General features: G+C 74.2%; 45 protein-coding genes and 1 rRNA gene (1 of these 46 running past the window's edge). 13 read left to right on the top strand and 33 right to left on the bottom strand.

Annotated elements, in window-relative coordinates:
- From ACIOHG_RS25355 to miaA, 4 genes are all read right to left on the bottom strand, one after another.
- Nucleotides 1-810, bottom strand: the start of a protein-coding gene (locus ACIOHG_RS25355) for a RelA/SpoT family protein (protein WP_400953894.1). The gene continues 1,518 nt to the left of window position 1, outside the view; 810 of the gene's 2,328 nt are visible here — the first part of the coding sequence; its start codon is at nt 808-810; its stop codon lies off the left edge, out of view.
- 187 nt (nt 811-997) lie between these two features.
- Entirely contained in the window at nt 998-1,876 is an 879-nt protein-coding gene (dapF, locus tag ACIOHG_RS25350) for a diaminopimelate epimerase (RefSeq protein WP_400953893.1), read from the bottom strand.
- 98 nt (nt 1,877-1,974) lie between these two features.
- Entirely contained in the window at nt 1,975-2,460 is a 486-nt protein-coding gene (locus ACIOHG_RS25345; protein WP_400953892.1) for a hypothetical protein, read from the bottom strand.
- A gap of 253 nt (nt 2,461-2,713) precedes the next feature.
- Nucleotides 2,714-3,682 (bottom strand): tRNA (adenosine(37)-N6)-dimethylallyltransferase MiaA, encoded by a 969-nt coding sequence (miaA, locus tag ACIOHG_RS25340; protein ID WP_400953891.1) that lies wholly within the window; start codon nt 3,680-3,682, stop codon nt 2,714-2,716.
- A gap of 119 nt (nt 3,683-3,801) precedes the next feature.
- Here miaA and ACIOHG_RS25335 point away from each other — a divergent pair, with 119 nt between their 5' ends.
- Nucleotides 3,802-4,026, top strand: coding sequence for an antitoxin (locus ACIOHG_RS25335; protein ID WP_400953890.1), 225 nt, complete (start codon nt 3,802-3,804; stop codon nt 4,024-4,026).
- 21 nt (nt 4,027-4,047) lie between these two features.
- Here ACIOHG_RS25335 and ACIOHG_RS25330 read toward each other — a convergent pair whose 3' ends face one another.
- Both ACIOHG_RS25330 and miaB read right to left on the bottom strand, forming a co-directional pair.
- Nucleotides 4,048-4,740, bottom strand: a complete 693-nt coding sequence (locus tag ACIOHG_RS25330; RefSeq protein ID WP_400953889.1) for a hypothetical protein — start codon at nt 4,738-4,740, stop codon at nt 4,048-4,050.
- A 200-nt stretch (nt 4,741-4,940) separates the two neighbouring features.
- A complete protein-coding gene (miaB, locus tag ACIOHG_RS25325) occupies nt 4,941-6,428 on the bottom strand; it encodes a tRNA (N6-isopentenyl adenosine(37)-C2)-methylthiotransferase MiaB (protein WP_400953888.1) in 1,488 nt (495 codons plus the stop codon).
- A gap of 74 nt (nt 6,429-6,502) precedes the next feature.
- Here miaB and ACIOHG_RS25320 point away from each other — a divergent pair, with 74 nt between their 5' ends.
- Nucleotides 6,503-7,528 carry a TAXI family TRAP transporter solute-binding subunit gene (locus tag ACIOHG_RS25320; protein WP_400953887.1) on the top strand — a complete coding sequence of 342 codons (1,026 nt, stop codon included), beginning with the start codon at nt 6,503-6,505 and terminating at the stop codon, nt 7,526-7,528.
- Here the strand turns inward: ACIOHG_RS25320 and ACIOHG_RS25315 are convergent.
- Complete coding sequence (locus tag ACIOHG_RS25315; RefSeq protein ID WP_400953886.1) at nt 7,518-8,981, bottom strand: sensor histidine kinase; 1,464 nt, start codon at nt 8,979-8,981, stop codon at nt 7,518-7,520. The genes ACIOHG_RS25320 and ACIOHG_RS25315 overlap by 11 nt on opposite strands.
- Nucleotides 8,982-8,988: 7 nt before the next feature.
- Entirely contained in the window at nt 8,989-9,762 is a 774-nt protein-coding gene (locus tag ACIOHG_RS25310) for a response regulator transcription factor (RefSeq protein WP_400953885.1), read from the bottom strand.
- Nucleotides 9,763-10,175: 413 nt separating this feature from the next.
- Here ACIOHG_RS25310 and ACIOHG_RS25305 point away from each other — a divergent pair, with 413 nt between their 5' ends.
- The 5 genes from ACIOHG_RS25305 (at nt 10,176) to ACIOHG_RS25285 (ending at nt 15,257) form a co-directional block, all read left to right on the top strand.
- Nucleotides 10,176-10,958: an amino acid ABC transporter ATP-binding protein gene (locus ACIOHG_RS25305; protein WP_400953884.1), complete on the top strand. Its 783-nt coding sequence runs from the start codon at nt 10,176-10,178 to the stop codon at nt 10,956-10,958.
- A gap of 76 nt (nt 10,959-11,034) precedes the next feature.
- Nucleotides 11,035-11,955, top strand: coding sequence for a transporter substrate-binding domain-containing protein (locus tag ACIOHG_RS25300; protein WP_400953883.1), 921 nt, complete (start codon nt 11,035-11,037; stop codon nt 11,953-11,955).
- A 46-nt stretch (nt 11,956-12,001) separates the two neighbouring features.
- Complete coding sequence (locus ACIOHG_RS25295; RefSeq protein ID WP_400953882.1) at nt 12,002-12,652, top strand: amino acid ABC transporter permease; 651 nt, start codon at nt 12,002-12,004, stop codon at nt 12,650-12,652.
- Nucleotides 12,649-13,482 (top strand): amino acid ABC transporter permease, encoded by an 834-nt coding sequence (locus ACIOHG_RS25290; protein ID WP_400953881.1) that lies wholly within the window; start codon nt 12,649-12,651, stop codon nt 13,480-13,482. Before ACIOHG_RS25295 ends, ACIOHG_RS25290 begins: the two co-directional genes overlap by 4 nt.
- 107 nt (nt 13,483-13,589) lie before the next feature.
- The gene (locus ACIOHG_RS25285; RefSeq protein WP_400953880.1) at nt 13,590-15,257 is read left to right on the top strand and encodes an FAD-dependent monooxygenase; all 1,668 of its coding nucleotides are present in this window, start codon (nt 13,590-13,592) and stop codon (nt 15,255-15,257) included.
- A gap of 15 nt (nt 15,258-15,272) precedes the next feature.
- Here the strand turns inward: ACIOHG_RS25285 and rny are convergent, their stop codons facing one another.
- The 3 genes from rny to recA all read right to left on the bottom strand — a co-directional run bounded on the left by rny (nt 15,273) and on the right by recA (nt 19,035).
- Nucleotides 15,273-16,676, bottom strand: coding sequence for a ribonuclease Y (gene rny / locus ACIOHG_RS25280; RefSeq protein ID WP_400953879.1), 1,404 nt, complete (start codon nt 16,674-16,676; stop codon nt 15,273-15,275).
- A gap of 162 nt (nt 16,677-16,838) precedes the next feature.
- Entirely contained in the window at nt 16,839-17,909 is a 1,071-nt protein-coding gene (locus ACIOHG_RS25275; RefSeq protein WP_400953878.1) for a regulatory protein RecX, read from the bottom strand.
- A gap of 4 nt (nt 17,910-17,913) precedes the next feature.
- Nucleotides 17,914-19,035 (bottom strand): recombinase RecA, encoded by a 1,122-nt coding sequence (recA, locus tag ACIOHG_RS25270; protein WP_400953877.1) that lies wholly within the window; start codon nt 19,033-19,035, stop codon nt 17,914-17,916.
- Between the two features lie 229 nt (nt 19,036-19,264).
- Here recA and ACIOHG_RS25265 point away from each other — a divergent pair, with 229 nt between their 5' ends.
- Nucleotides 19,265-19,939, top strand: coding sequence for a hypothetical protein (locus ACIOHG_RS25265; RefSeq protein ID WP_400953876.1), 675 nt, complete (start codon nt 19,265-19,267; stop codon nt 19,937-19,939).
- Nucleotides 19,940-20,014: 75 nt separating this feature from the next.
- Here ACIOHG_RS25265 and ACIOHG_RS25260 read toward each other — a convergent pair whose 3' ends face one another.
- From ACIOHG_RS25260 to ACIOHG_RS25240, 5 genes are read right to left on the bottom strand one after another with little or no spacing between them, the layout of a single operon-like run.
- A complete protein-coding gene (locus ACIOHG_RS25260; RefSeq protein ID WP_400953875.1) occupies nt 20,015-20,908 on the bottom strand; it encodes a hypothetical protein in 894 nt (297 codons plus the stop codon).
- A complete protein-coding gene (locus ACIOHG_RS25255) occupies nt 20,905-21,438 on the bottom strand; it encodes a SigE family RNA polymerase sigma factor (protein WP_400953874.1) in 534 nt (177 codons plus the stop codon). The genes ACIOHG_RS25260 and ACIOHG_RS25255 overlap by 4 nt, the downstream gene beginning before the upstream one ends.
- Before the next feature lie 45 nt (nt 21,439-21,483).
- Nucleotides 21,484-22,866 carry an AI-2E family transporter gene (locus tag ACIOHG_RS25250; protein ID WP_400953873.1) on the bottom strand — a complete coding sequence of 461 codons (1,383 nt, stop codon included), beginning with the start codon at nt 22,864-22,866 and terminating at the stop codon, nt 21,484-21,486.
- 34 nt (nt 22,867-22,900) lie between these two features.
- A complete protein-coding gene (locus ACIOHG_RS25245) occupies nt 22,901-23,095 on the bottom strand; it encodes a DUF3046 domain-containing protein (RefSeq protein WP_400953872.1) in 195 nt (64 codons plus the stop codon).
- 45 nt (nt 23,096-23,140) lie between these two features.
- Complete coding sequence (locus tag ACIOHG_RS25240) at nt 23,141-24,736, bottom strand: S8 family serine peptidase (protein WP_400953871.1); 1,596 nt, start codon at nt 24,734-24,736, stop codon at nt 23,141-23,143.
- Between the two features lie 171 nt (nt 24,737-24,907).
- Between ACIOHG_RS25240 and ACIOHG_RS25235 the strand changes: the two genes are divergently transcribed.
- Nucleotides 24,908-29,551 carry an ATP-dependent helicase gene (locus tag ACIOHG_RS25235; RefSeq protein WP_400953870.1) on the top strand — a complete coding sequence of 1,548 codons (4,644 nt, stop codon included), beginning with the start codon at nt 24,908-24,910 and terminating at the stop codon, nt 29,549-29,551.
- An 11-nt stretch (nt 29,552-29,562) separates the two neighbouring features.
- Here the strand turns inward: ACIOHG_RS25235 and ACIOHG_RS25230 are convergent, their stop codons facing one another.
- The 9 genes from ACIOHG_RS25230 to ACIOHG_RS25190 all read right to left on the bottom strand — a co-directional run bounded on the left by ACIOHG_RS25230 (nt 29,563) and on the right by ACIOHG_RS25190 (nt 42,411).
- Nucleotides 29,563-29,814: a hypothetical protein gene (locus tag ACIOHG_RS25230; protein WP_400953869.1), complete on the bottom strand. Its 252-nt coding sequence runs from the start codon at nt 29,812-29,814 to the stop codon at nt 29,563-29,565.
- A gap of 52 nt (nt 29,815-29,866) precedes the next feature.
- A complete protein-coding gene (locus ACIOHG_RS25225) occupies nt 29,867-30,238 on the bottom strand; it encodes a helix-turn-helix domain-containing protein (protein WP_400953868.1) in 372 nt (123 codons plus the stop codon).
- A gap of 311 nt (nt 30,239-30,549) precedes the next feature.
- Nucleotides 30,550-31,074 carry a CinA family protein gene (locus ACIOHG_RS25220; protein ID WP_400953867.1) on the bottom strand — a complete coding sequence of 175 codons (525 nt, stop codon included), beginning with the start codon at nt 31,072-31,074 and terminating at the stop codon, nt 30,550-30,552.
- Entirely contained in the window at nt 31,067-31,696 is a 630-nt protein-coding gene (gene pgsA, locus ACIOHG_RS25215; RefSeq protein ID WP_400953866.1) for a CDP-diacylglycerol--glycerol-3-phosphate 3-phosphatidyltransferase, read from the bottom strand. Before pgsA ends, ACIOHG_RS25220 begins: the two co-directional genes overlap by 8 nt.
- Nucleotides 31,693-33,156: a 30S ribosomal protein S12 methylthiotransferase RimO gene (gene rimO / locus ACIOHG_RS25210; protein ID WP_400953865.1), complete on the bottom strand. Its 1,464-nt coding sequence runs from the start codon at nt 33,154-33,156 to the stop codon at nt 31,693-31,695. The genes pgsA and rimO overlap by 4 nt, the downstream gene beginning before the upstream one ends.
- 73 nt (nt 33,157-33,229) lie before the next feature.
- A complete protein-coding gene (locus ACIOHG_RS25205) occupies nt 33,230-34,096 on the bottom strand; it encodes a helix-turn-helix domain-containing protein (RefSeq protein ID WP_400953864.1) in 867 nt (288 codons plus the stop codon).
- A 160-nt stretch (nt 34,097-34,256) separates the two neighbouring features.
- Nucleotides 34,257-36,947 (bottom strand): DNA translocase FtsK, encoded by a 2,691-nt coding sequence (locus ACIOHG_RS25200; RefSeq protein ID WP_400953863.1) that lies wholly within the window; start codon nt 36,945-36,947, stop codon nt 34,257-34,259.
- Between the two features lie 157 nt (nt 36,948-37,104).
- Entirely contained in the window at nt 37,105-37,743 is a 639-nt protein-coding gene (locus ACIOHG_RS25195; protein WP_400953960.1) for a two-component system response regulator, read from the bottom strand.
- A gap of 201 nt (nt 37,744-37,944) precedes the next feature.
- Nucleotides 37,945-42,411, bottom strand: coding sequence for a HAMP domain-containing protein (locus tag ACIOHG_RS25190; protein WP_400953959.1), 4,467 nt, complete (start codon nt 42,409-42,411; stop codon nt 37,945-37,947).
- A 338-nt stretch (nt 42,412-42,749) separates the two neighbouring features.
- Here ACIOHG_RS25190 and ACIOHG_RS25185 point away from each other — a divergent pair, with 338 nt between their 5' ends.
- On the top strand, nt 42,750-45,455 hold the full coding sequence (locus ACIOHG_RS25185; RefSeq protein WP_400953862.1) for a SpoIIE family protein phosphatase: 2,706 nt from the start codon (nt 42,750-42,752) through the stop codon (nt 45,453-45,455).
- A 256-nt stretch (nt 45,456-45,711) separates the two neighbouring features.
- Nucleotides 45,712-46,266, top strand: a complete 555-nt coding sequence (locus ACIOHG_RS25180; protein ID WP_400953861.1) for an acetate uptake transporter — start codon at nt 45,712-45,714, stop codon at nt 46,264-46,266.
- Between the two features lie 90 nt (nt 46,267-46,356).
- Here ACIOHG_RS25180 and ACIOHG_RS25175 read toward each other — a convergent pair whose 3' ends face one another.
- From ACIOHG_RS25175 to ACIOHG_RS25150, 6 genes are read right to left on the bottom strand one after another with little or no spacing between them, the layout of a single operon-like run.
- Nucleotides 46,357-47,097, bottom strand: coding sequence for a type I-E CRISPR-associated protein Cas6/Cse3/CasE (locus ACIOHG_RS25175; protein WP_400953860.1), 741 nt, complete (start codon nt 47,095-47,097; stop codon nt 46,357-46,359).
- Complete coding sequence (gene cas5e, locus ACIOHG_RS25170; RefSeq protein ID WP_400953859.1) at nt 47,094-47,954, bottom strand: type I-E CRISPR-associated protein Cas5/CasD; 861 nt, start codon at nt 47,952-47,954, stop codon at nt 47,094-47,096. Before cas5e ends, ACIOHG_RS25175 begins: the two co-directional genes overlap by 4 nt.
- Nucleotides 47,951-49,291, bottom strand: coding sequence for a type I-E CRISPR-associated protein Cas7/Cse4/CasC (locus ACIOHG_RS25165; RefSeq protein ID WP_400953858.1), 1,341 nt, complete (start codon nt 49,289-49,291; stop codon nt 47,951-47,953). The genes cas5e and ACIOHG_RS25165 overlap by 4 nt, the downstream gene beginning before the upstream one ends.
- A gap of 17 nt (nt 49,292-49,308) precedes the next feature.
- Nucleotides 49,309-49,878, bottom strand: a complete 570-nt coding sequence (gene casB / locus ACIOHG_RS25160; protein WP_400953857.1) for a type I-E CRISPR-associated protein Cse2/CasB — start codon at nt 49,876-49,878, stop codon at nt 49,309-49,311.
- Nucleotides 49,871-51,616 carry a type I-E CRISPR-associated protein Cse1/CasA gene (locus ACIOHG_RS25155; RefSeq protein ID WP_400953856.1) on the bottom strand — a complete coding sequence of 582 codons (1,746 nt, stop codon included), beginning with the start codon at nt 51,614-51,616 and terminating at the stop codon, nt 49,871-49,873. The genes casB and ACIOHG_RS25155 overlap by 8 nt, the downstream gene beginning before the upstream one ends.
- A 34-nt stretch (nt 51,617-51,650) precedes the next feature.
- Nucleotides 51,651-51,875: a hypothetical protein gene (locus ACIOHG_RS25150; RefSeq protein ID WP_400953855.1), complete on the bottom strand. Its 225-nt coding sequence runs from the start codon at nt 51,873-51,875 to the stop codon at nt 51,651-51,653.
- Nucleotides 51,876-52,067: 192 nt separating this feature from the next.
- Here ACIOHG_RS25150 and ACIOHG_RS25145 point away from each other — a divergent pair, with 192 nt between their 5' ends.
- Both ACIOHG_RS25145 and ACIOHG_RS25140 read left to right on the top strand, forming a co-directional pair.
- Nucleotides 52,068-55,544: a hypothetical protein gene (locus ACIOHG_RS25145; protein ID WP_400953854.1), complete on the top strand. Its 3,477-nt coding sequence runs from the start codon at nt 52,068-52,070 to the stop codon at nt 55,542-55,544.
- Between the two features lie 135 nt (nt 55,545-55,679).
- Nucleotides 55,680-56,549: an ArsR family transcriptional regulator gene (locus ACIOHG_RS25140; protein ID WP_400953853.1), complete on the top strand. Its 870-nt coding sequence runs from the start codon at nt 55,680-55,682 to the stop codon at nt 56,547-56,549.
- Nucleotides 56,550-56,630: 81 nt separating this feature from the next.
- On the opposite strand, the gene ACIOHG_RS25135 is transcribed toward ACIOHG_RS25140, so the two are convergent.
- Both ACIOHG_RS25135 and rrf read right to left on the bottom strand, forming a co-directional pair.
- Nucleotides 56,631-57,506 carry a phosphatase PAP2 family protein gene (locus ACIOHG_RS25135; RefSeq protein WP_400953852.1) on the bottom strand — a complete coding sequence of 292 codons (876 nt, stop codon included), beginning with the start codon at nt 57,504-57,506 and terminating at the stop codon, nt 56,631-56,633.
- An 80-nt stretch (nt 57,507-57,586) separates the two neighbouring features.
- A 5S ribosomal RNA gene (rrf, locus tag ACIOHG_RS25130) occupies nt 57,587-57,671 on the bottom strand; the annotation flags it as partial.

Raw genomic sequence — 57,671 nt, 5'->3', positions numbered from 1 at the left:
GACGGTGACGGCGGCGGCGATGCCGGCCTCGCCGAGCTGGCGGCCGAGCTCGGCGGCGAACGGGGTCAGCGCGCCGTCCGTCCAGCCGGCCGCGACCGCGCCGGTGCGCGCGTACTCCTCGGGGTGCAGGGTGGCGAAGACGATGTCCTCCAGCTCGGCCTTGACCACCTGGATGCCGAGCCGTTCGGCGAGCGGGATCAGCACGTCCTTGGTGACCTTGGCGATCCGGACCTGGCTGGCCGGCTTCATGTGCCGGATGGTGCGCATGTTGTGCAGCCGGTCGGCGAGCTTGATCACCATGACCCGGATGTCGTCGCCGGTGGCGACCAGCATCTTGCGGAAGGTCTCGGGCTCGGCGGCGGCGCCGAAGTCGACCTTCTCCAACTTGGTGACGCCGTCCACCAGGTAGGCGATCTCGGGGCCGAACACCTCGGCGACCTGATCGAGCGTCACCTCGGTGTCCTCGACGGTGTCGTGCAGCAGCGAGGCGACCAGCGTGGTGGTGTCCGCGCCGAGCTGGGCGAGGATCATCGTGACGGCCAGCGGGTGGGTGATGTAGGGCTCGCCGCTCTTCCTGGTCTGCCCGCGGTGGCTCTCCTCGGCGACCCGGTACGCCCTGGTCAGCAGGGGGACGTCGGCCTGCGGGTGGTGCACCCGGTGGGCCTGGACGATGGGCTCGATGGCGTCGGGGACGGGCGTCCGCCCGGTGGCGAGCAGCGCGGCCCGGCCGGCCCGGCCGAGGGCCGCGCGACTGAACCGGCCCGCCTGCTGCTTGGACGGCGAGCCCGCCAACTCGGAGCGGATGGTCATCTGCACCTCCGGCAGCAACACCGGAGCGACGGCCGACCCGGTGGTCCATGCTACCGAGCAGACCACGTTGCGCGAGCCCCCGCTTCCCCTCTGTCACCCGGATCACTCGAACGGGCGGATTAGCCGAACGCCCGGCTGGGAAGCGGGGGCTGACGCCCCGTCGGTCCGGCCGGGGCCGCGCCGCAGGTCAGAGCAGCACGCCCGCGGCGACGATCACCGCGGGGCCGGTCATCTCGATCCGGCCGTCCGGGAACTCCTCGATCACCAGTCGCCCGCCGGGGACGTCCACCAGGTAGCCGACGGGCCGTCCGGTGACCGCCGGGTCGGCGCCGTCGCGCCGGATCGCCGCCACCGCGACGGCGCAGGCGCCGGTGCCGCAGGACAGCGTCTCGCCGGAGCCGCGCTCGTGCACCCGCATGGCGACGTGCCGCTCGCCCCGGTCCACCACGAACTCCACGTTCACGCCCTGCGGGTAGGCGGTGGCGGGGGCGGTGACCGGGGCCTCGTGCAGGGTGCCGGCGTGCGCCAGGTCCTCGACGAAGGCGACGGCGTGCGGGTTGCCCATGTTGACGTTCAGCGCGGGCCAGCTGCGGCCGTCCACCGTGACGGTGATGCCGTCCGGGCCGGGCAGCACGGCGCGGCCCATGTCGACGGTGACCTCGCCCGGAGTGCCGTCCGGGGCGTCCTCGGCGACCCGGACCCGCTTCACGCCGCCGCGGGTGGCCACCGCCCACTCGCCCGGCTTCGCGTGCCCGGCGTGCACCAGGTAGCGGGCGAACACCCGCACGCCGTTGCCGCACATCTCGGCGATCGAGCCGTCCGCGTTGCGGTAGTCCATGAACCACTCGGCCTGCTCGGCCATCCCGGCCGCGGCGGGCTCGGCCACCGAGCGGACCACCCGCAGCACGCCGTCCGCGCCGATCCCGGCCCGCCGGTCGCACAGGGCGGCGACCGTCTCCGCCGACAGCTCCAGCCGCCCGTCCGGGTCGGGGACGATCACGAAGTCGTTCTGGGTGCCGTGCCCCTTGAGGAAGGCCGTTCCGCTGATTCCGCTGCGCTCGCTCACACCGCCGATGGTAACGGCCGCGCGGGCCGGACCCCGGGGGCGTCCACCGGCGGTCCGCCGACGGTCGACCGGCGGTCGGCGGGCGATCGGCCGGAGGGTCAGCCGCGCAGGTGGACGACCCGCCAGGCGGCGAGCGCGCAGGCCAGCACGACCAGCAGGGTGTAGACCACGATGGCCTTCCAGCCGGCCCGTTCCTTGCTGCCGCGGTGCGGCACGCCCGGCCACTTGTAGCCGGCCTTGCGGGCGGCCATCGCGCCCCAGCCGACCGAGGCGGCGGTGATCAGCAGGCCGAGCATCCCGATCATCGCGGTCGCGCCCTCGCTGCCGAAGGCGAGCGGGAAGGCGAACATCAGCGAGCCGAACATCAGCGTCGCGGCGATCGGCAGGATCTGCCACCAGCGCAGTCGGCGCCGGGGCCGGATGTCCCGCTCGTGCACCACGCCCGGCACCGCGGCCAGGTCGTCGATCGCGGGCAGCGCCACCGCGTACGAGGTGGTCGGCACGACCAGCTCCGGCAGGGTCTCGGACCCGTCGGACATGTCGGCGAACCGCTCGTCGGTTTCGGGGCCGGTACCCGTGGACACGCGGCCTCCCCTGATGGCTCGGCACGAGCTCCGGGGCTCGCGGGCGGTGAGGCCGGCCCGCGTGCCGGGCCTCGGTGGTACCGATGATGGCACGGGCCGCCACCCCGACAGGGCGTACCGCGGGGTGATCGGGTGATCCGATGCCATGACGTGACCCCGCCGTGACCGCCGGTGCGTTCTGCACCTGCGTCTGCACCGGCAGACGCCCGGGCGGATGGCCGGATCGGGTCGCCGGGCAGCCGGAAACCGCCGGTCAGGCCGGTCCGGCCGGGGATTCCGGTCGGTGGATCAGTTCCATTGCGCGGCCCAGGAGTTCGACCGGATCGGCGCCCTCCGGCCGCTCCAGCCAGTGCACCCGGGCGTCCCGGCGGAACCAGGACTCCTGCCGCCGGGCGAACCGCCGGGTGGCCCGCACCGTCTCCGCCTTCGCCTCCTGCTCGGTGCACTCCCCCGCGAAGAACGCCAGCACCTGCTGGTAGCCCAGCGCCCGGCTCGCGGTCAGCCCCTCGCGCAGCCCGGCCTTCTCCAGCTCCCGGACCTCGTCGAGCAGCCCGGCCTCCCACATCCGGTCCACCCGCAGCTCGATCCGCCGGTCCAGCTCGGGCCGCGGCACCTGGACGCCGATCTGCACCGCCGGGTACACCGCCCGCCCGCTCGGCAGGCTGGCCGTGAACGGGCGTCCGGTGATCTCGACGACCTCCAGCGCCCGGACCACCCGCCGCCCGTTGCTGGGCAGGATCGCCTCCGCCGCCGCCGGGTCCAGCTCCGCGAGCCGCCGGTGCAGCACGCCGGGGCCGACCCGCTCCAGCTCCTCCTCCAGCCGGGCCCGCACCTGCGGGTCGGTGCCGGGGAACTCCAGCTCGTCGATCGCCGCCCGCACGTACAGGCCGGACCCGCCGACCAGCACCGGCGGCCGCCCGGCCGCCAGCTGCCGGTCCAGCTCGGCCCGGGCGAGGCGCTGGTACTCGGCCACCGAGGCGGTCTCGGTCACCTCCCAGACGTCCAGCAGGTGGTGCGGGACGCCGCCGCGCTCCTCGGGCGCCAGCTTGGCGGTGCCGATGTCCATGCCCTTGTAGAGCTGCATCGAGTCGGTGTTCACCACCTCCCCGCCGAGCTCGCGGGCGATCGCCACCGCCAGGTCGGACTTTCCGGCGGCGGTCGAACCGACGACCGAGACCACCCGGGGCGGGCTGACAGGAGAGGGGGGAACAGGACTGCTCACCCCCCCAGTCTCGCAAAACCCGGGCACCTCCCGTGTGGCGCCCTCGTTGTCCGGGGAGGATCGGCTGTGTCCGATGACGATTCGACCGTGAATGACCAGAGATGTGAGGAACGCACTCCATGGGCCTGATGGACAACCTCAAGCACAAGGCCGAGGAACTCAAGGACAAGGCGGGCGAGTTGGCCGACAAGCACAACGACAAGATCGACACCATGGTCGACAAGGCGGGCGAGGCCATCGACAAGGCGACCAAGCACAAGTACAGCGACCAGATCGGCAAGGGCGCCTCGGCCGCCAAGAGCGCGGCGGACTCGCTCGCCGCCAACAAGCCCAAGAACGACTGAGACCGGTCGGCCCCGGGGCCCTCAGCCCCAGGAGGCGACCAGGTAGCCGACGCCGTACGGGGCGTCGTCGTGGCGCAGCGCACCACCGAGCGCGGTGCCCTCGGCGGCGCCCGCCAGCACCTGCCAGGGGGCCCGGCCCTCCGCCATCAGCTCGGCGGACAGCTCCGGGTCCAGCGCGGCCAGCGCCGGCGCGTCCGCCGCGCCCAGCGCCCGGGCCACCTCCCGGTCGTACCCCTCGGCCCGCTCGTCCAGGTACCCGGGGGCCTTCACCGAGCGCCGGGCGCTGCCGTCGCCGAGCACCAGCAGGCCGACCCGGTCGGCGAGTTCGGCCAGGCCGCGGCCGAGGCCGAGCAGCCGCTCGGTCGCGGTGTCCGGCTTCACGGCGACGGCGTGGGTCGGCACTTGGACGCCCGCCTCCTCCAGCAGCCACGCCCCGACCGTCAGCGCGGGCGACAGCTCCGGCCCGTCGACGCCGCCGAGCGGCAGCCGCACCGCCTTCGCCACCCCGTAGCGGTGGAACGACCCGGCCCCGCCCTCGGTCCACACCCCGGCCCGCTCGCCCGTCCCGACCACCACCACCAGGTCGACCCCGGCCAGCTCCCGGACCGCCGCCAGGCACGCCTCCCGCAGCCCCGCCGCCTCCCCGGCGGCCCCGGCCGCGACCTCGGGCACGAGCAACGGCGGACACGGGCACACGGCGGCGGCAGCAAGCATGACGATCACTCTACGCGGGGCGCAGCGGGCAGTGGCGCGAAACCGGGGGCGCGGGGAACTGCGCGTCCCGGCGAGCACGCACCGCAAGATCGCTTCGCCGGACGGGAGTTGCCCTGTCCCGCGATCTTCCCGGTCCGCTCCTCCGCTGCGCGCAGTTCCCCGCCCCCCTGGCTTCGCGTCCGCAGGTCCGCCGAGCGGCCTCAGCAGCCGCAGGCGTCCCCGCTGGGGGCGGTCGGCTGCTGCGGGGCGCCGATCGTCGGCAGGCCGAGCATGACGCCGGCGGGCTTCGCGGCCGGCGCGGCCTGCCGCTTCTCCCAGGCGTCGCCCGCGCGGGTCCGGCGGACCCCCAGCACCGGGCCCTCCGCGAGCAGGTGGTGCGGGGCGGCGTACGTGATCTCCACCGTCACCATGTCGCCGGGCCGGACCCCGCCCTCCGGACGGCTGAAGTGCACCAGCCGGTTGTCGGGGGCGCGGCCGGAGAGCCGGTCGGTGCGGTCGTCCTTCTTGCCCTCGCCCTCGGCGACCAGGATCTCCAGCTTCCGCCCGACCTGCTTCTTGTTCTCCTCCCAGGAGATCTCCTCCTGGAGGGCGATCAGCCGGTCGTAGCGCTCCTGCACCACGGCCTTCGGGACCTGGTCCGCCATCTCGGCGGCCGGCGTCCCGGGGCGCTTGGAGTACTGGAAGGTGAAGGCGTTGGCGAAGCGCGCCTCGCGGACCACGTGCAGGGTCTGCTCGAAGTCCTCGTCGGTCTCGCCGGGGAAGCCGACGATGATGTCGGTGGAGATCGCGGCGTCCGGCATCGCGGCCCGGACCTTCTCGATGATGCCGAGGAAGCGTTCCTGCCGGTAGGAGCGCCGCATGGCGCGCAGCACGGTGTCGGAGCCGGACTGCAGCGGCATGTGCAGCTGGTGCATCACGTTGGGCGTCTCGGCCATCGCGGCGATCACGTCGTCGGTGAAGTCCTTGGGGTGCGGCGAGGTGAAGCGGACCCGCTCCAGGCCCTCGACCTGGCCGCAGGCGCGCAGCAGCTTGCCGAACGCCTCCCGGTCGCCGAGGTCGGAGCCGTAGGCGTTGACGTTCTGCCCGAGCAGGGTGACCTCGACGACGCCCTCGGCGACCAGCGCCTCGACCTCGGCGAGGACGTCGCCGGGGCGGCGGTCCTCCTCCTTGCCGCGCAGCGCGGGGACGATGCAGAAGGTGCAGGTGTTGTTGCAGCCGACCGAGATGGCGACCCAGGCCGCGTACGCGGACTCCCGCCGGGTGGGCAGGGTGGAGGGGAAGGTCTCCAGCGAGTCGAGGATCTCGACCTGGGCCTTCCGCTCGATCGCGGCGCGCTCCAGCAGGGCGGGCAGGTGGCCGATGTTGTGGGTGCCGAAGACCACGTCGACCCAGGGGGCCTTGCGGACGATGGTCTCGCGGTCCTTCTGGGCCAGGCAGCCGCCGACGGCGATCTGCATGCCGCGGTTGGCCTGCTTGGCGGGGGCGAGCCGGCCGAGGTTGCCGTACAGCTTGTTGTCGGCGTTCTCGCGGACCGCGCAGGTGTTGAACACCATCAGGTCGGGGTCGCCGTCGCCGGCGGCCTTGGTGTACCCGGCCTCCTCCAGCAGCCCGGACAGGCGCTCGGAGTCGTGGACGTTCATCTGGCAGCCGTACGTGACGACCTTGTAAGTTCGCAAGCTCTCCTCCATACCCACAGGGCACAAGGGTACGGGCAGCGGGGCGGGCCTCCCGCCGGGCGGTGGGGGCTGGCACTATCGCTGTCATGGCTGCTTCGAGCGTTCCACCCCGTCCCGGTGCCGCGCTGCGCGCGGTGCTGCGCGGGCGGCTGTTCCGGGTGGCGGCGGTGCTGCTGCTGGTGGTGGCGGGTGCGGGCGGCTGGTGGGCGTCCTCGGCGCGCTCGGCGGCGGGCCCGCGCGGGGAGGCGGCGTTCGCCACGGGGGTGCAGCGCGGGGTGTACGACCGCTACGGCGGGCTGCTGAAGGAGTACATCGGCTCGCACCTGCCGGGGGTGAAGGTCCGGCTGGACAACTCCGAGGGCTCGGTGGACAACCTGGAGCGCCTGGTGGCGGGCCGGGACGACTTCGCCATCGCCACGGCGGACGCGGTGGCGAGCTTCCAGAGCCCGGGCAAGCCGCAGCTGCGGGCGATCGCCCGGCTGTACGACGACTACATGCAGCTGGTGGTGCCGGCCGACTCGCCGGTGCACAAGGTGTCCGACCTGCGCGGCCTGCGGGTGGGGGTGGGGCAGCCGAAGTCGGGCGTGAACCTGGTGACCCGGCGGCTGCTGGAGGCGGCGGGCCTGAACCCGGACCGGGACGTCCGGTCGGCGATGCTCGGGGTCGGGCAGGCCGCGGACGAGCTGCGGGCGAAGCAGTTGGACGCGTTCTTCTGGTCCGGCGGCCTGCCGACGGCGGCGCTCTCCGACCTCTCGGAGCAGACCCCGATCCGGATCGTCCCGATGGGCGACCTGTCGGACCCACTGCACCAGCTGTCCGGCGACGGGGTGGACGCGTACCGGGCGGCGACCATCCCGGCGGACGCCTACCCGCGGGTGGAGCCGGAGCGGACGGCGGTGCCGACGGTGGCGGTGCCGAACCTGCTGGTGACCCGGGCGGACGTGGACCCGGGCCTGGTGGAGGCGCTGACCCGGGTGGTGATCGACAGCCGGGACGACATCGGCCGCAAGGTGCACGCCGCGCAGCTGGTGGACCTGCGGACGGCGGTGTACACCGACCCGCTGCCGCTGCACGAGGGCGCGAAGCGCTACTACCTGTCCGTCAAGCCGTAGGCGAGCGGTCCGGTCGGTTCCGTCGGCCGCCCCGGCGCCGCGGCACGGTGAGCCGCACCGTCAGCCCATGCGGTTCGGCCGGTTCGAAGCCGAGCTCGCCGCCGCCGGCCAGCAGCAGGGTGCGGGCGATGGACAGGCCGAGGCCGGAGCCGTCGACGTTCTGGTGCCGGGAGGAGCGCCAGAAGCGGTCGCCGACCCGGGCCAGCTCCTCCTCGGTGAGGCCGGGCCCGGCGTCGGTGACGGTGGCGGTGACGTTCTCCTTGGCGATCAGCAGGCCGACCTGGACGGCGCTGTCGGCGGGGGTGAACTTGATGGCGTTGTCGAGGACGGCGTCCAGCGCGCTGCCGAAGCCGATCGGGTCGGCCCAGGCGTGCGCCATCGGCGGGCCCTGCCAGCGGAGCGCGATGCCGCGCTGGTCGGCGAGCGGCCGCCAGGCGTCGACCCGGGCCCGGACCAGTTCGGCCAGGTCGACGGGTTCGGGCTCGGGCCGGGAGCCCTCGGCGGTGGCCAGGCCGAGCAGGTCGTCCAGGACCCGGGCCAGCCGGGCGCCCTCCTCGCGGACGGCGGCGATCTCCTCCTCGTGGCCCTCGGGCAGGGCCAGGCCGATCAGCTCGACCCGCAGCAGCAGCGCGGCGAGCGGGTTGCGCAGTTGGTGCGAGGCGTCCGCGACGAAGGCCCGCTGCTGGTCGATGGCGATCACCACGTGGTCCGCCATGTCGTTGAACGAGCGGGCCAGCCGCCGCAGTTCGGGCGGCCCGCCGCTGGGGGCGACCCGGGCGTCCATCCGCCCGGTGGCGATGTCGTGGGTGGCCCGGTCGAGGGTGCGGACGGGCCGCAGCACCCAGCCGGTGAGGCGGACGGCGAGCAGGATGGCGACGATCATGGCGAGCGCCTCGCCGCCGGCCAGCAGCAGCCAGCGGTGCAGGATGCGGGAGCGCAGGCCGCCGGTGGGCGACTCGGTGAGCACCACGGCGACCACGTCGCCGTCCCGGACCACGGGCAGCGCGACGGCGAGGGTGCGGTCCGGGGTCCACGGCCAGACCTGCGGCGGGTTGTGGCTGCGGCGGCCGGCCAGCGCCTCCTGGTAGGCCTGCCGGCCGGGGCCGTCCTCGGGGGGCCGCCAGTCGGCGGGGGCGACGGCGACGGCGCTGCCGTCGCGCTCGAAGACGCCGATCCGGGTGCCGTACAGCTGGTGGTAGCGGGCGGCCTCGCTGGTGAGGGCGTGCAGCCGGCCGTTGTCGCCGGGGCCGGGCTGCGGGTCGCCCTTGACCGCGCTGGCGCTGGGGCGGCCCTGGGTGGGCAGGTCCTGGGCGAAGCGGGCGGCGTCGTCGATCCGGTCGACGACGACCTTGGACTGCTCGGAGGCGGCCGTCAGGTACGCCAGCGGGACGCCGAGGGCCGCGAGCACGCAGGCCATCAGGGCGATCAGGATGCCGAGCAGGCGGTTGCGCACGTGCCGCTCAGCGCTCCGGGCCGTCGGCGTGGGAGGCACCGGAAGCGTCGGGGGCACCGGGGGCTCCGGGGGCGTCGGGGCCGGCGGGCTGGTCGGGTATCAGCCGGTAGCCGACGCCGCGGACCGCCTCGACCAGGCCGGGCAGCCCGAGCTTGGTGCGCAGCGAGCCGATGTGCACCTCCAGGGTGCGGCCGTTGCCCTCCCAGCCGGAGCGCCAGACCTCGCTGAAGATCTGCTCGCGGCGGTAGACCACGCCGGGGCTCTGGGCGAGCAGCGCCAGCAGGTCGAACTCCTTGCGGGTGAGCGGCACGTCGCGGCCCTCGACCGAGACCCGGCGGCGCTCGCGGTCGATCTCGACGCCGCGGGAGGCCAGCGGACCGGCCGGGGCGGGGCCGGTCTCCTCGACCGCGCGGTCGATGCCGCGGCGGGCCACCGCGTGGATGCGGGCGAGGAGTTCGCCCATGTCGTAGGGCTTGACCACGTAGTCGTCGGCGCCCAGGTTGAGGCCGTGGATGCGGGAGCGGATGTCGGCCCGCGCGGTCACCATGATCACCGGGACCCGGCTGCCGGCCCGGATGCGGCTGCACACCTCGAAGCCGTCCCGGTCGGGCAGGCCGAGGTCGAGCAGCACCACCCGGTAGGGGTCGCTGCCGTCCGGGACGAGCGCGTCCAGCGCCTCGTGGCCGCTGCGGGCGTGCCGGACCTGGAAGCCGTGGCGGCCGAGCACCGCGACCAGGGCGGCCGCGACGCGGTCGTCGTCCTCGACCAGGAGCAGGCGCATCGGGTTCCCTTCCTGTCGGTGGCGGTGGTGAGCGGGTGGTGAACGGCGGTGGGGGTTCGGGGACGGGCGGACGGCGGCGGGTGCCGGCCGTCCCGGCGCCGCCCCGTGCGGGACGCGGGCCATCCTGGCATCCATGCCCATCCGGCGTCACCCGGTCAACCACCTGGCCCGGTCCGTTACGGAGCCGGTATCCGGGCCGGGTCCGCGATCCCCCGACTACCCGGCGTAGCCGAACCGTGATCCTCAAGTTCAGCTCAGATCGGCTGACGGGCCGTCGTGTACCTGTCTAAAGTCGCCCCGTCCGGGGGCCGCGGGCTCCGCCGGCTCCGGCCCCCGGACATCAGACGGACCATCACCGATGCTGCGGCCCCCACGAGTTGGCCCGGGTTCGGAGGACGAGGGAGCGAGCCGCGATGACCGAGAACAGCGCCGACCTGCGGAAGCCGGAGTCGGGCAGCGCCGTCCCGCTGGTGTCCCTGCGCGGGGTGAACAAGCACTTCGGCGCGCTGCACGTGCTGCAGGACATCGACCTGGACATCGCGCAGGGCGAGGTCGTGGTGCTGATCGGCCCGTCCGGCTCCGGCAAGTCCACGCTGTGCCGCACCATCAACCGGCTGGAGACCATCGACTCCGGCAGCATCGAGGTGGACGGCAGGCCGCTGCCGGCCGAGGGCCGCGAGCTGGCCCGGCTGCGCGCCCAGGTGGGCATGGTGTTCCAGTCCTTCAACCTGTTCGCGCACAAGACGGTGCTGGAGAACGTGGTGCTGGCGCAGGTCAAGGTCGGCCGGGTGCCGAAGGCCGAGGCCGAGCGGGAGGCCCGCGAGCTGCTGGACCGGGTCGGGGTGGGCGCGCAGGCCGACAAGTACCCGTCCCAGCTGTCCGGCGGCCAGCAGCAGCGGGTGGCGATCGCCCGCGCGCTGGCGATGAAGCCCAAGGTGATGCTGTTCGACGAGCCGACCTCGGCCCTCGACCCGGAGATGGTCAACGAGGTGCTGGAGGTGATGCGCTCGCTCGCCGGCCGCGGCATGACGATGGTCGTGGTCACCCACGAGATGGGCTTCGCCCGCTCCGCCGCGAACCGGGTGCTGTTCATGGCCGACGGCCGGATCGTCGAGGAGAACACCCCCGAGGCGTTCTTCACCGCCCCGCGCAGCGACCGCGCCAAGGACTTCCTCTCGAAGATCCTGCACCACTGAGTCCGACCTTGATCTAGCGTCAGTTCGAATTTGCCCGGAGCCAGACGTTGGCCCCTACCGAGGAGTGAACGACCGCATGAAGGCCCGTCGTACCGTAGCCGCCGCCCTGTCCGTGCTCGCCCTGACCGCGGTCGCCGCCTGCGGCAAGGACGGCTCCCCCAGCGGGTCGACCGACAACAAGTCGGCCGCCGCCGCGCAGCTGCCCACCTACAAGGTGAACTCCGCCGCCAAGCTGGACGGTTCGGCCGCCTGGACCGCCGCCAAGGCCAAGGGCAAGCTGACCATCGGCGCCAAGTCGGACCAGCCGTTCCTCGGCTTCGAGGACGTGCAGACCGGCAAGCGCAACGGCTTCGACATCGAGATCGCCAAGATGATCGCCGCCGACCTGGGCTTCGACCCGGAGACCCAGATCGAGTGGAAGACCATCAACTCCAGCGCCCGCGAGACCTCGCTCTCCGGCGGCCAGGTCGACCTCTACGTCGGCACCTACTCGATCAACGACAACCGCAAGAAGCTGATCTCCTTCGGCGGCCCGTACTACATCGCCGGCCAGTCGCTGCTGGTGAACAAGGACAACACCGACATCACCGGCCCCGAGTCCACCAAGGACAAGTCGGTCTGCACGGTGACCGGTTCGACCTCGATCACCAACATCGAGAAGTACGGCGCCAAGGTCACCAAGTTCGAGAGCTACTCGCTCTGCGTGGAGAAGCTGCTCACCAAGGAGGTCGACGCGGTCACCACCGACGACGCGATCCTCAAGGGCTACGCCGCCAAGAACAAGGGCCAGCTCAAGGTCGTCGGCCAGACCTTCTCGACCGAGCGCTACGGCGTCGGCGTGAAGCTCGGCGACTCCGCGCTGCAGAAGGCCGTCAACGACGCGCTGAAGGCGCACGAGGACAACGGCGACTGGAAGAAGGCCTACGACGCCACCCTCGGCCTGTCCGGCTCCGCGGCGCCCAGCATCCCGGCCCTGGACCCGATCGCCGCCGGCTGACGCCGCCGCCGCACCGACACCGAGAGACGAGAGGAGGGCCGCCGGCATGGGCCTGCTGTTCGAGGACGGCAATTTCCACCTGTTCGCCCAGGGATTCCTGAGCACGGTCGAACTGAGCGCGCTCAGCGCCCTGTTCGCCCTGCTGCTGGGCATCGTGCTGGCGGCCTTCCGGGTCTCCCCGGTCCCGGTGCTGCGCGCCTTCGGCACCGGCTGGGTGACGGTGTTCCGCAACACCCCGCTCACCCTGCTGTTCTTCGCGGCGACCTTCGTGCTGCCGCGGCTGGACGTCCACATCAGCAGCTTCACGGCCGCGGTGGCCGCGCTCAGCGCCTACACCGGCAGCTTCGTCTGCGAGGTGCTGCGCTCCGGCATCAACACGGTGCCGCTGGGCCAGGCCGAGGCCGCCCGCTCGCTGGGCATGAACTTCGGCCAGACCCTCGGCCTGGTGGTGCTCCCGCAGGCGGCCCGCGCGGTGATCGCCCCGATGGGGTCGGTGTTCATCGCGCTGCCCCGCAACTCGGCCATCGCCGGCGCGTTCAACGTGTCCGAGCTGTTCAGCGTCCAGAAGACCCTGACCGAGAAGGGCTACGACATCTTCGCCATCTTCTTCTGGCTGGCCCTCGCCTACCTGGTGATCAGCTTCGCGGTCGGCGCGGTCTTCGGCACCCTCGAGCGCCGTGCGGCGGTGGCCCGATGAGCACCCGCACCGCCTCCGCCTCCGTCCTGTACGACGTCCCCGGCCCGCGGGCCCGGGCCCGCTACCGGGTGCTCGGCGTGCTCGGCCTGCTCGGCACGGCCGGCCTGTTCTGGTGGATCGTCAGCACCCTCTCCGACCAGGGCCAGTTCGACGGGGACCTGTGGGACCCGTTCCAGTACACCGCCGTCCAGCAGCGCGTGGTCGACGGCGTCCTCGCCACCCTGAAGGTCTTCGGCCTGGCCGCGGTCGGCTCGCTGGTGCTCGGCGCGCTGCTCGCCGTCGGACAGCTCTCCGACCACCGGGCGGTCCGGCTGGTCTGCACCCCGGTGGTGCAGTTCTTCCGGGCCCTGCCGCTGGTCATCATGATCTTCGCGCTCTGGCAGGCGCTGTTCACCGCCCAGCCGATGTGGGGCCTGGTGGTCGGCCTGACGCTGTACAACGGCGCCGTGCAGGCCGAGGTGATCCGCTCCGGCATCAACGCCGTCCCGCGCGGCCAGGCCGAGGCCGCCTACGCGCTCGGCCTGCGCAAGACCCAGGTGATGAGCCTGGTGCTGATCCCGCAGGCGGTCCGCTCGATGCTGCCGACGATCATCGGCCAGCTGGTGGTCACGCTCAAGGACACCTCGCTCGGCTACATCATCACCTACCCCGAGCTGCTGTACGCGGGCAAGCTGATCGCCACCAACTCGGACGGGTACCCGTACATCCCGGTGCTCATCGTGATCACCCCGATCTACATCGCGCTCTGCCTGGCCCTCACCGGCCTGGCCCACCGGATCGAGTCGCGCGGCCGGCGCGGCGCGAACCGGCGCGGCACAGCCGCTGCTTGACGGACACCCAGGTGATCTGTTGCATTGCTGTTCGTGACACCACCTGGGACCTCTCACCCGGCATATGACGCCCCGGCGGCCGCCGCCGCCCGCCCGAAGGCCCCGACATGGCTCCGGTGATCATCGTCGGGGCGGGGCCGGTCGGCCTCGCCCTGGCGCTCGCGCTGGCCCGCAACGAAGTCCCCAGCCTGGTCCTGGACGAGGGCTCCGGCCTCTGCCCCGAGAGCCCCCGCACCGTCGTGCTCGGCGGCGACACCACCGCCTTCCTCGGCCGGATCGGCTACACCCGGGCCGCCTCCGACGCCGCCCGCTGGGACGCCTTCAGCATCTGGCGCCGCCGCACCGAGGTGCTGCGCCTGCCGCTGGACGCCGAACCCGTCCTGCACCTCGCCCAGCACCGCCTCCAGCGCGGCCTGCTCGACGCCGTCGCCGCCGCCCCGCTGATCCGGCTCACCCCCCGGCACCGGGTGGTCGAACTCACCCAGGACCGGGACGGCGTGACGGTCCGCACCGACTCCCGCGCCGGCGAGGCCCAGTGGCACGGCAGCCACCTGGTCGGCTGCGACGGGGCCCGCTCCACCGTCCGCCGGCTGCTCAAGGTCCGCTTCCCCGGCCGACCGGCCGTCGACCGGCACGCCGTCGCCACCGTCCGGGTCGACCTGCCGTTCCCCGGCGAGGCCCGGCTGCACCGCGAACCCCCGTGGCGCGGCGACCGCGAGGCCTCCGCCCGCCCGCTCCCGGACGGCCTGTGGCGGCTCGACTGGCGGCTGCCCCCCGGCCGCCCCCAGCCCACCGAGCCGGTCGACCCGCACGCCACCTGGCCCGGCATCGTCACCGGCGACACCCTGCTCACCCGGGTCACCTCCGCGCTCACCGGCTGGTGCGGCGAACTGCCCCCGCACCAGCTGCTCGCCGCCGCCGACCACACCTACCAGCAGCGGCTGGCCGCCCGCTTCCGCACCGGCCGCTGCTTCCTGGCCGGCGACGCCGCCCACCTGCACGGCGCGCTCGGCATGCAGAACCTCGCCGACGGCCTGCGCGACGCCGACAACCTGGCCTGGCGGCTCGCCCTGGCCTGGCACCTGCCGCCCGACTCCGCCGCCGCCGACAGCGCCCTGCTCGACGGCTACCAGGCCGAGCGGCGCGGCGCGGTCGGCGCCCGGCTGCGCGCCGTCGACCAGACCATGCCGCTGCTGCGCCCGCTGCGCGGCTGGGCCGAGACCCGGCGCTCGCTGTTCTCCGGCTCCTTCCGCAAGAACGCCCCGCTGCTCGCCGACGGGCAGCTCGGCACCGGCCGCTTCGGCGGCGCCCCTGCCTACCCCGCCGCCCCGTCCGGCGCCCGGGTCCCCGAGCAGCGCGGCGGCGGGCGCGGCACCGCGCTGACCGAGCAGCTCCCCGCGACCGCCCCCGGCGTGCTGGTCCCCGACCTCCCGGTGGTCACCGCCGGCGGGGCCGCCGACACCCTGCGGGCCCGGCTCGGCGGCGCGTTCCTGCTGGTCCTGGTCGCGCCGGGGACGGGCGTCTGGTCCGCCGAGCACTGGCTCGGCGCCGGCCTGATGCCCCGCCTGGCCGAACTCGCCGCCGCCCTCCCCGTCCCCACCGAGGTCCTGGTCGCCGACGCCTACCCGGGCGCCGCCCCGCACACCGTCCTGCTGATCCGCCCCGACGGCCACCTGCTCGGCACCACCCCGGGCCCCGACGCCGAGACACTCACCGCCCTCACCGCCCCGCTCATCCCGAAGCCGGGCCTGGAACAGCAGGACGCCAAGGGCTGACGGAGCCGGTGCCGGCTAGCGTGCGACCTCCGTCGCCCGCGACTCCCGCACCACCGTGATCCGGATCTGCCCCGGGTAGGTCAGCTCCTCGCGGACCTGCCGGGCGACGTCCTTGGCGATCTCCTGGGCGCGCAGGTCGTCGACGGCGTCGGGCCGGACCATCACCCGGACCTCGCGGCCGGCCTGCATCGCGTAGACCTTGGTGACGCCGTCGTGCGCGCCGGCGATCTCCTCCAGCCGCTCCAGCCGGCGGACGTACGCCTCGACCGACTCCTTGCGCGCGCCCGGCCGCCCGGCCGAGCAGGCGTCGGCGGCCTGGGTCAGCACAGCCTCCACCGTCTTCGGCTCGACCTCGCCGTGGTGCGCCTCTATCGCGTGCACGACCTCCGCCGACTCGCCGTGCCGCCGGGCGAACTCGGCGCCGATCGCGGCGTGGCTGCCCGGCACCCGGTGGCTGAGCGCCTTGCCGATGTCGTGCAGCAGCGCGGCCCGCCGCACCGGCTCCGGGTCGACGCCGAGCTCCGCCGCCATCATCCCGGCCAGGTGCGCGGACTCCACCAGGTGCCCGAGCACGTTCTGCCCGTACGACGTCCGGTAGCGCAGGGTGCCGAGGGTGCGGACGAGTTCGGGCGACATCTCGCCGCTCGCGCCGATCCCGACCGTGAGCAGCGCGTCCTCGCCGGCCCGGACGCACAGCCGCTCGACCTCGGCGCGGCTGCGCTCGTGCGCCTCCTCGATCCGGACCGGGTGGATGCGGCCGTCGACCAGCAGCGCCTCCAGGGTGAGGCGGGCGCTCTCCCGCCGGACCGGGTCGAAGCAGGACAGCTGGACCAGCCCCGGGGTGTCGTCGACGATCAGGTTGACGCCGGTGACGGCCTCGAAGGCACGGATGTTGCGGCCCTCCCGGCCGATCACCCGGCCCTTCATGTCCTCGCTGGGCAGCCGCAGGGTGGTGACCACCGTCTCGGCGGTCTGCTCGGCGGCCAACCGCTGGATCGACGCGGCGATGATCTCGCGGGCCCGGCCCTCGCCCTCGACGACGGCCCGCCGCTCGATCTCCCGGACGGTCAGCGCGGCCTCCCGCCGGGCCTCCGCCTCGGCGCCCCGGACGACCTCCTCGCGGGCCTGCTCGGCCGTCAGCCCGGCGGTGCGTTCCAGGACCAGCAGGCTCTCCGCCGTCCGTTCGGCGAGTTCGCCGCGGACCCGCTCGGCCTCGACGGCCCGGACGGCGAGTTCGTCCTCGTGCAGGTGGAGGCGGTGCAGCTCGGCGGTGAGCCGCTCCTCGCGGCGGTCGAGCTCGGCCCGGCGCTGACGAAGCATCATGAAACCGGCGGCCAGCACCAGGACGAGGGCGCCGATCAGCACCCCGGCCGCCAGCAGCAGGGAGGAACCCGTTCCGGTGCCCTGAGCGATCCCCATGTGGCCACTCCTCGTCACTGCGCACGCTGCCGCTGAGGTGACCTCCGCGATCGTTCTGCCACTGACAGTGAGGCTAGGTGGAGGTTACGAAACGGTCAAGATGCGATCGAGAATTGGCCCCGGCGATCTGATCATCAGTCATCACATAGCATCCGAACCGGTTCAGTCCTCGCACTCCTCCCCCGCTTCCTCCGCGTCCAAAGCCTCCCGGACCACCCGGAACGCCAACCCCTCCGGGTAGCCGCGCCGGGCCAGCACCCCGACCAGCCGACGGGTCCGGACGTCCCGTTCCAGGCCCGCGGTGGACCGCAGCTTCCGCGCCACCAGCGCTCGGGCCGCCTCCGACTCGTCGTCCGCGTCCACCTGCAGCAGCGCCCGCTCGGCGGTCTCCCCGCCGATGCCCTTGGTCCGCAACTCCTGCGCCAGCGCCCGCCGGGACAGCCCGCGCACCGCGTGCCGGGACTCCACCCACGCCTCGGCGAAGGCCGCGTCGTCGATCAGCCCGACCTCCTCCAGCCGGTCCAGCACCTGCCCGGCGACCTCCTCCGGGATCTCCTTGCGGCGCAGCGCGTCGGCCAACTGCTTGCGGGACTTGGCGGCCCCCGTCAGCAACCGCAGGCAGATGTCCCGGGCCCGGTCCGCCGGGTCGCCCTCCGGCTCGGCCTTCCGGGCCCCGCGCCGCCGCGGCGCGTCCGCCCCGTCCGACTCCGCCGCCCCCCGGCGCCGCCGCGCGGGCCGCTCCCCCTCGGCGTCCCGCCGGACCCGCGCCCGCGGCTCGGCCTCGGGCACCGCGACGGGCAACTCCCCCAGCGCGCTGCGCCGCCGCCGGTGCCCGCCCGCCAACGCGGAGGCCCGCACCAGCCCGGGCACCTCCCCGATGCCCACCGGCTCCTGCGCCCGGACATCGTCCCGCCCGGCGGGCGGCTCCCCCGCGCCGGACGGCTCTTCCCCCGCCGGCCGGGCCGAGGCACGCACCAGCCCGGGGAACTCCCCGTCCCCGAGCGGCTGTTCCTCCCCCGGCAGGTCGTCCGTCCGCCGCCGACGGCGCGGCGTCCGCTCCCCCGACCCGGTGCCGGACGCCCGCGGGGGCCGGTGCGCGACGGCGGCGAACCAGTCGGGCGGGCCGGTCTCGCCGTGCCGCCCGTCCTCGTCGCCGTCGGCCCATACGCCCGCACCGGGCCCGTCCTCGGACGGGCCCGGTGCCGGGTCTTCGCTGGTGCGACGGTGCGTCAACGGATCAACCCTTGGCGGCGGCCGTCTCCTTGGCCGCTGCGGCGGCCGTCTTCTTGGCGGTGGCCTTCGCCGGGGCGGCCGCGGCCGGGATCTCCACGGCGGGGGCGGCGTCGCCCTCGGCCTCGGGCGGCTTCGGGCCGATGCCCAGCTTGCCCTTGATCTTGGCCTCGATCTCGTCGGCCAGCTGCGGGTTGTCCTTCAGGAAGTTGCGGGCGTTCTCCTTGCCCTGGCCGAGCTGGTCGCCCTCGTAGGTGTACCAGGCGCCGGACTTCCGGATGAAGCCGTGCTCGACGCCCATGTCGATCAGGCCGCCCTCGCGGCTGATGCCCACGCCGTAGAGGATGTCGAACTCGGCCTGCTTGAACGGCGCGGCGACCTTGTTCTTGACCACCTTGACGCGGGTGCGGTTGCCGACCGCCTCGGTGCCGTCCTTCAGGGTCTCGATGCGCCGGATGTCGAGGCGGACCGAGGCGTAGAACTTCAGCGCGCGACCACCGGTAGTGGTCTCGGGCGAGCCGAACATCACGCCGATCTTCTCGCGCAGCTGGTTGATGAAGATGGCGGTGGTGTTCGACTGGTTCAGCGCACCGGCGATCTTGCGCAGCGCCTGGCTCATCAGGCGGGCCTGCAGACCGACGTGCGAGTCGCCCATCTCGCCCTCGATCTCGGCGCGCGGCACCAGCGCGGCCACCGAGTCGATGATCACCAGGTCGATCGCGCCGGAGCGGATCAGCATGTCGGTGATCTCCAGCGCCTGCTCACCGGTGTCCGGCTGGCTGACCAGCAGGGCGTCGGTGTCCACGCCGAGCTTCTTGGCGTACTCGGGGTCGAGCGCGTGCTCGGCGTCCACGAACGCGACCGTGCCGCCGGCCCGCTGGGCGTTGGCCGCCAGGTGCAGGGTCAGCGTGGTCTTGCCGGAGGACTCCGGGCCGTAGATCTCGACCACCCGGCCGCGCGGGATGCCGCCCACGCCCAGCGCCACGTCCAGCGCGGTGGACCCGGTGGAGATCACCTCGACCGGCTCGTTCGCCTTCTCGCCCAGCCGCATCACCGAGCCCTTGCCGAACTGCCGCTCGATCTGGGCGAGTGCGGCCTCCAGGGCCTTCTCGCGATCCGTACCTGCCATGGCTTCCACCCTCGGGTTCTGTCCGTTGCGCTTCATCGTCATCGACGCTAGCGCGTCCCACCGACAATCGGCCCCGGACGGGGTCGGCCTGTGGAAAAGTCCGCGCCGAAGAGTACAAAGAACACACGTTCGATTCCAGTGTCGCACTTCAACGGCGTCGCACCGGACGGGTCGGTCCCGGGCCGTAGGGTGGCGGCGACCACCATCGGAACGCACGCACGGGGGCCCCATGACCATTCACCGTCCCGGACTGCCGGAGGACCTGCCGCCGGCCGAGGTGCTGTGGGGCCGCTGGGCCCTGCTGGCCGCGCTGGAGGCGACCACCGAGGCGGAGCAGGACCCGCCGCGCCACCGGACCGGCCGGTGGCTCGACGACGCGGGCCTGCACTGGGACGACTGCGGCTGCACCTGGTGGGTGCTGTCCCGGTGCGGCCCGGGCCGCTTCGTGCTCTACGGCGAGGACGAGGCGAGCGAGGTCAAGTGGCACGAGCCGAAGATCGACATGCTGGCGGGCGCCCCCGCCTGGCTGCCGTACCCGGAGATCGAGCACCGGCTCGAAGGCCTGGAGGTCGGCTGCGTCTACTGGTACGAGAACGGCGCCTGGGCCCGGGCCCCGTACCCGGACGGCCTCGCCGACGACGGCCTGGACTGCGGCGTGAGCTGCTTCACCGAACGCGCCGAGGTGCTGGGCGAGTTGGCCGACCGCCTGGTCGACACCGCCGACGCGGCCGACGCGGACCTGCTGCTGGCCGACGCGGAGGCGCACCGGCTGGACCCGGGCCGCCTGCCGGGCCTGCTGGCCCCGACCGACCTCGACGACGAGCCCCTGGACCTGCCCGCCGTGCTCCGGGCGCTGGCCCGCGCGGGCCTGACGGCGCGACCGGCCACCACCGACGCCTCCTGACACCCGCCGGGCCCGCCCGGAGCAAAGGGGACGGCCCCGCCGCCCGGTGGGAGGCGGGGCCGTCGGGCACGGGGGCTACTCGGTGAACATCGTCTGGGTGTTCTCGGGCAGTTCCTTGCCGTCGTTGTCGAAGAACTTCCAGGACAGCGCCTTCACCCCGGGGCGCTCCGCCACCACCACGCGGCGGGTCGGCGAGTCGCCGACCGTCACCGCCTGCGGCTCGGTCACGGTGCCGTCGGCCCAGGTCACCACCGTCTTGGCGACGTCAGGCCCGAGGGACAGCACGGCGAGGCGCAGCGGCAGCGGCCCGGGCGTCCCGCTCTTGTTGCTGGGGCCCATGACGCCGCCGCCGAAGACCTTCGCCATCCGCGGGTCGAAGCCGGCGCGGGCCGGGGTGCTGCCCTCGGTGTCGTACTTCTGCCGGACCCCGTCCAGGGTGGCGTAGACGTTGACCACGTCGTCCTTGGGCTGCCAGTACTGCTGGACGTAGGCCGGGGTCGGCTTCGGCAGCGACGGATCGACGGCGCTGCGCTCCTGCCAGAGCGCGACCGCCTGGTCGTAGGCCCGGTCCTGCGGGGCCAGCGGCCACAGGGCTTCCCAGAGCTTCCACTCCTTGCCGTCGACGGTGCCCTGGCCGATCACCACCCGGACCGGCTGGAGGGGGTCCTTGGCGACCGGCGCGACGCTGCCGGCGCCCGCGTCGACCAGCGAGAGCGGCGCGCTCGCCTGCACCGGGTGCGCCGCCGGCCGGCCGTCGAGCCCGGCGGCGACGCCGCCGCCCAGGACCACCGCGGAGGCCAGCGCCACCGCGCCGATCGCGCTCCGGCGCCGCTGCCGCATCCGCCGGCCGCCGGCCATGATGGACTCCATCGGCACCGACCCGATCCGCACCTCGGACGCCGCCCCGGCCAGCTCCTGCCCGATCCACTGCCCGCCGTTGTCCGCCATCGTGTTCTCCCCCTCGGTCACACCGCACCTCCGATACGGATCATGTCCTTCGATTCCCTCAACCCCGGGGTCTCCCGGAGCTTGGCTATGCCCTTGGCCGCGTGACTGCGCACCGCACCGGTGGAGCACCCCATGGCCGCCGCCGCCTGACTGTCGCTCAGGTCCTCCCAGTGCCTGAGCACCACGGCCTGGCGCTGCCGGGCGGGCAGCGCGGCGAGCGCCGCCATCAGCACCCGGCGCTGGTCCGAGCGGGCGTACCCGTCCTCGGCCCCGGCCGCGTCGGGCACCGCCTCCACCAGCACCTCCGGCGGCCGACGGCGCCAGCGGCGGGCCTGCTGGTTGACCATGATCCGCCGCACGTAGCTGTGCGGGTCGTCGGCCCGGCGGACCTTCGACCAGGCCGCGCAGGTCCGCTCGGCGGCGGACTGGGCGAGGTCCTCCGCGGCGTGCTGGTCGCCGGTCAGCAGGTACGCCGTCCGCAGCATCCAGGGCCAGGCCCCGACGATGAACGTCCGGAACTCGTCGTCCGGACCGCCCCTCATGTCACTCATGAACACCTCCTCACCCCTCCAGAGCCCACCGAGGGGGTGAACCGCTTACTCGTCCCCCCGACGGATTTCCGGCCGCTCCCCGCCGTCCGGCCCCTGACCCGTCCCGTTCCCGCCGTTCCCGCCGCTCCCGCCGCTCCCCGTCGTGCCCCCGTCGTCCGGACCGTTCCCGCCCGAGACCATCCGGCGCAGCCGCCGGACGGCCCGCCGCCGGCGCTCCCGGCGCTCCCGCTGCTGCTCGCCCCGGTCGATCCGGGGGTCGTCCTCGACCTCGTAGCGGCGGACGTAGGTGCCGACGAAGCCCTGCAGGGTCGCGGCGACCGGGATGGCGATCAGCGCGCCGACGGCGCCGAGCAGGGCGGCCCCGGCGATCACCGAGCCGAACGCGACGGCGGGGTGCACGTCGACGGTCCGCGCGGTGATCCGGGGGTGCAGCAGGTAGTTCTCGATCTGCTGGTAGACGATCACGAAGACCAGCACCCACACCGCCTCCACCGGACGGTCGGTCAGCCCGACCAGCACCGGCAGCGCCCCGGCCAGGTAGGTGCCGATGGTGGGCACGAACTGCGACATGACGCCGACCCAGACGGCCAGCGCCGCCGCGTACGGCAGGCCGATGGCGGCGAAGAACGCCCAGTGCCCGAGGGTGGAGACCAGGGCGAGCAGCGCCCGGGAGTACAGGTAGCCGCCGGTCTTGGCGAGCGCGATCTCCCAGGCCCGCAGCACCTCGCCCTGCTTGGCGGGCGGCAGCAGCGAGCAGACGGTGCGCCGGACCCTGGGTCCCTCGGCGGTGAAGTAGAAGGTGAACAGGCCGACGGTGAACGCCTGGAACAGGCCGCCGACGACGGTGCCGGTGACGCCCCAGACGTTGTCGGCGGCCTGCTGGGCGTACTTCTCGATGGTGCCGGAGTCCTTGAGCACCTGGTGCTGGAGCTGGTCGAGCGACAGGTCGGTGTGGAAGGTGCCGTTGATCCAGGTGATCAGGTCCTGGAGCAGTTGCGGCAGCTTCCCGGCGATCTGGGTGATCTGGTCGACCAGCAGGGTGCCGAGCGCGGCGAGGAAGCCCGCCACGGCCAGGCCGAGGCCGATGAAGACCAGGAAGGTGCCGAGGCCGCGGCGGACCCCGCGGGCGGCCATCCGGTCGACCGCGGGCTCCATCGCCAGCGACAGGAAGAACGCCACCAGCAGCATCACGAACAGGTCGATCAGCTGGTGGAACGCCCAGTCGGCGAGCTGGAACAGGCCGACGCCGAGCAGCGCGAGCAGGATCGCCCGGGGCAGCCAGCGGGGCATCGCCCCGCCACCGCCCCCGGTCCGGCGGAGCATCCGGGCGGCGGCGGCCGCCGTGCGGTCGGCCCCCTCCCCGGGCGGCGGGTCCTCGGGGGTGCGGTCGTCGGGGGTCCGGTCGGGGTTCGGTTCGCTGCTGGCCACCGGGACAGTCTCACCCGGCGGGCGGTGATCACTCTCACCTCAGCAGCGGCGACACTCCCTGCGTGGCGCACACCACTCGCCAGACGTCCTTGGCCTCCCACCCGGCGTCCAGCGCCCCGCGCACGGTGCGCCCGCCGAGTTCGGCCATCAGGTGGTCCTGCGCGAAGGACTCCGCGTACGCCTCGCCGAAGTGCTCGTGCATCCGTCGCCAGAACTCGGTCAGCCTCATGCGCCCCAGTATCGGGCACCGCGCGGACGGTCCGGCGCGGGCCGTTCAGCGCGGCAGGGCGAGCACCCCGGCGCCGTAGTAGGAGCGGGCCCGGCAGCCGGACGGGGCGCTCAGGCCGCAGCCGGCGTCGGCGGCGGCGGAGAGCGCGGCGGTGATCCGCTCGGGGCCCCAGTCGGGGTGCCGGGCGGCGACCACCGCGACGGCGCCGGTGACGTGCGCGGCGGACATCGAGGTGCCGGCCAGCGCGGCGTACCGGCCGCCGGGCCAGTCGGAGACGACCGCCCCGTCGGGCCCGGCGTCGGGGTCGCCGCCGGGGGCCGCGACGGAGACCTTGCCGCGCCCGTAGTTGCTGTACACGGCGGGCAGTCCGGACCGGTCGACGGCGCTGACGGTGACCACGCCGGGCAGTTCGCCGGGCAGCCGGACGCACTCGGTGCCGAGCTGCCGGTCCTGCGGCGGGCCGGAGACCCGGTCGTTGGGGCTGCGCCGGTCGGTGCGCCCGGCGGTGAGGTCCTGCCCGTCGTTCCCGGCCGAGGCGACCACCACGGCGCCCTTGCGCCGGGCGTAGGCGACGGCCCGGCCGACGGCGGCGATCAGCGCGGCCTGGTCGGCGTCCTCGGGGCAGTTGTACTTCCACGGGTCGGCGAAGTAGCTGTCGTTGATGGCCCGGGCCCCGTGGTCGGCGGCCCAGAGCATGCCGCAGACGATGTTCTCGGCGTAGTACTGCCCGAGCGGGCCGAGCAGCCGGACGGCGGCGATCCGGACGCCGGGGGCGACGCCGGTGACGCCGTGGCCGTCCCGGGCGGCGCCGACGATCCCGGCGACGTGGGTGCCGTGGCCGCTCTCGCCGACCGAGTCGTCGGGCCGCCAGGCGCCGCTGCGGGCGTCGGGGCGGCCGTCGGCGCAGGACGCGGAGGCCGCGGGGTCGACGGCGGCCCGCAGGTCGGGGTGGGTGTCGTCGACGCCGGAGTCCAGCACCGCGACGGTGATCCCGGACAGTTGCTGGGGGGTGGGCAGGTCGTCGGCGGGGTCGCCCTGCCGGCCGGTGGCGACGGCGGGGCGCAGCAGCGCGTTCCGCCCGGCGGGGCGCTCGACGGCGCCGATCATGGCGAGGTTCCAGTCGGCGTGCTCGCCGGGGTCGGGCACGGTGGCGGTGGCGTCGTCGCCGCCCTCCCGGACGTCCTGCCCGGGCGAGGCGGTCTGCCCGGGCGCGGCGTCGAGCGCGGGCGTGGCCGCGGGGCGCCCGGGGCCGGTGCCGGTGAACGCGGCGCCGGCCAGCGGCCGGGGCGGGGAGGGCACGGGGACGGTGCGGGTGGCGCCGACGGCGGCTATCCCGGCCCGTCCGCGCAGGGCGGCGCCGAACCCGGGCCCGGCGTAGGCGAGCACCGCGCCGATCTGCGGGTACTCCTGGACGACCCGGCCGCCGTGCGCCCGGGCCTGGTCGGCGGCGTGCTCGGCGCCCCGGGCGTCGGCGCGCTCGTCGAGCACCAGGTAGCTGAGGTAGGTGTCACCCGTGCCGGTGACGTAGGGGACGGCGCCGCCGATCAGCAGGCCGGTGAGCAGCATCGCGCCGAGGGCCCGGACGCTGCGGCGCCGGCGGGCTCCGGGGGTGCTGCCGGGGGCCTGGCTCACCTGCTCCATCGCACGGTCTCCGCTCGTCAGGCAGGGCGGGACTCCGGGAGGTCCGAGTCCGATTCCTCACCATATGAGCGGCTTGTCCGATCTGCTGCCCGGGACTGCGGCAGACGGTGGCGGCGGGTGACCGCCGCCGACCGCCCGTGGGCTGTCAGGGTGTCGGGGCACCATGGGCTCATGGCCACCTCTGTCCCCGACGCACCCGACGACGTGCCCGACGCCTCCGAAGCGCCCGGTGCCCCGAACCCGCTGGACGGCTTCGCGCCGGCCACCCGGGCCTGGTTCACCGGGGCGTTCGCCGCCCCCACCGCGGCGCAGGCCGGGGCCTGGTCGGCGATCGGCCTGGGGACGGACGTGCTGGTGGTCGCCCCGACCGGCTCCGGCAAGACGCTGGCCGCCTTCCTGTCCGCGCTGGACCGGCTCGCCGCCGAGCCGCCGCCGGCCGAGCCGAAGCGGCGCTGCCGGGTCCTCTACGTCTCCCCGCTGAAGGCCCTGGCGGTGGACGTCGAGCGCAACCTGCGCGCCCCGCTGGCCGGCCTGCGGCAGGCGAGCGTCCGGCTCGGCCTGCCGGAGCCGGACGTCCGGGTCGGCATCCGCTCCGGCGACACCCCGGCCGCGGACCGCCGGAAGTTCGCCACCCACCCGCCGGACATCCTGATCACCACGCCGGAGTCGCTGTTCCTGCTGCTCACCTCGGCCGCCCGGGAGGCGCTGCGCGGCGTCGACACGGTGATCCTGGACGAGGTGCACGCGGTGGCCGGGACCAAGCGCGGCGCGCACCTGGCGCTCAGCCTGGAGCGGCTGGACGGGCTGCTGGACCGCCCGGCCCGCCGGATCGGCCTGTCCGCGACCGTCCGCCCGGTCGAGGAGGTGGCCCGCTACCTGAGCCCGCAGCGCGGCGCGGCGATCGTCCGGCCCGGCGGCGACAAGCGCTTCGACCTGTCCGTGGTGGTCCCCGTGCCGGACCTCGCCGACCTGCCCGCCGCCCCGGCCGAGGAGGACGACCCGCGGCGGCAGAGCTCGATCTGGCCGCACGTGGAGGAGCGGATCGTCGACCTGGTGCAGGCGCACCGCTCGACCATCGTGTTCGCCAACTCCCGCCGGCTGGCCGAGCGGCTGTGCAACCGGCTGAACGAGATCGCCCACGAGCGGGCCACCGGCGCCCCGCCGCCCGGGGCGCACGCCCCCGCCGAGCTGATGGGCGGTTCCGGCGCGGCCGCGGGCGCGCCGCCGGTGCTGGCCCGGGCCCACCACGGCTCGGTCTCCAAGGAGCAACGGGCGCTGGTGGAGGAGGAGTTGAAGGCCGGCCGGCTGCCCGCCGTGGTGGCCACCTCCAGCCTGGAGCTGGGCATCGACATGGGCGCCGTCGACCTGGTGGTGCAGGTCGAGTCGCCGCCCTCGGTCGCCTCCGGCCTGCAACGGGTCGGCCGGGCCGGGCACCAGGTCGGCGCGGTCTCCCGCGGCGTGTTCTTCCCCAAGTACCGGGGCGACCTGGTGCAGTCCGCCGTGGTCACCGAGCGGATGCGCGACGGCCGGATCGAGGCGCTGCGGATCCCCCGCAACCCGCTGGACGTGCTGGCCCAGCAGCTGGTCGCGATCACCGCCCTGGACACCTGGGACGTGGACGAGCTGCTCGCGCTGTGCCGCCGGGCCGCCCCGTTCGCCACCCTGCCGCGGTCCGCCTTCGACGGCGTCCTCGACATGCTGGCCGGCCGCTACCCGTCCGACGCCTTCGCCGAGCTGCGCCCCCGCCTGGTCTGGGACCGGGTCGCGGGCACCGTCACCGGCCGCCCCGGCGCCCAGCGCCTCGCCGTCACCTCCGGCGGCACCATCCCCGACCGCGGCCTGTTCGGCGTCTTCATCGCCGGGGCCGACCCGAAGAAGGGCGGCGGCCGGGTCGGGGAGCTCGACGAGGAGATGGTCTACGAGTCCCGGGTCGGCGACGTGTTCACCCTGGGCACCACCTCCTGGCGGATCGAGGACATCACCCACGACAAGGTGCTGGTCACCCCCGCCCCGGGCGTCCCGGGCCGGCTGCCGTTCTGGAAGGGCGACACCCTCGGCCGCCCGCTCGAACTCGGCCGCGCGGTGGGCGCGTTCGTCCGCGAGCTGGGCGCCCTGGAGCCCGGACCGGCCACCGAGCGGCTGCGCGCGGCGGGCCTGGACGACTGGGCGGCCGGCAACCTGCTCTCCTACCTGGCCGAGCAGCGCACGGCCTGCGGCCACCTGCCCGACGACCGCACCATCGTGGTCGAGCGCTTCCGCGACGAGCTGGGCGACTGGCGGATCGTCGTGCACTCCCCCTTCGGCGCCCAGGTGCACGCCCCGTGGGCGCTGGCGATCGGCGCCCGGCTGCGCGAGAAGCACGGCCTGGACCCGCAGGTGATGCACGCCGACGACGGCATCGTGCTGCGCCTGCCGGACGCCGACCTGCTGGCCGACTTCCCGTCCGGCCCCGCCGCCCCGCCCGCCGACGAGGCCCCGGTCGGCGCGGACGCCGCGCTCTTCGACGCCGCCGAGATCGAGCAGCTGGTCACCGACCAGGTCGGCGGCTCCGCCCTGTTCGCGGCCCGGTTCCGCGAGTGCGCCGGCCGCGCCCTGCTGCTGCCCCGCCGCAGCCCCGGCAGGCGCACCCCGCTCTGGCAGCAGCGCCAGCGCGCCTCCCAACTCCTGGAGGTGGCGGCCGAGTACGGCTCCTTCCCGATCGTGCTGGAGGCCGTCCGCGAGTGCCTGCAGGACGTCTTCGACGTGCCCGGCCTGGTCGAGCTGATGGGCGACCTGGAGTCCCGCGCCGTCCGCCTGGTCGAGGTCACCACCCCGGAGCCGTCCCCGTTCGCCCGCTCGCTGCTGTTCGGCTACGTCGCCCAGTTCCTGTACGAGGGCGACTCCCCGATCGCCGAGCGGCGGGCCGCCGCCCTGTCCCTGGACTCCCGGCTGCTGTCCGAACTGCTCGGCCAGGCCGAGCTGCGCGAACTCCTCGACCCGCAGGTCCTCGCCGACCTGGAGGCCGAGCTCCAGCGGCTCACCCCCGAGCGCCGGATCAAGGACGCCGAGGGCGTCGCCGACGCGCTGCGCCTGCTCGGCCCGCTGTCCGATGCCGAACTCGCCGCCCGCGGCGCGCACCCGTCCTGGGCCCCGGAGCTGGAGGCCGCCCGCCGCGTCATCCAGGTCCGGATCGGCGGCGAGCTGCGCCGGTCCGCGATCGAGGACGCCGGGCGCCTGCGCGACGCCCTCGGCACCCCGCTGCCGGTCGGCGTCCCCGAGGCGTTCACCGAGCCGGTCAAGGACCCGCTGGGCGACCTGCTGGCCCGGTACGCCCGCACCCACGGCCCGTTCACCGCCCAGGACGCCGCCGACCGCTTCGGCCTCGGCACCGCCGTCGTCACCGGCACCCTGGACCGCCTCACCGCCGCCGGCCGCCTGGTCCGCGGCGAGTTCCGGCCCGACACGACCGCGACCGCCCCCGAGTGGTGCGACGCCGAGGTGCTGCGCCGCCTGCGCCGCCGCTCGCTGGCCGCGCTCCGGCACGAGGTGGAGGCCGTCCCGCCGAAGGCGCTGGCCGCCTTCCTCCCGCAGTGGCAGCACCTGGCCGGGCACCGGCTGCGCGGCGCCGACGGCCTGTACCGGGTCGTCGAACAGCTCCAGGGCACCGCGCTGCCCGCCTCCGCCCTGGAGAAGCTCGTCCTGCCGGCCCGGCTCGCCGACTACTCCCCCGGCCTGCTGGACGAGCTGATGGCGGCCGGCGAGATCGGCTGGTCCGGGGCGGGCGCGCTGCCCGGCAAGGACGGCTGGATCGGCCTGCACCTGCCGGAGAACGCCCACCTGCTGCGGCCCGAACCGCTGCCGCTCACCCCGGGCCCGGTGCACACCGCCCTGCTGGAGGCGCTCACCGGCGGCTACGGCGCGTTCTTCCGCCAGCTCGCCGAGCGCGTCCCCGACACCCCGGACGCCGAGATCGCCGACGCGCTCTGGGACCTGGTCTGGGCCGGGTACGTCACCAACGACACCCTGGCCCCGCTGCGCAACCTGCTCGGCTCCGGCCGCACCGCGGGCGCCACCGCGCACCGGGCGCCGCGCGCCACCCCGCGCGGCCGCTACGGGGGCGCGGGCCGCGGCCTGTCCCGCCCCGCCGCCCGGAGCGGCCCGCCGACCGCGGCCGGCCGCTGGTCGCTGCTGCCCTCCTTCGGCGGCGACCCGACCGTCCTGGCCGCCGCCCGGGCGCAGGCGCTGCTGGACCGGCACGGTCTGCTGACCCGCGGCGCGGTGGCCGCCGAGCGGGTCCCCGGCGGCTTCGCGGGCGTCTACCGGGTGCTGTCCGCGTTCGAGGAGCGCGGGAAGGCCCGCCGCGGCTACTTCGTCGAGGGCCTGGGCGGCGCCCAGTTCGCCATGGACGGCGCCGCGGACCGGCTGCGCTCGGTCGGCTCCCGGCTGGAGCGGGGCGACGGCGACTGGTCCGCGGCCCCCGCGGACGCCCCGCGGGCGCTGGTGCTGGCCGCCGCCGACCCCGCCAACGCGTACGGCGCGGCCCTGGGCTGGCCGGAGCCGCCCGAGGGCACCGCGGCCGCCCACCGGCCGGCCCGGAAGGCGGGCGCCCTGGTCGCCCTGGTCGACGGCGAGCTGGTGCTGTACCTGGAGCGCGGCGGCCGCTCGCTGCTGACCTGGCCGACCGCCGAGGGCCGGCTGGCGGCCGCCCTCGCCGCGCTGGCCGGGCCGCTCACCGTCGAACGCGTCAACGGCCACGCCGCCCTCACCAGCCCCCTCGGCCCCGCGCTGGAATCGGCCGGATTCCACCCCACCCCGAAGGGCTACCGGCTGCGCTGACCCCGGGGCCGTCACCCGTCCGTGGGAGCGTGCTCCAGCACGGGCGCATCCGGCGGCCGGAGCCCGTCGTCGGCAGCGGCGCGGCGGCGGCGCCGGCGGGCCGTGGCGTGCACCGGGATCAGCCCGATGCCCCACCAGCCGGCCGCGAGCATGCCGAGGGCGGCACCGCCGTGGATCGCGGTGCCGCCCGTCAGCAGCAGTATCAAGCCCAGACCGACCAGTGCCGTCGCAGCAAGCAGCACGGTACGCCGCGTACTCCGCATCGTGGCCCTCCTTCGCCCGGCGCCCCGCGGTGGCGGGGCGTTCGAGGTCCGGTCAGGCCGCCACCACGTCCATCGCCGCCGTCTTGGACGACATGGAACCGGACCGGTCGACGCCGGGGGCCGGCAGCGGAACCGGTTCGAGCACCGGCCTCAGCAGATCACCCTCCGAGAGGGTGGCCATCGCCGCAAGTTCGGCGAGCGACAGTTCGTCGCTGACCTCCCGCATGACCTCCGACATCCGGACGTCCAGTGCGTCGCAGATGGCGGAGAGCAGCTCGGAGGACGCCTCCTTCTGACCCCGCTCGACCTCGGAGAGGTACCCGAGCGAAACCCTGGCAGCTGCCGACACCTCGCGGAGTGTGCGGCCCTGGCGCTGGCGCTGCCGACGCAGCACATCGCCAAGCAGGCGACGGAGCAGAATCATCGGTGCCTCCCTCCTCGGACTGCGGATCGAGATGTCACGACCCCACCGTACCGCCTTGCCAGCATCCCGTGCGGGGACCGGGGTCGTGTTCACTCTGGGCTGCAAGGCGTCCCCTCCCCTGTTCTTCCCCGTCGGGGCCGTCGAACCACCCGTGACGGGCAGATGTCCGGCTCCGGACGCACGGTCGACGCGCGACCGACGGATCTGCCGTCCGACCGGTTCGGTCGGAGCATCCGGTGTAACACGATCTCCGGCCCGGTGCGGCGGGTTCCCGGGTTTTCCCCCGCCACTCCCGCCGCGCGGGACGGGGCTCAGCCGCCGTCCGCCAGCCGCCGGAGCAGCAGCTCCAGCGCGGCGTCCACCGACCCCTGCCGGATCGTGTCACGCCCACCCGACAACCGGAGCGGGAGCGTCTGTGTTCCCGCGGGCCCGGCGACGGCGAGGTGCACGGTGCCGACGGGCTGCCCGTCCTGCGGGTCGGGGCCGGCCACGCCGGTGGTGGCGAGCGCCCAGTCCGCGCCGAGCAGCCGGCGCACGCCCTCGGCCATCTGCCGGGCCACCTCGGGGTGGACGGCGCCGTGCTCGGCCAGCAGCGCCGGGTCGACGCCCAGCACGGTGGCCTTCAGCTCGGTGGCGTACGCGGTGACCGAGCCGCGGAACACCGCGGAGGCGCCGGGGACGGCGACCAGCGCGGCGGCCAGCAGGCCGCCGGTCAGCGACTCGGCGACGGCCAGCGTGGCGCCCTCGGCCCGCAGCGCGGCCAGCGCCCGGGCGGCCGGGCCCGCCGCGACCCTGCCGGTCCCGCCGGTCCCGTCGGCCCCGTCGGTCTCAGTCACCGCGGCGCTCCCGGGCGATGCCCTCCCGGCGCAGCCGCAGCGCCTGCACCAGGTAGTCCAGGCCGGTGCCGACGGTCAGGACGACGGCGACCGCCATCATCACGGCCCGGCCGGTGGCCAGCGGCCCGGTGAGCACCAGGACGTACATGCCGACCGCGATGCCCTGGGTGAGCGTCTTGATCTTGCCGCCCCGGCTGGCCGGGATGACGGCGTAGCGGATCACCCAGAACCGCAGCAGGGTGATGCCGAGCTCGCGGGCCAGGATCACCGCGGTGACCCACCAGGGCAGGTCGCCGAGGACCGACAGGCCGATCAGGCCGGTGCCCATGATCGCCTTGTCGGCGATCGGGTCGGCGATCCGGCCGAAGTCGGTGATCAGGCCCATGCTGCGGGCCAGCGCGCCGTCGAAGACGTCGGTGATCATCGCCACGGCGAAGGCCGCCCAGGCGAAGGCCCGCCACTTCGGGTCGTGGCCGCCGTCGGCGAACAGCAGCGCGGCGAACACCGGCACCAGCAGCAGCCGGAACATGGTCAGCACGTTGGCGATGTTCCACAGGCCGGGCGGCGGCACGGCGGCCGGGGTCGGCCGGGTCGCGGCCGGGGCTCCCGGCCCCTTGGTCATACGTCGGCTCCGGGCTGCTCCGCGACCGGGACGGCCTCGGCCACCAGGTCGACGCCCTCGGTGCCGACCACGGTGGCGCGGTAGAACCGGCCGACCACCGCGTCCTCGACGCCGAGCAGGGTGGTCAGGCCGTCGGTCTCGGGCGCCTGGTGGGCGGCCCGGCCCTCCACCACGCCGTCCTCGACCGATTCGACCAGCACGGTGACCTCGCTGCCGATCCGCTGCTCGGCGCGCTGCGCGGTGAGCTCCTCGGCGAGCTTGGAGAGCCGGGCGACCCGGTCGTTGACGACGTCCTGGTCGAGCTTGCCGTCGTAGCCGGCCGCCTCGGTGCCGTCCTCGTCGGAGTAGCCGAACACGCCGATGGCGTCCAGGCCGGCGTGCGTGACGAACCGTTCCAGCTCGGCGTAGTCCTGCTCGGTCTCGCCGGGGAAGCCGACGATGAAGTTGGACCGGGCGCCGGCCTCGGGGGCCTTGGCCCGGATCGACTCCAGCAGGCCGAGGAACTGCTCGGTGGAGCCGAAGCGGCGCATCCGGCGCAGCACGGCGGGCGCGGAGTGCTGGAAGGACAGGTCGAAGTAGGGCACGACCCGGTCGGTCCCGGTCATCACGTCGATCAGGCCGGGGCGCATCTCGGCGGGCTGCAGGTAGCTGACCCGGACCCGCTCGATGCCGTCGACGGCGGCGATCTCGGTGAGCAGGGTCTCCAGCAGGCGGATGTCGCCGAGGTCCTTGCCGTAGGAGGTGTTGTTCTCGGAGACCAGGACAACCTCGCGCACGCCCTGGCCGGCCAGCCAGACCGCCTCGTTCAGGACGTCGGAGGGGCGGCGGGAGATGAAGGAGCCGCGGAAGGCGGGGATGGCGCAGAACGAACACCGGCGGTCGCAGCCGGAGGCGAGCTTGATCGAGGCGACGGGGGCGTCGTCGAGGCGCCTGCGCAGGGTGCGCGGACCGGAGGCGGGGGCGAGGCCCGCGGGCAGGTCCTCGGGGGCGCCGTGGCCGGGGAGGGCGACCTCGGCGGCGGCGGCCTGCCGCTCGACCGGGGTGAGCGGCAGCAGCTTGCGGCGGTCGCGCGGGGTGTGGGCCTCGACGTGGCCGCCGGAGAGGATGGTGTTCAGGCGGGTGGAGATGTCGGCGTAGTCGTCGAAGCCGAGGACGCCGTCCGCCTCGGGCAGGGCGTCGGCGAGCTCCTTGCCGTAGCGCTCGGCCATGCAGCCGACCGCGACCACGGCCTGGGTGCGGCCGTGGCCCTTGAGGTCGTTGGCCTCCAGCAGGGCGTCGACGGAGTCCTTCTTGGCGGCCTCGACGAACCCGCAGGTATTGACGACGGCGACGTCGGCCTCGCTGGCGTCGTCGACCAGCCGCCAGCCGTCGGCCTCCAGTCGCCCGGCGAGTTCCTCGGAGTCGACCTCGTTGCGGGCGCATCCGAGCGTGACCAGGGCGACAGTGCGGGGTTCAGGCATGACGCCAAGATTAACGCGCGCCCCCCGGTGGAGTTCCCCCCGGAGGGCGCGTGCCGGTGTTCGGCGGGCCGGATCAGCCGGCCTGCGGGTCGCCGGGGGTGTACGTGAGGTGCACGACCTGGCCGTCCTTGCCGGCCGGGCCGAGGTCCTTGCCGTTCACGAACAGGTGGACGGAGCCGGCGTTGCCGATCACCAGGGTGATCTTCTTCGGGTCGGTGAAGGTCTGGTCCTGGCCGACTTCGAGGTTGTTGGAGAACAGCGACTTGCCGTCGCCGTCCTTGGCGGTGACCCAGCTCTTGTCCGGGCCGGCCACCAGCTTGACGGTGACCTTGTCGGCGGGGGCGGCGGCGATCGCGGCGGGGCTGGCCTCGGGGGCCGGCGGCTGCGCGGCGGGGGCGGTGACCGGGGCGGAGGCGCCGCTGGGCAGCGGGGCGCTGGCCGCGCCGGGCCGGTCGGCGGCCGGGGCGGAGGCGCCGAACAGGTTGTAGCCGATCAGCGCGACCACGGCGGTGATCGCCAGCACCATCGCGGTCGTCCAGTTCGGGCGGCGGTGGTCGCGGACCTTGATCGGGCCGGCGTCGAGCAGCTGGCTGGCGCGCGGCGCGGCACCGCCGTACTCGGCGTCGTAGCGGGCGACCAGCGCCTCGCCGTCCAGGCCGACCTCGCGGGCGAGCAGCCGCAGGTGGCCGCGGGCGTAGAAGGCGCCGCCGCAGCGTTCGAAGTCGTCGCACTCGACGGCGTGCACGATCGGCACCCGGATGCGGGTGCGGGTGCTGACCTGGTCGACCGTCAGGCCGGCTTCCAGGCGGGCCCTGGCGAGCAGCCGCCCGATGCTCGGCCCGTCGACGGCACGGCTCGGTTCCGCGGGGCTCTGCGGGGTGGCGGAGCCGGGCGCGGCGGAGTCGGGGGCGGAGCGGCGGGGGGACTTGCCGATGGTCACTGGGCACGCCTTTCGAGCGGAGGCCACCTGCTGAAGCACCAGTCTAGGGGTGCTGCCGGAACGTTTCTCAACCGGAGGGGGCCCGAACGTGCCACCCGCCGGGCCTGGAGTTGACGGGTGGTCAGATCGTTTTTCGGCCAACGGGCCGACCGCCCCCCGTCTACCCTCGGAGGGTGAGGAGCACACCGTCCAGTTCGTCCGGTTTGACCAGCACGTCGCGGGCCTTGGAGCCCTCGCTGGGGCCGACGATGCCGCGCGACTCCATCAGGTCCATCAGCCGGCCGGCCTTGGCGAAGCCGACCCGGAGCTTGCGCTGGAGCATCGAGGTCGACCCGAACTGGGTGGTGACGACCAGTTCGGCGGCCTGGATCAGCAGGTCGAGGTCGTCGCCGATCTCCTCGTCGATCTCCTTCTTGGGGCCGCCGCCGACCACCACGTCGTCCCGGTAGCGGGCCGTCAGCTGGTCCTTGCAGTGCTGGACGATCTTGGCGATCTCCGCCTCGGTGACGAAGGCGCCCTGCATCCGGACCGGCTTGGAGGCGCCCATCGGCAGGAACAGGGCGTCGCCCTTGCCGATCAGCTTCTCCGCGCCGGGCTGGTCCAGGATGACCCGGGAGTCGGCCATCGCCGAGGTGGCGAAGGCCAGCCGGGACGGCACGTTGGCCTTGATCAGGCCGGTGACCACGTCCACCGAGGGGCGCTGGGTGGCCAGCACCAGGTGGATGCCGGCGGCCCGGGCGAGCTGGGTGATCCGGACCACCGAGTCCTCGACGTCGCGCGGGGCGACCATCATCAGGTCGGCCAGCTCGTCGACGATCACCAGCAGGTACGGGTAGGGCGTCAGCTCGCGCTCGCTGCCCAGCGGCGGCTGCACGGTGCCGGCCCGGACGGCGGCGTTGAAGTCGTCGACGTGCCGGAAGCCGAAGGCCGCCAGGTCGTCGTAGCGCATGTCCATCTCGCGGACCACCCACTGGAGGGCCTCGGCGGCCTTCTTCGGGTTGGTGATGATCGGCGTGATCAGGTGCGGGATGCCCTCGTAGGCGGTCAGCTCGACCCGCTTGGGGTCGACCAGCACCATCCGGACCTCGTCGGGGGTGGCGCGCACCAGCACCGAGGTGATCAGGCAGTTGATGCAGGAGGACTTGCCCGCGCCGGTGGCGCCGGCCACCAGCACGTGCGGCATCTTCGCCAGGTTGGCCATCACGGTGTGGCCCTCGACGTCCTTGCCCATGCCGACCACCATCGGGTGGCTGTCCTCGGCGGCGCTGCGCGAGCGCAGCAGGTCGCCGAGGGTGACCATCTCCCGGTCGAGGTTGGGGATCTCCACGCCGACCGCGGACTTGCCGGGGATCGGCGAGATGATCCGCACGTCGGGGGTGGCGACCGCGTAGGCGATGTTCTTCGCCAGCGCGGTGATCCGCTCGACCTTGACGGCGGGGCCGAGCTCGACCTCGTAGCGGGTGACCGTCGGGCCGCGGGTGAAGCCGGTGACCCGGGCGTCGACCTTGAACTCGCCGAACACGCCGGTGAGCTGGGCCACCACGTCGTCGTTGAGCTTGGAGCGGGCCTTGGCGGGGGCGCCGCGCTCCAGCAGGTCGAGCGGCGGCAGCGCGTAGCTGATGTCGCCGGAGAGCTGGAGCTGTTCCATCCGGGCCGGGGCCTCGCCGTGGCCGTCGGGGGCCTCGGCGGCGCGGGCGGCCGGGACCTCGGGGCTCCACGGCTCCTCGGGCGGGGCGGTGTTGTCCTTGACCTGGCCGAGCATGCTGGCCACTGCGGGCGAACCGGGCACCCCGTACAGCAGGGCGCCGTCGAGGTCGGCGGCGACGCCCGCGGCGATGTCCCTGGTCCGGTACGGGTCCTTCTCCAGCGAGAGCGGCTCGGACTCCGCCTCCTCGGGCGTCTCGTCCTTGCGGCGGCGGCGCCGGCGGCGGGCGGACAGCTCGTCGCCCTCGATGGTGATCGGCAGCGCGTCCGGGTCGGCGTCCTCGGGCGGGGCGGTGGACCAGGCGCGCTCGCCGGAGGCGGACTCGCCGTCGTACTCCTCCGCCTCGCCGGGCAGCGGCTCGACCACGCCGAGCCGGACGCCGAGCAGCCGCAGCCGCTCCGGAATCCGGTTGACGGGCGTGGCGGTGACCACCAGCAGGCCGAAGAAGGCGACCAGCAGCAGCAGCGGGACGGCCAGCGGCGGCCCGGCGGCGGCCATCATCGGGGTGGACGCGGCCCAGCCGAGCAGGCCGCCGGCCTGCCGGATCTTCGACGCCCCGGCGCCCATCGCGGGCGCGCCGCAGCCGATGTGGACCAGGCCGAGCACGCCGACCAGTAGGGTGCTCAGGCCGATGGCGACCCGGCCGTCGGCCTCGGGGGGCCCGGGGTGGCGCATCAGCCGGACCGCGGAGGCGCCGAGCAGGATCGGCACCAGCACGTCGAGCCGGCCGAACAGGCCGGAGACCACGTTGGTCGCGGCCTCGCCGAGCCAGCCCTGCGGGCCGAACCAGGTGCCGGCGGCGGTGACCAGGGCGAGCGCCAGCAGCAGCAGCGCGACGCCGTCCTTGCGGTGCTCGGGGTGCAGGTTGCGGGCGCCGTGGCCGAAGCCGCGGAACCCGGCGCCCACCGAGTGCGCCAGGCCCAGCCAGACGGCGCGCACGGCGCGGAAGAGTATCGGCTTGCGCGGCGGCGGGGGCGGGGCGGCGGGGGCGCTCCGCCGGGGTGCCGCCTTCTTCGCCGGGGCGGCCTTCTTCGCGGCGGGCTTGGCGGCCGCGGACTTGGGCGCGGCCTTCCGGGCCGGCGCCTTCTTGGCCGGCCCGGGCTTGGCGGTGCGTGCGGCGGCGCTTCCGGGCGATCGTGTGGCCATGGGGGGCAGCCTACCGGCGCGCCCCGGCGGCGGACGCGTGCGGGCGCACTTCGGCGGGTTGTGTCGCCGACACGCCGTCAGCGGCCACGGAACCACCCGGACGGGGGAGACTGACGGGCCGTCAGCCTCCCCCGTCCGGGCCGCGGTCGGCCCGGGTTCAGTCGGTGCCGGGACGGAGCGCGTCCAGCGCCCGCCGCAGACCGGCGAGCTTGCGCTCCAGGTGCGCGGCGGTGGCGGCGGCCCCGCTGTCGGCGCCGGCGTCGAGCTGCTTGGTGAGCGCCTCGGCCTGCTCCTCGACGGCGGCCAGCCGGGCCGAGAGCTCGCCCAGCAGCGCTCCGCCGAGCTGCGGCTCCTCCCCGCCGGCCTCCAGTTGCAGGCGCAGCAGCGCGGCCTGCTCCCTCAGCTGGGTGTTCTTCATGTAGAGGTCGACGAAGACCGAGACCTTGGCGCGCAGCACCCACGGGTCGAAGGGCTTGGAGATGTAGTCGACCGCACCGGCCGCGTAGCCGCGGAAGGTGTGGTGCGGCCCATGGTTGATCGCGGTCAGGAAGATGATCGGGATGTCCCTGGTCCGCTCCCGGCGCTTGATGTGCGCGGCGGTCTCGAAGCCGTCCATGCCGGGCATCTGGACGTCCAGCAGGATGACCGCGAAGTCGTCGGTCAGCAGCGCCTTGAGCGCCTCCTCGCCGGAGGCGGCGCGCACCAGGGTCTGGTCGAGCGCGGAGAGGATCGCCTCCAGGGCGAGCAGGTTCTCCGGACGGTCGTCGACCAGGAGGATCTTCGCCTTCTGCACCAGGACCCGCCCTCCTGCCGGTTGTTTCCCGAGGGCGGGCGCCACTGCGCCGCCCCTCACTGCCCCGGTCATGCTAGCCGTACCCCCTCGCCCGCCACAGGCCCGGCGCCGGGCGTCACCGTCCGGTCACTGTTGGCAACGAGCGGTGACCTTACCGGGTTCCCGCCCACGGGGGCCAGCCGGACCGGCCCCCGCGGGCGGCGGTCACCCGACAGGCAGGTGCTGGCGCATCACCGCCAGCAGGTGGTCGGTCTCGACCGGTTTGGTGATGTGGTCGGTGGCGCCGGCCTGCAGGCTCTTCTCCCGGTCGCCCTTCATCGCCTTGGCGGTCAGCGCGATGATCGGCAGGCCGGCGAACCGGGGCATCCGCCGGATCTGCTCGGTGGTCGCGTAGCCGTCCAGCTCCGGCATCATGATGTCCATCAGCACCAGGGCGACGTCCTCGTGCTGTTCGAGCATCTCGATGCCCTCCCGGCCGTTCTCGGCGTACAGCACGGTCAGGCCGTACTGCTCCAGCACGCTGGTGAGGGCGAACACGTTGCGGATGTCGTCGTCGACGATCAGCACCCGCTCGCCGTCGAAGCGGACCGGGGCGCCGCCGGCCCGGGCGGGCTCGCCCTGGCGCGGGAAGGGCTCCTCGGCGGGGCGGGGCAGCTCCTGCGGGCCGCGGCGGCGCTCGACGGTGGAGCGGCGGCGCTCCTCGACCAGGCCGCGGGCCTCCTGGGTCCACTGCTCGGCGGGCGTCCGGGGCGCTTCGAGGGCGCGCGGCGCGGCTCCGCGCTCCAGGGTGACCGGCTCGGGCCCCTCGGTGCGCAGCGGCAGGTACAGGGTGAAGATCGAGCCGCGGCCGAGTTCGCTCTCCACGTGGATCTCGCCGCCGAGCAGCCGGGCGATCTCCCGGCTGATCGAGAGGCCGAGGCCGGTGCCGGCGTACTTGCGGCTGGTGCCGCCGTCGGCCTGCTTGAACGCCTCGAAGATCTCCCGGAGCTTGTTGCCGGGGATGCCGATGCCGGTGTCGGCGACCGAGAAGGCGATCAGCGGCTGGTCGGGGTCGGCGACGCTGCCGGCCTCCAGCAGTTGCTCGCGCACGTGCTGCGGGATCTCCGCCCCGGCCACCGGGCGGATCATCAGCTCGACGGCGCCGCTGTCGGTGAACTTGACGGCGTTGGAGAGCAGGTTGCGCAGCACCTGCTGGAGGCGCTGCTCGTCGGTGTGCAGGGTGACCGGCAGCTCCGGGGAGACCCGGACCGCGAAGTCCAGGTTCTTCTCCACGGTGAGCGGCCGGAACGCGGCCTCCACGTAGTCGACCAGCTGGACCAGCGCGATCCGGGCCGGGCGGACGTCCATCTTGCCGGCCTCGACCTTGGACAGGTCGAGGATGTCGTTGATCAGCTGGAGCAGGTCGCTGCCCGCGCCGTGGATCGTCTCGGCGAACTCGACCTGCTTGGCGGAGAGGTTGCCCTCGTTGTTGTCGGAGAGCAGCTTGGCCAGGATCAGCAGCGAGTTGAGCGGGGTGCGCAGCTCGTGCGACATGTTGGCCAGGAACTCGCTCTTGTAGCGGGAGGCCAGCGCGAGCTGTTCGGCGCGCTCCTCCAGGATCTGCCGGGCCTCCTCGATCTCGCTGTTCTTGATCTCGATGTCGCGGTTCTGCTGGGCGAGCTGCTCGGCCTTCTCCTGGAGCTCCTCGTTGGTGCGCTCCAGCTCCTCCTGGCGGGCCTCCAACTCGGCGGAGCGCATGGAGAGTTCGGCGGTCAGGCGCTGGGACTCCAGCAGCAGGCCCTCGGTCTTGGTGTTGACCGAGATGGTGTTGACGGTGACGCCGATCTGGTCGGCGATCTGGTTGAGGAAGTCCAGCGCGACAGTGGTGAAGCTGGAGAAGGTGGCGAGTTCGATCACGCCGAGCAGCCGGCCCTCGAACAGCACCGGCATCACCACCACGTGCGCCGGGGAGGACTCGCCGAGGCCGGAGGAGATCTTCAGGTAGCCGGGCGGGGTCTCCTTCAGCACGATCGGGCGCTTCTCCACGGCGGCCTGGCCGATCAGGCCCTCGCCGAGCCGGAAGGTGGTCGGCATGGTGCGGCGGTGGTAGCCGTAGGAGCCGATCAGCCGGAGCACGATGTCGTTCTCGTCGTCGTCCTCGGTGACCAACTCGGCGGTGCGGCCGGCCGGTTGGGCGAGGAAGAAGGCGCCGTGCTGGGCGGAGACCACCGGGGTCAGCTCGCTCATGATCAGCGAGGCGACGGCGGACAGGTCGCGGCGGCCCTGCAGCAGGCCGGACATCCGGGCCAGGTTGGTCTTCAGCCAGTCCTGTTCCTTGTTGGTCCGGGTGGTCTCGCGCAGGTTGGCGATCATCTGGTTGATGTTGTCCTTGAGCTCGTCGAGCTCGCCGGACGCGTCCACGGTGATCCGGGGCGACAGGTCGCCCCGGGTGACGGCGGTGGCGACCTGGGCGATCGCGCGGACCTGCCGGGTCAGGTTGTTGGCCAGCTCGTTCACCGACTCGGTGAGGTCCTGCCAGGTGCCGGCCACGCCGGGGACGCGGGCCTGGCCGCCGAGCCGGCCGTCGGTGCCGACCTCGCGGGCGACCCGGGTCACTTCGTCGGCGAACGCGGAGAGCTGGTCGACCATGGTGTTGATGCTGGTCTTGAGCTCCAGGATCTCGCCGCGGGCGTCGACGTCGATCTTCTGCGAGAGGTCGCCGCGGGCCACCGCGGTGATCACCAGCGCGATGTTGCGCACCTGGCCGGTGAGGTTGTTGGCCATCAGGTTGACGTTCTCGGTCAGGTCCTTCCAGATCCCGGCGACGCCCGGCACGCCGGCCTGGCCGCCCAGGATGCCGTCGGTGCCGACCTCGCGCGCGACCCGGGTGACCTCGACGGCGAAGGCCGAGAGCTGGTCGACCATGGTGTTGAGGGTGTCGGCGAGCGCCGCGACCTCGCCGGCCGCGTCGATGGCGATCTTCTTCGACAGGTCGCCGCGGGCCACCGCGGAGGCCACCTCGGCGATGTTGCGGACCTGGCTGGTCAGGTTGGACGCCATCAGGTTGACGTTGTCGGTCAGGTCGCGCCAGATGCCGGAGACGCCGGAGACCCGGGCCTGGCCGCCCAGGATGCCGTCGGTGCCGACCTCGCGGGCGACCCGGGTCACCTCGTCGGCGAACGCGGACAACTGCTCGACCATGGTGTTGACGGTGGTGACGAGTTCGCGGATCTCGCCCTTGGCGTCGACGGTGATCTTCTTGGAGACGTCGCCGCGGGCCACCGCGGTGGTCACCTCGGCGATCGAACGCACCTGGCTGGTCAGGTTGTTGGCCATCAGGTTGACGCTGTTGGTGAGGTCCTTCCAGGTGCCGGACACCCCGGGCACGCTGGCCTGGCCGCCGAGGATGCCCTCGGTGCCGACGTCCCGGGCGACCCGGGTGACCTCGTCGGCGAAGGCGCCGAGCTGGTCGACCATCGTGTTGATGGTGTTCTTCAGCTCCAGGATCTCGCCCCGGGCGTCGACCTGGATCTTCTGCGACAGGTCGCCCTTGGCGACCGCGGTGGTGACCTGCGCGATGTTGCGGACCTGGCTGGTCAGGTTGTTCGCCATCGAGTTGACGTTCTCGGTCAGGTCCTTCCAGACGCCGGCCACGCCCGGCACCTGGGCCTGCCCGCCGAGGATGCCCTCGGTGCCGACCGCGCGCGCCACCCGGGTCACCTGCTCGGCGAAGCCGGACAGCTGGTCGACCATGGTGTTGATGGTGTTCTTGAGTTCGAGGATCTCGCCCCGGGCGTCGACCTCGATCTTGCGCGACAGGTCGCCCTTGGCGACCGCGGTGGTCACCTCGGCGATGTTGCGGACCTGCGCGGTCAGGTTGGCGGCCATGAAGTTCACCGAGTCGGTGAGGTCGCGCCAGGTGCCGGCCACCCCGGACACCTGGGCCTGGCCGCCGAGCCGGCCCTCGGTGCCGACGTCCCGGGCCACCGTGGTGACCTGCGCGGCGAAGGAGTTGAGCTGGTCCACCATGGTGTTGACGGTGTTCTTCAGCTCCAGCATCTCGCCGTCGACGTCGACGGTGACCTTGCGGGAGAGGTCGCCGCGGGCGACCGCGGTGGTCACCTCGGCGATGTTGCGGACCTGCGCGGTCAGCCGGCCCGCCATGGTGTTGACCGAGTCCGCGAGGTCCTTCCAGGAGCCGGACACCGAGCGCACCCGGGCCTGGCCGCCGAGCTTGCCCTCGGTGCCGACCTCGATCGCCACCCGGGTCACCTGCTCGGTGAACTCGCTGAGCTGGTCGACCAGTCCGTTCAAGGTCCGGCCGACCTTGAGGAACTCGCCGCGCAGCGGGTAGCTGGCGCCGGTGGTGTGCACCGAGCGCAGCTCCATGGTCTGGGTCAGGTCGCCCTCGGCGATCGAGCCCAGCACCCGGCCGACCTCGGCCATCGGCCGGGCCAGGTCGTCGATCAGCGCGTTGCAGTTGTCGACGGCCGCCATCCAGGCGCCCTCGCCGACGCCGGTCTCCAGCCGCTCGGAGAGCCGGCCCTCGCGGCCGACCGCCCGCCGCACCCGGGCCAGCTCACCGGTCAGGTGCTGGTTGCGCTCGGCGACCTCGTTGAACACCGCGGCGATCTCCGCCAGCAGGCCGTCGCCGGGGAAGGTCATCCGGCGGCGGAAGTTGCCGTCCCGCATCGCGGTCAGCGCGGCCAGCAGCTTGCGCAGCTCGGCGGGCTCCGCGCCGCGCCCGGGGCCCGAGCGCCGCCCGCCGGACCGCGAGGGCGGCGCCGGCCGGGCGCCGCGCGCAGCGGTCGTCGTCGTACCGGACACGTCCTTGGTCGCCGAACTCAACGGGGCCCTCCCAGGTCCTGACTTGTTCCACCGCCGCGGGAGGGCCGGCGTCCGGCCTCGCCGCTCCCGCGCCGATGCTCCGACCGTACTGCGGCGGCACCGGCACGCGGACCCCCCAGTGTGGCAGCACCGGCAGCCGGTGTCGGACCGGTTGCGGAGGGTTTTCCCGATGAGCGGGGAAAGTGGTGAAGGAAATCACTCCCTGGGGCCTGTTTCGGCGCCCCGCCCCCGCGGGGTACCAACCGGAAAGTAGGGTGGAGGGCCGCACCGGGGGACGGGCCCGTCCCCGGCCCCGGTCCGGGCGCCAGGAAGCAGACCAGAGCAGAGGAGACGTGGCCGTGGTCACCGCGAGCGCAGCCGCCACCTTCGAACCGGTCGACCGGTCGGCCGCCGCCGCCCGCGGCTTCGTCCGGGACGCGCTGCTCGGGTGGGACCTGCCCGAGGTGGTGGACGACGCCGTGGTGCTGGTCAGCGAGCTGGTCACGAACGCCGTGGTGCACGCCGGGACGGCCGCCGAGGTGGCCTGCCTGCGCGAGGAGGAGACGGTCCGGATCGAGGTCACCGACCGGCACCCGGAGCGCGGCCTGCCGTCCTTCACCAACGTGACCCCGCACTCGGACCGGTACGCCGACCCGGACGGCGAGGGCGGCCGCGGCCTGCTGATGTGCTCGGCGCTGTCCAGCAGCTGGGGCGTCGAGTACGCGGCCGGGCGGAAGACCGTCTGGTTCCGGCTCGCGCTGCCCGACCAGCGGCCCGGCACCCGGTACGCGCTGCCCAGCCTGCCCGGCGGCGAACTGCCCGCCGCGGACGGCCCGGTGCGGGTCGCCGTGGTGCAGCTCGACGACCACGGCCGGGTCCGCGGCTGGAACCCGGACGCCGAGACGCTGTTCCAGCACCCCGCCGACGCGGTCTTCGGCCGCCCCTGGGCCGAGCTCGCCGTCTGGCCGCAGACCCCCGGCCTCGGCCTCGGCGACACCCTGCGGCTGGCCCGCTGGGAGGGCTCGTACGCGGTCCGGGCCGGCGACGGCGCCGTCCGCGAGGTGTACGGCACCCACGTGCGGCTGCGCGACCGCGAGGGCGCCCCGACGGTGCTGTGCGTGCTGGTCCGGGAGGCCGACCGGGCGGTGCTGCGCACCCCGGGCGGCTCCGACGGGGCGGCCGCCGCCGCGAGCACCGCCGTCGAGCCGCTGGACCTGCTGGTCGGCCCGGTCTCCCCCGACGACCTGTCCAGCCTGCTGCAGCGGATCGTCGAGCGGGCCCGCGACCTGCTCGACGCCGACGCCTCCTACCTGCTGCTCACCAGCGAGGACGAGACCGAGTTCGAACTGCGCGCCGCCACCGGCCTGTCCGGCCCGTCCCGCCGCTTCGCCCGGCTGCCGATCGACGCCGGCGCGGGCCGCTTCGACTCGGCCCGGCTGCCCGCCGTGCACGAGGACCTGTCGGTCCGGCCGACCGGCGCCGCCCCGCTGCTGGACGGCACCCGGCTGCGCTCGCTGATCACCGTCCCGCTGAAGGTCGAGGGCCGGCTGACCGGCTCGCTCGGGGTGGCCGCGGCCGCCCCCGGCCGCTACGACAACGAGGACGCGCTGCGCCTGCAGTTCGCCGCCGACCGGATCGCGCTGGCCCTGGAGAGCGCCCGGCTGGGCGAGTTGGAGCGGCTGCGGCGCGGCTCGCTGTCCTTCCTGGTGGAGGCGTCCGACCTGCTCGCGGGCACCCTGGAGCACGGGCAGACGCTCGCCCTGATGGCGCAGATGGCGGTGCCCACGCTGGCGTCCTGGTGCGCCGTCTACACCACCGCGGACGCCGCGGCCGGCGCCGAACTCGCCTTCGTGCTGCACGAGGACGAGGACCGGATCGACCCGCTGCGCGCCCTGCTCGACAAGGCCCCCGCCCCGGAGGCGGTCCCCAGTCCGGGCGCCCGCCCGTGGACGGCGGCCGCCGAGACCGCCCGGGCGATCGGCGACCCGGTGGGCGCGGAGCTCGGCGAGACGGTCGTGCTGCCGCTGTCCGCCCGCAACCGGGTGATCGGCCTGCTGGTGCTGGGCACCCGGCCCGGCGTCCGGTTCCGCCAGGAGATCCTGGAGCTGGCCGAGGACCTGTCCCGCCGGGCCGCCCTGGCGCTCGACAACTCCCGCCTCTACTCCGAGCGCACCGCCATCTCGCAGGCCTTCCAGCGCGCCCTGCTGCCGCCGGAGCTGCCGAAGATCCCCGGCGTCGAGGTCGAGGTGTTCTACCAGGCGGCGGGCGAGGGCAACGAGGTCGGCGGCGACTTCTACGACCTGTTCCCGATCCGCGAGGGCACCTACGGCTTCGCCATCGGCGACGTCTGCGGCACCGGCCCGGAGGCCGCCTCGGTCACCGGCCTGGCCCGCAACTCGCTGCGCCTGCTGGCCCGCGAGGGCCTGACGGCCCCTCAGGTGCTGACCCGGCTGAACGCGGCGATCCTGGACGAGGGCAGCCGGGCCCGCTTCCTCACCCTGCTGTACGGCGAGCTGACGCCCCGGGCGGACGGCTCGACGGTGCTGTCGCTGGTCTGCGCCGGGCACCCGCTGCCGCTGCGGCTGCGCGTCGACGGGCAGGTCGACCAGGCCGCCTCGCCGCAGCCGCTGCTCGGCGTGATGGACGAACTCGACCTGACCGCCGAGGAGTTGGTGCTCTCGCCGGGCGAGGTGCTGCTCTGCGTGACGGACGGCGTGACCGAGCGCCGGGAGGGCCGCCGGATGCTCGGCGACGAGGGCCTGGTCGAGGTGCTGACCGGCTGCGCGGGCCTGACCGCGGGCGCGGTCGCCGCCCGGGTGCACCGCGCGGTGGAGCGCTTCGCGCCCGAGCCGCCGTCCGACGACATGGCGATCCTGACCCTCCGCATCCCGACCCAGCGCCAGAACTAGTCACGGTTTGCTCACACTTGCTCATCCTGGGTGATTCACAAGGGTACGAGCGGCGTCGGCCGGGTACACCGTAAGCACCGGGGGCTTCCACCCCGGAGGGCGTCGACCGGCGGCCAGACCGCCGGTCCACTCATTCCGCCGCAGCCGCCGCACCCCTTCTTCGGTGCGCCCACGACCCGGCACCCGGCACCACCGCACACCCCCACCCTTCACCGCGATCTCGCCATGCCCTGGCGCAGAGTGAAAGGAGCCTCCGGTGAGCAATGAAGCCTCCGGGGCGAATGCCCGATCCGCCGACGCGGGTCCGCTCGGTTACCTGGCCCTCGGTCTCACCCTGCTGGCGTACGGCCTGCTCGGCTCCGGTGCCCTCAGCGGCACCTCGGCCGGCGGCGCCGCCACGCTGGCCCACCTGCTCGGCGGCGTGACGCTGTTCGTCGCCGGCCTCTGGCAGTTCCGCGGCGGCGACCGCTTCGGCGGCACCGCGTTCACCGCCCTCGGCGCCTTCTGGGCGGTCTGGGCCGGCGCCGGCCCGGCCGGCAAGAACACCGCGGGCCTGTTCCTGCTGCTGTGGGCGCTGCTGGCGCTCACCCTCACCGCCGCCTCCTGGGGCGCCGGCTGGCTCACCCGCGCGGTGTACGGCCTGCTGACCGTCTCGCTGGTGCTCGGTGCCGTCGGGGCGTTCGGCGACGCGAGCGGCTGGGGCAAGGTCGGCGGCTGGGTCGCCGCCGTCGCCGGCCTGGCCGCCTGGTACTCGGCCACCGCCGCGCTCACCGACGGCCGCTGGGGCCGGGTGTCCCTGCCCGTCAAGTAGTCGCACCACACCGCACCACCCGCAGGTCCCGGAGCCCGGACGCCACCCCCACGGCGCCCGGGCTCCGGCCTGCCGCCGCCCGTACCGGGCTCAGCGCACCAGGACCAGCCCGCAGCCGTACGCCCGCCCGGGCCCGACGCCCGCGCCGAGGGCCGCGGTGAACGCCTCCGGGTCGGTCACCGTGAGGGTGCCGCGCAGCTCCGCCCGGGACAGTGTGAGGCCCTGGTGCGGGTACCGGCCCGACACCCGGGGCAGCATCCGCAGGGCCAGCCGTTCCGGGTCGCAGTCCGCGCCGATCCGCACCACCCCGTCCGGCCCCACCGGCGGCTCCCCGGCCGGCTGCAGCCGGCGCACGAACCAGTTCTTCACCAGCTCCGGCCGGTTCAGCGCCACCCGCTTCCCGCGCCCCGTCCCGGCCGTCGGCCCGCTGCCCGGCAGGTGCCCGCCCCGGCGCCGGCTGGCCACCGGGTTGACCACCGCCCGGAAGTCCACCCGGTCCCCGGCCCGGAACGTCCGGTCCACCAGCAGGCTCTCCGGCCGCTCCGCCAGCACCCCGCGCGGCAGCCCCGACCAGTCCCCCGGCAGCGCCGACTGCACCACCAGCGCCAGCCGCGCCCGGCGCAGGTCCAGCGTCCACCCGAACAGGGCCTTCAGCTGGGCCCGGGCGTCCGGGCTCCCGTCGTCCACCCAGCCCTTGAAGCCGCCCATCACGAGCCGGTGCAGCTCCTGCACGTCGATCAGCGCCTTCGCGGTGAACGGGTGCCGGGCGTCCAGCGTCAGCAGGCTGTGGGTGACCACCAGGCGGGCCCCGGCGGGGCGGGGGCCGTTCACAGGACCACGTCCCAGCCGGCGGCGTCCGGGGCGATGGTCAGCCGGTGCCGGGTCTCCCAGCGGTGGCCGTGCACGGGGCCGCTCGCCGGGAAGCCGATCGGCCGGTCCTGCACCGGGGCGACCCCGGGCAGCGGACGCGGGCTCTCCAGCCAGGCCCACGGCCGCCCGTCCGGCGCGGGCAGCCCGTCGGCCGCCGGGAGCAGCGCCCGGCCCTCGAACACCTCCCGGAGCGTGCCCGGCAGCACGCCCAGGGCCAGGTCCCCGGACGGCGGGCAGGACTTGCGGCCCAGCCACAGCAGCCGCCTCGGGTGCTCCAGGGCGTGGCCGACCCGGTCGAGCAGCGCCCGGTCCGGGGACTCCAGGCCGACCAGGAACGCCGCGTCGGACAGGTACCAGCGCTCGCTGAGCATCGCGTGCCGCGCCACCTTGCCCGCCGTCAGCGCCCCGGTGCCCGGGTCGGCGGCGATCAGCTTCGGCGCCCCGTACCAGCCGCCCTCCCGCTGCCGCCCGAAGGTGCCGGGGCGGCCCGCCGGTTCGAGGTGCTCGAAAGCGGCGGCCCGGCGGTGGTCGGTGATCAGGTCGCGCGGCCGCAGCGGGTAGCCGCCCCCGCCGACCGTGTGGTAGTCCCGCACCAGCGTCCCGGGGCGGTCGGCCCGCACCCCGAACAGCGCCCCGGCCAGGCCGTCGAGCGGGTCGTCGCGGTCCAGCCCCAGCGCGGCGGCGCACAGCCCGACCACCCCCGACTTGGTCGGCCGGGTGTGCGTGTCGCGGAGCGCGAACCGCCCCCGCAGGCCCCAGGACTGCAGCGGCCCGGCCAGCCGGATCAGCAGGACGTGGCACTCCCCGTCCCCGGTCACCGGACGAACTCCGCCAGCCCGGGGGCCAGTTCGACGCCGTCCGCGATCCCGGGCAGGCGCAGCAGGTCGTCGATCCCGGGGTCATAGGTGAGCACCCGGGCCGCGCGCTGGTCGGTCCGGCGCCGGGCCACGAACAGGTGGTGCCGCATCAGCCGCCGCACCGCCGCCGGCCCGGCCGGGCCCTCGCCCCCGCCGTCCTCCGGGTTCTCGTCCACCGGCCGCTGGAACGCCCCCGCGTAGTTGTACGGGCGCTCCCCCTCGAAGGCGAGCACCAGCACCGGCAGCGAGCCGGTGGACGCCGTCGAGTTCTTCTTCGCCTCCGGGAACGCCTCGACGAAGGCGGTCACGAACTCCCGCTCCGCCGCCACCGCCGTCTCCTCCACCTCCGGCTCCGGCAGGCCGGCCCGCCGCAGGTTCGTCCGCAGCTGCTCGCGGTCCAGCACCGCGTGCCGGTAGAACGTCCCGGAGATCAGCGACTGGTAGCCCGTCATGCCCGCGCCGCCGTCCTCCGCCCGGTCCAGGAAGCCCAACGCGCTGCGCCTGCGGTCCAGTTTGGCGTCGTCCGCGGCCGCGTAGAAGTCCTCCACCTGCTCGGCGGCGTGCACGGTGAACGCGTGCCCGGTCTGCACCGCGCCGTCCACGTTCGGCGAGTCGGCGATCTCCGCCAGGAACCTCCCGTACAGCGCGATGTCCACCGCGTCGCGCGGCGCGAGCGCCAGCAGCACGGCGTCCCGGGTCGGCTTCGGCAGGGGCTCGCCCTTGGCCGCCGCCGGTTCCTCCGCGCCCTCCGGCGCCTCCTCGGCGCTGCCGGGTTCCGGCTGCCTCGACTGCTTCGACTGCTTCGACCGTTTCGCCTGCTGCGCCGCCCGGTTGCGCTCCCGCCAGTCCGTCAGCTCGGCGGCGTGCTCCGCGAGGTGGTCGGCGATCCGGGCCCCGGCGTCGGCGGGGGCGAACACCAGGACCTTCGTCAGGTCGGCCACCGTCCGCTTCGCCGGGTCGCCGAACTTCAGCCCGCACGCCTCGATCACGGCCCGCGCGGTGGCCACCGCGGCGTCCCGCTCCCAGCCGTGCCGCCGCACCAGCTCGTCCGCGCAGATCAGCGCCCACTCGCGGGTGCGGATGCCCATGCTCCGCCCGCCGAGCGCCCCGATCCCGGCGTTGGCCCGGTTGCGCGCGTGCACCCGCTCGGCCCGCCGCCGCGCCTGACTGGTGATCAGGTGCCGCTCGACACCCCCGTACACCAGGGACTTCGGCTGCCCGGTCTCGTCGCGCACGGGGAGCACCGCGACCAGGGTCTCCAGCAGGTGGAGCGAGAGGAAGGGGCTTCGGTCGGTCACGCTGCTCGGCACCTCGGTCACGCTGCTCCGTCCTTCGCTGTCGGTTCCGGCGGCCGCCGGTCCCGGCCCCGCCCCGGTGGTGCGTGGAAGTCCACCGACCACCGGTACGCCACCCGGGCGGTCCGGTCGTTCCACCGGACCAGGTCCTCCGTCAACTGCGCCCAGGACGGCGGTGGTTGACCGCCCGCCCGGAGGCGCACCACGGTGTGCTGCAGGTGCCGCCACGGCACCCGGCGACTCGCCACCACCCGCTCCATCAACCGCTGTGCCCCGGGGTTGCGCGGCCCCCGCCCCGTCCCGTCCCCGATCCGGGCCGCCGCGGCCCCCACGCTCCCGAACCCGTACGCCGGCACCGCCCGCCCCTGGTGGTACAGCGCGAACAGCCCCGCCACCTGTTCGAACACCCGCCGCTGCCGGTCCCCGCCGTACCACCCCGCCCTGATGTGCGCGTCCGTCGGCGCCCCGGTCCGCCGCAACGCCGCCAACGTCCCGTACTCGCGGTTCCGCACCAGCGTGGTCAGCCACCTGACCAGCGCCTCGCTGTCGTGCGGGAACTCCTCCGGGGGCAGGAAGCCGTCCTCAGTCATCGTCCACCGGCTTTCGGATCTCGATCGGGGCCTTCTCCCCGGAGACCTCCCGTTCGAACAGCTCCAGGGCCCGGGATCTCGCCAGGTGACCGTCGGCATTGGGCGGCAGGAGTTCGAGGCGCTGTTCGAGGAGGGTACGGGCCTGCCCCAACAGGCATAGTGCGTACTCCTCCAACGGTTCCAGTACCGGGTCCCCCGCCCCCACGAAGCCCAGTACGACCACCTGGTCCAGCAGGTTCCGGAACGGCTCCGCCGCCGTCGGCCAGAACCCCCAGCGGGCGTCGTACCTGGCGATCTGCTGCTTGCCGTCCGCCGGGTCCACGGCCGGACAGATGATCCGCGAGGCGACGACCGCCGCCCGGTACAGAGTGGCGGCCAGGAACTCGGCGATCCTCGACCCGCGTTGCGAGGCCAGGAAGAGGTGCTGCTCCATGCCAGGCGCGTACGGGAAGCTGCCCTCCACCCAGGCCACCGGGATCGACTTGTTCACAATCAGCCCCACTGCCCACAGCTGGTAGGGCGTCTCCCGGCCGCAGCGCTCGTAGCTCAGTGATTCCAACAGCGCGTACAGCCCGGGCTGACGCTCCTTCACCGCCGCGTACAACGCGTGCGCCTCCTGCCACAGCGCCCGGCTGGGCGACGGCCACAGTGGTCGGCGCGAACCGTTCTTCCCCGGGAGGAGCACGGCGTCCTGCATGTGCTGCTCCGGGTCGAGCTGCAGCACCTCCCCGGCTCCGATCAGCACCCGGTCCACCACCACCCGGCCGTCCTCGGCGCGCCCGCCCCGCAGCAGGACGGACCGCCCGAGCGCACTGTGCAGGTCGGCCGGACTCCCGGGCACCCTGGGCCCGGCCTTGGTCAGGAATCCCCGACGGACGACGGCCCCACCGGTCCACGAAGTGTTCAGACCCCCCTCCACGCCCCGGTACGGATAGAGGTTGAGCCGCAGCGTCTCCCCCAGCGTCGCTCCGAGTGCCACCACTCGGATCCGCCCCAGCAGCCGTCCCGCCGCCAAGTGGGTCAGGGTGGCGCCGAGTTCCTCCCCGCCCACCCGTGCCCGACCGTACGGCGCGTAGACGTGCTGGGTGAGCAAGGTCCGGAACGCCTCGGCCGCCGACAGGGACTTGCCGTCCGCCAAGTGGTGCTGGTCGAAGAACTGCAGGTAGTCCGCCGCCCGTTCCAGCACCAACTGCGCGGTACCGGTGGCGTACTTCTGGAACACCTCCTCCAGCATCGAGTTCTGCCCGAGCGGGGTCTCGGGGTCGAAGAGGTCCCAGTCGCTGCCGGGCTGCTTCTTCAGCCAGGCCACAGCTTCGGTGAACGCGTGTCCCCCGACCACCCACTCCCGCCACTGCTCCTTGCTCGCCGGGCAGTCCTGCGAGGCGAAGCAGACCGCCAGCAGGAATTCGACCACGGCGACGGTCTCGCCCGGTGTCGAGCAGGCGATCGTCAGGAATCCCTCGGCCTGCGCGAACAGCTCGATCAGCGCGACGTCTTTGGTGGCGCCGTCACGCGTCAGCACGGGTATCCACGGCTGCCGCCTCGGGTCCCATTCGATCCGCGGTCCCGCCGTCTCCGAAGAATGCGCCCGGAACAAATTGTCAACCACTCCATTTCTCGCACAATGACTGCACCGCAAGGGGGTTGATGCCTGACCGACCCCGACGGTACCACCGGCGATCACTCTCTTCAGGGAATCTTCGAACCAAGTCGCGGACGCAAAAAATGCAGTCCACATTCGCATTTTCCCATTCCGAAATCGCCAGAACCGGTCAATCCTCGGAACCTTCGATTCGGGCCCGCCCCGGCGGGAAGGAATCCCGGGGTTCACGCCGGAGCAGAATGGTCAGCGTGGCCCGGGCGTCACGGCGCCGCGCGGGCGTACGGGCCACCACGGAAGTGAGGGCGACCACCGCGACCACCAGGCCGCGGACCAGGCCGGCGCCCAGCGCCAGCACCGCGGCCACAGCCGACTCCTCGACGAGCATCGGGAACATGGCGTCCGAAGTCCTTCCACCTCGGGCCGCCATCGGTGGCGGCCGGTCCATCGAAGACTCCACGCCGAGCCGCCCGCGGCTCGACATCCCGAACGGACCTCCGCAGGTCAAGCCGGTTGTTCCGATACCGAGCAGGAGAAAACCGTGTACGACAGAGACCCGTTCGCGGCCCGCACACGACTCGGGGACCTCTTGCGGAGACCGCTCCGGGAGCAGTCCCTCGGCCTTCGCCGCACCGCCGCGCTGCTGCCCGACAACCTGCTGCCGGAGTCCACGCTCCGCCGATGGTGCCAGGGCAGAACCTCACCGGCCGAGACCGAGGTTGTCCGGCGGATCATCGAACGTCTCGGCGCCGACCGCCCCGAACTGCACCTCGCCGTCGAGGCCGCCCGCTACGAATCGCTCCACCACCGACGGACCTGGCCTGCGGCGAAGCGCATCCGCGAACGCACCGACGAGCTCGCCACGATCACCGCGCTCGCCCACCTCGACACCACCGACCCGGACCTCGCCTACCTGTGGTGGCACGCCGAACTCCCGACCGGGAAGAGCTGGTTGCTCCGCCAGTACGCCGAACTCGACGTACCCGGCGTCCGTACCGTGCTCTGCAGCGTGGGCCCCGAAGCGGGCACCAACACCGCCTCCGGCTTCCTCCACCGGCTGTGCGACCTCCTGGACCTGCCCCGCCGCAGCCACGTCACCCCGAACGGCCTTGTCTCCGTCCTGGCCGCCGCCACCAAGGGCTACGCCCGACAGCGCCGCAGGCTCGTCCTGCTGATCGACAACCTGGATGCGGACCGGGCCTGGCCGCACCCCGGTACCCGGCCTGTCGAAGGCCGCAGCATCGCAGGCCTGCTGCCCGCCGCACCCGCCGCCCACCTGCGTATCGTCGTCAGCAGCCGCCGGACCGGCCCGCTGCCCACGGACGTGCCCGCCGACCATCCACTGCGTCGGCGCAGCTGCTGCCGTGCCCTCCGCCCTTTCGACTGGAACCGCTCCGTCGACACTCCGAGCCGCACTGACCTCGCCCGCCTGCGGACCGACCCGCTCGGGCGGGCGATCACCGACGAACTCGCCCTCGCCGACTGCGGATTGCACGCCGACGACCTCGCCCACCGCACCGGCGCTTCGCGCACCGACGTCGTCGAGGTACTCACCCACCCCCGGCGGCACTGCATCGTCCAGGACGTCCGCGCTCCCGGTGCTTTCCGGCTCACCCACACCGGACTGGTCCGGGCCGTCCTCGACGAACAGGAGGCCCCGGCCGCAGCCGACGACCGCCCGCGCCCCGGAACCTCGGAGTACGCAGCCCCGGACCGGCACGATCTCCTGTCGGACCTCCGCCGGCAGCTGCGGTCCGCCACCGCGCCCGGCCCCGAAACACTCGCCGACCGACTACTCCTCCCCGCCCCCGGAGAACTCCCCTTCCCTGACGCCTTCCTGCGTACCGCCGCCCACGACCTGCTGTGCCGTCGGGCACCGGATGTCCCCTCCGAAGCAGTCGTCCTCCTGACCCACCTCGACGACCTCCCCCGGGCCCTGGCCCTCGCCCGGTGCTCCGTCACCCATGTCGCCCGCGCCGCCCGATCGGCGCTGGCCGCGGCCGTCGCGGCCGAGAACGGACTCCCGGACGCCGTGGCCGTCGCCGTCGAAGCGGTCGAACACCTCGTCGGAGCCGAGCAGTTCACCCCGTCCGAGCCCGCCCTCGCGGACGCATACCTGGAACTCGCCCACGCCGCCCGGCAGCTCAGCGACCTCGGACTGCACTCCTACGCCGTCCCACTGCACCGGGCCGTGGCCCGGAGCCGCGCAGTGGACTTCGCCACCACCGTCAAAGCCGTGCTCGCCGCCCCGATGCCCGGCATCGAGGCCCTGACCGCCTTCCAGGAACATGCCACCCACCTCGCCTCGGCCGACCCCGAGGACGCGGCGGCAGCGGTGCACGTCCTGCGGGAGATCACCCGCGCCGAACCGGCGCGGCGCGGCACGGTCCTGCCCCTTTTGCTGGAACTCCGCGACGCTGCCGCGACCCTCGGGACGTTCGCCACCGTCGACGTCCTCGCACTCATCGCCTCGCTCCTGATCGAGCTGGACCAGGCCAACGAAGCTCGACGAACCACCGGCACGGCGCGGGAACTCCTGCTCCGACTGCTCGAACACTCCGAAACCCCCGACGACCTGGCCCACCGTGCCCACGAACTGTCCGTCACCGTGGACCGCCTCCACCGGGCCATCCTCGACACCGCCCTCGGCCACCGCCCCCACCAGGACAGCCGGGCACTGGCCGACGCCCTGGCCCCCCACCGGCAGATCAGCGAACTCGGGGAGGACCCACTCGAACGCCCGCTCCGCCACCTCGCCGAACTCGACGCGGCGGCCGACGCCGAAGACAACGCTCGCCGAGCCGCCGAAGCGGAAGCCCACCGGTCGGAACGACAGGCGCGCCGGGACGCCAACAGGAGCTACCGCACCAAACGGGACTCCCCGCCCCGACTGACGCCCGTTCCCCTCGCCACTGCCCTCGTGCCCGCCCTGGTGCCCGACGGACCGCTCGGTGCCGTCCGGCGCCTGCTCGCCTGCGGCAACACCGAACTCGCCCGCGAACGACTGGACTTCGTCCTGCGCACCGCCCCTCCGCAGGGCCCCGTCCTGCTCAACGGACACCTGATGGAAGACCTCCTTCGCGCACTCGGCACCACCGGCGATTTCGCCCCCGCCGAACAGTTGCTCCGGATCGCACCCACCGCCGAGGCCCGCGCCGCCGGGCACGCCGCCCTGTCCACGGGCGCCTCGCTCGGTGGCCACCGCGCCGAAGCAGCCGACCACGCCCGGAACGCCGCCTGCCACCTCCCCGACCGGCCTGCCCCCGCCACCCGCAATCTGGTGGCCCAGGCCCTCGCCCACGCGGGCGAAGCGGATCTCGCCCTCGATACCGCCGCCCGCCCGGGCCTACCACGCCACCACTACACCACCGCCCTGATCGCCGACGGCCTCACCCACCACACCCCCGACCTCGCCGCCCACCTCCTCGCAACCACCGCCGAGACCCTGCGCGACCACGCCACCGCCGACCACCTGCCCACCCTGGCCGCCCTCCTGCACACCCGGCCCCCCGGCGTCCTGACCGACGCACTCCGCACCGCCGCCCGGTTCAGCACCCGCCCCTACCAGTCCTGGCCGACCGCCCCCGCCAGCGTCCTCGGCCTCCTCCTCCGACTCGATCCCTCCCTCGCCCCGGCCCCCGCCAGCGGAGGCTGGACGCTCTGGCGGCGGTCCCTGCAGCCCGCACACACCCCCTACGCCGCTTTCGCGGTACTGGCCGCCTTCACCGGGGACACCGTCGAAGTCCGCCGTCTCTCCGCCTCCGCCCCGTCCACCCACGTGGGAGCCCAGGCGCTGGGCGCCGCGGCCCACCTCCTGTCCGGCGCTCCCGCCCTCCTACCGGCCGACCCCACCGACACACCGAGCCTGCTCGTCGCCCTCGGCAGCAGGCTGCGCCCCGCTGACACCCCATCCGCTGCGGACCCGCTCCTCCACGAACTCCTCACCGCTCGCCTCTGGTCCCCCGTGGTCCCTTCCCTCCCCCGCACCGCCCCGCAGGCCATCACCCCCTTGGCCGAACTCCTCACCGCGCTGGTCCGCCCCGCCGAACGGCCGGAGACTGGATGAGCCACTGCGAGGCGAACTGGTCGCCGCCCATCTCGACCCGACCGCGAGCGACCCGACCGCGGGCGGCAGTTGTTGATCCTGCAATCACCTGACCCGTTCACCGCCGGTTGCTACTGTCGGCGTTCGGAGGGACGCATGGGACAGTGGTCGCTGGGTGCGGAGGCCCTCGACGCATGCCGTTTCGCGCTCTCGCCGCTGGTGGAGACGGTCGCCGCGGTCGGCATCCTCGCCGAGATCCGGCCCGAGCCGTGGCGCCGCGGCTGGCTCGCCGCCCACCAACCCGCCTTCCGGGACCGGGTCGTGGCCGACCCCCGGGCCGCCGACTGGCTCGCCGGCGGACGCCCCGCGGACTGGCCCGGTGCGCTGCCGCTCCCCGCCCCGTCCCCGGACGCCGACCCGCACCTGCTCGACCTCACCGGCCTCCCCGCCGTCCCCGCCGGACTCCTCGACTGGGTCTGGCAGCACGTCGTCCGCCCCGACTGGCCCGCCCGCCTGCACGCCTTCCGCGCGGACATCGCCGCCCGCCGGCACCGCGCCGCCACCCACGGCTGGCCCGCCGCCCTCCCCGCCCCCGGCCCGCAGCAGTACTGGCTGCCCGGCGGCCGCCTGCGCCTCGACTCCCCCGGCCTGCCCGCCGAACAGCCCGCGGACGCCCGCCTGCTGCTGGTCCCCACCAGTGCCCGCCACGGCTGGCTCCGCTGGGACGGAGCCCGCCTCACCGTGGTCTACCCGACCTCCGCCGCCCCCGTCCCCACCCCGCGCACCCCGCCCGCCAGCCTCGGCCGCCTACTCGGCAGCGCCCGCGCCGACCTGCTGGCCGGCCTCGACCGCCCGCGCGACACCGCCCAGTTGGCCGCCCTCACCGGCCTCGGCCCCGCCGCCGTCGACGACCACCTCGCCGTCCTGCTGGACGCCCGCCTGGTCGCCCGCGCCCGCTCCGGCACCGCCGCCCGCTTCTACCGCACCGCGCTCGCCGAGGCCCTGCTCGCCGCCCAGCCCTGCTGACCGCGCGCCCCGCCCCCGGAAACGCCGGTGGCGGCCCCGCACCTGCCCCGGGACCGCCACCGATCGAACTTCTCTCCCCGCTCAGCTCTCCACCGAACTGCGCTCACGCGCCCCGGCCGAGACCGCCGCCCCCGGCCGGTCCTCCGTCCGGCGCCAGCCCGTCACGGCCTGCTGCACCAGGTAGACCGTCAGCAGGATCGCCACCGCCACCAGCCCGTCCGCCCAGAAGTGGTTGGCCGTCACCACGACCACCCACACCGTCACCAGCGGATGCAGCACCATCAGCCAGCGCCAGGCCCCGCGCGCCACCGTGATCACCGCGACCGCCGCGATCACGCACCAGGCCACGTGCACCGAGGGCATCGCCGAGAGCTGGTCGGCCACCACCCCCGCCACCCCGTCGCCGTACACCGACTGCCCATACTCCATCGCCAGGTCGACGAACCCGTTCCCCGGCAGCATCCGCGGCGGCGCCACCGGGATGAACTGGATCAGCAGACACACCGCCGTGGTCGCCACCACCGTCGTCCGCACCCACGCGTACCGTGCCCGGTGCCGCAGGAACAGCCACAGCAGCACCACCAGCATCACGCCGAAGTGCATCGTCGCGTAGTAGTAGTTCGCCGCCCGCACCAGCCACGGCACCCCCACCACGGCCCGCTGCCAGGACGCCTCGTCCGGCAGCCCGAAGTCCAGCTCCGTCCGGTGAATCCACTCCGCCCGCTCCAGCGCGTGCCCCGCCCCCATCACCGACAGGTGCCCCACCACCTGCCACAGGGCGAACAGCACCAACAGCGTCCCGGCCTCCCGCAACACGTCCGCCACGGTCCCGGCCCGCCGCCACCGGCCTTCCTGCCCACGCCGCCGGCCCAGCCCACGCCTGACGGTGAACGCCGCACCGTACAGCGCTGCGGAGGCGACCGCCGAGGTCTGCCACGTCAACGTCAGATTCTGCATTGGCGAAGGTTATACGCTTCCTCCCCCGAAACGCGAAGAAGCCCCCTGACTTCCCGTCAGGGGGCTTCTTCACAATGATTGTTCGGCGGCGTCCTACTCTCCCACAGGGTCCCCCCTGCAGTACCATCGGCGCTGTGAGGCTTAGCTTCCGGGTTCGGAATGTAA

It is taken from the genome of Kitasatospora sp. NPDC088134, assembly GCF_044741705.1.
Lineage (GTDB): Bacteria > Actinomycetota > Actinomycetes > Streptomycetales > Streptomycetaceae > Kitasatospora.
The sequence above is the reverse complement of the archived record's forward strand: the minus strand, read 5'-3'. Positions and strand labels throughout refer to the sequence as shown.

Excerpts from the sequence above, each read along its gene's own strand:
- rny (WP_400953879.1), bottom strand. The coding sequence starts at position 16,676 with ATGGGGATCGCTCAGGGCACCGGAACGGGTTCCTCCCTGCTGCTGGCG.
- ACIOHG_RS25135 (WP_400953852.1), bottom strand. The coding sequence starts at position 57,506 with ATGCAGAATCTGACGTTGACGTGGCAGACCTCGGCGGTCGCCTCCGCA.
- recA (WP_400953877.1), bottom strand. The coding sequence starts at position 19,035 with ATGGCAGGTACGGATCGCGAGAAGGCCCTGGAGGCCGCACTCGCCCAG.
- ACIOHG_RS25245 (WP_400953872.1), bottom strand. The coding sequence starts at position 23,095 with ATGAGGCTGACCGAGTTCTGGCGACGGATGCACGAGCACTTCGGCGAG.
- ACIOHG_RS25335 (WP_400953890.1), top strand. The coding sequence starts at position 3,802 with ATGGGCCTGATGGACAACCTCAAGCACAAGGCCGAGGAACTCAAGGAC.
- ACIOHG_RS25310 (WP_400953885.1), bottom strand. The coding sequence starts at position 9,762 with ATGCGCCTGCTCCTGGTCGAGGACGACGACCGCGTCGCGGCCGCCCTG.
- ACIOHG_RS25140 (WP_400953853.1), top strand. The coding sequence starts at position 55,680 with ATGGGACAGTGGTCGCTGGGTGCGGAGGCCCTCGACGCATGCCGTTTC.
- ACIOHG_RS25255 (WP_400953874.1), bottom strand. The coding sequence starts at position 21,438 with ATGAGTGACATGAGGGGCGGTCCGGACGACGAGTTCCGGACGTTCATC.
- ACIOHG_RS25230 (WP_400953869.1), bottom strand. The coding sequence starts at position 29,814 with ATGCGGAGTACGCGGCGTACCGTGCTGCTTGCTGCGACGGCACTGGTC.
- ACIOHG_RS25155 (WP_400953856.1), bottom strand. The coding sequence starts at position 51,616 with ATGTGGACTGCATTTTTTGCGTCCGCGACTTGGTTCGAAGATTCCCTG.
- rimO (WP_400953865.1), bottom strand. The coding sequence starts at position 33,156 with ATGCCTGAACCCCGCACTGTCGCCCTGGTCACGCTCGGATGCGCCCGC.
- ACIOHG_RS25300 (WP_400953883.1), top strand. The coding sequence starts at position 11,035 with ATGAAGGCCCGTCGTACCGTAGCCGCCGCCCTGTCCGTGCTCGCCCTG.
- pgsA (WP_400953866.1), bottom strand. The coding sequence starts at position 31,696 with ATGACCAAGGGGCCGGGAGCCCCGGCCGCGACCCGGCCGACCCCGGCC.
- ACIOHG_RS25285 (WP_400953880.1), top strand. The coding sequence starts at position 13,590 with ATGGCTCCGGTGATCATCGTCGGGGCGGGGCCGGTCGGCCTCGCCCTG.
- ACIOHG_RS25295 (WP_400953882.1), top strand. The coding sequence starts at position 12,002 with ATGGGCCTGCTGTTCGAGGACGGCAATTTCCACCTGTTCGCCCAGGGA.
- ACIOHG_RS25200 (WP_400953863.1), bottom strand. The coding sequence starts at position 36,947 with ATGGCCACACGATCGCCCGGAAGCGCCGCCGCACGCACCGCCAAGCCC.
- ACIOHG_RS25235 (WP_400953870.1), top strand. The coding sequence starts at position 24,908 with ATGGCCACCTCTGTCCCCGACGCACCCGACGACGTGCCCGACGCCTCC.
- ACIOHG_RS25330 (WP_400953889.1), bottom strand. The coding sequence starts at position 4,740 with ATGCTTGCTGCCGCCGCCGTGTGCCCGTGTCCGCCGTTGCTCGTGCCC.
- ACIOHG_RS25190 (WP_400953959.1), bottom strand. The coding sequence starts at position 42,411 with ATGCGGGACGGCAACTTCCGCCGCCGGATGACCTTCCCCGGCGACGGC.
- ACIOHG_RS25150 (WP_400953855.1), bottom strand. The coding sequence starts at position 51,875 with ATGTTCCCGATGCTCGTCGAGGAGTCGGCTGTGGCCGCGGTGCTGGCG.
- ACIOHG_RS25320 (WP_400953887.1), top strand. The coding sequence starts at position 6,503 with ATGGCTGCTTCGAGCGTTCCACCCCGTCCCGGTGCCGCGCTGCGCGCG.
- ACIOHG_RS25305 (WP_400953884.1), top strand. The coding sequence starts at position 10,176 with ATGACCGAGAACAGCGCCGACCTGCGGAAGCCGGAGTCGGGCAGCGCC.
- miaB (WP_400953888.1), bottom strand. The coding sequence starts at position 6,428 with ATGGAGGAGAGCTTGCGAACTTACAAGGTCGTCACGTACGGCTGCCAG.
- ACIOHG_RS25290 (WP_400953881.1), top strand. The coding sequence starts at position 12,649 with ATGAGCACCCGCACCGCCTCCGCCTCCGTCCTGTACGACGTCCCCGGC.
- ACIOHG_RS25240 (WP_400953871.1), bottom strand. The coding sequence starts at position 24,736 with ATGGAGCAGGTGAGCCAGGCCCCCGGCAGCACCCCCGGAGCCCGCCGG.
- ACIOHG_RS25225 (WP_400953868.1), bottom strand. The coding sequence starts at position 30,238 with ATGATTCTGCTCCGTCGCCTGCTTGGCGATGTGCTGCGTCGGCAGCGC.
- casB (WP_400953857.1), bottom strand. The coding sequence starts at position 49,878 with ATGACTGAGGACGGCTTCCTGCCCCCGGAGGAGTTCCCGCACGACAGC.
- ACIOHG_RS25265 (WP_400953876.1), top strand. The coding sequence starts at position 19,265 with ATGACCATTCACCGTCCCGGACTGCCGGAGGACCTGCCGCCGGCCGAG.